General features: G+C 65.7%; 53 protein-coding genes and 4 tRNA genes (1 of these 57 cut by a window edge). 28 read left to right on the top strand and 29 right to left on the bottom strand.

Going from position 1 to position 47303, the window contains the following annotated elements; translation table 11 throughout:
• From G342_RS24945 to G342_RS0121580, 3 genes are all read right to left on the bottom strand, one after another.
• A partial coding sequence (locus G342_RS24945) for a GTP-binding protein (RefSeq protein WP_040879216.1) occupies positions 1–343 on the bottom strand: 343 nt, incomplete at its 3' end.
• A gap of 107 nt (positions 344–450) precedes the next feature.
• Positions 451–524: transfer RNA gene (locus G342_RS0121585), tRNA-Gly, on the bottom strand.
• 20 nt (positions 525–544) lie between these two features.
• Positions 545–629, bottom strand: a tRNA-Tyr gene (locus tag G342_RS0121580).
• Between the two features lie 200 nt (positions 630–829).
• Between G342_RS0121580 and rlmB the strand changes: the two genes are divergently transcribed.
• Complete coding sequence (rlmB, locus tag G342_RS0121575; protein WP_083931323.1) at positions 830–1672, top strand: 23S rRNA (guanosine(2251)-2'-O)-methyltransferase RlmB; 843 nt, start codon at positions 830–832, stop codon at positions 1670–1672.
• A 180-nt stretch (positions 1673–1852) separates the two neighbouring features.
• A tRNA-Thr gene (locus tag G342_RS0121570) sits at positions 1853–1928 on the top strand.
• Between the two features lie 106 nt (positions 1929–2034).
• On the opposite strand, the gene G342_RS0121565 is transcribed toward G342_RS0121570, so the two are convergent.
• The 3 genes from G342_RS0121565 to G342_RS0121555 all read right to left on the bottom strand — a co-directional run bounded on the left by G342_RS0121565 (position 2035) and on the right by G342_RS0121555 (position 4151).
• Positions 2035–2694, bottom strand: coding sequence for an alpha/beta hydrolase family protein (locus G342_RS0121565; RefSeq protein WP_018185255.1), 660 nt, complete (start codon positions 2692–2694; stop codon positions 2035–2037).
• A gap of 84 nt (positions 2695–2778) precedes the next feature.
• Complete coding sequence (locus G342_RS0121560; RefSeq protein ID WP_018185254.1) at positions 2779–3198, bottom strand: HIT domain-containing protein; 420 nt, start codon at positions 3196–3198, stop codon at positions 2779–2781.
• On the bottom strand, positions 3195–4151 hold the full coding sequence (locus G342_RS0121555) for a UDP-glucuronic acid decarboxylase family protein (protein WP_018185253.1): 957 nt from the start codon (positions 4149–4151) through the stop codon (positions 3195–3197). Before G342_RS0121555 ends, G342_RS0121560 begins: the two co-directional genes overlap by 4 nt.
• A gap of 313 nt (positions 4152–4464) precedes the next feature.
• Between G342_RS0121555 and G342_RS24940 the strand changes: the two genes are divergently transcribed.
• Positions 4465–5361 carry a DMT family transporter gene (locus G342_RS24940; RefSeq protein WP_018185252.1) on the top strand — a complete coding sequence of 299 codons (897 nt, stop codon included), beginning with the start codon at positions 4465–4467 and terminating at the stop codon, positions 5359–5361.
• A 62-nt stretch (positions 5362–5423) separates the two neighbouring features.
• Here the strand turns inward: G342_RS24940 and folD are convergent, their stop codons facing one another.
• Both folD and purU read right to left on the bottom strand, forming a co-directional pair.
• Positions 5424–6356 carry a bifunctional methylenetetrahydrofolate dehydrogenase/methenyltetrahydrofolate cyclohydrolase FolD gene (gene folD, locus G342_RS0121545; protein ID WP_018185251.1) on the bottom strand — a complete coding sequence of 311 codons (933 nt, stop codon included), beginning with the start codon at positions 6354–6356 and terminating at the stop codon, positions 5424–5426.
• Complete coding sequence (gene purU, locus G342_RS0121540; RefSeq protein ID WP_026304684.1) at positions 6328–7188, bottom strand: formyltetrahydrofolate deformylase; 861 nt, start codon at positions 7186–7188, stop codon at positions 6328–6330. The genes folD and purU overlap by 29 nt, the downstream gene beginning before the upstream one ends.
• A 174-nt stretch (positions 7189–7362) precedes the next feature.
• Between purU and G342_RS0121535 the strand changes: the two genes are divergently transcribed.
• Positions 7363–8064: a fumarylacetoacetate hydrolase family protein gene (locus G342_RS0121535; protein ID WP_018185249.1), complete on the top strand. Its 702-nt coding sequence runs from the start codon at positions 7363–7365 to the stop codon at positions 8062–8064.
• Between the two features lie 101 nt (positions 8065–8165).
• Positions 8166–8948, top strand: a complete 783-nt coding sequence (locus G342_RS0121530; RefSeq protein WP_018185248.1) for an NAD kinase — start codon at positions 8166–8168, stop codon at positions 8946–8948.
• Positions 8949–9021: 73 nt separating this feature from the next.
• Here the strand turns inward: G342_RS0121530 and G342_RS0121525 are convergent, their stop codons facing one another.
• Positions 9022–9600: a nitroreductase family protein gene (locus G342_RS0121525; RefSeq protein ID WP_040879246.1), complete on the bottom strand. Its 579-nt coding sequence runs from the start codon at positions 9598–9600 to the stop codon at positions 9022–9024.
• Between the two features lie 254 nt (positions 9601–9854).
• Here G342_RS0121525 and G342_RS0121520 point away from each other — a divergent pair, with 254 nt between their 5' ends.
• The 5 genes from G342_RS0121520 (at position 9855) to G342_RS0121490 (ending at position 14271) form a co-directional block, all read left to right on the top strand.
• Positions 9855–10865: a hypothetical protein gene (locus tag G342_RS0121520; protein ID WP_156831055.1), complete on the top strand. Its 1011-nt coding sequence runs from the start codon at positions 9855–9857 to the stop codon at positions 10863–10865.
• 1103 nt (positions 10866–11968) lie between these two features.
• Positions 11969–12658, top strand: a complete 690-nt coding sequence (locus G342_RS0121510; RefSeq protein WP_018185244.1) for a hypothetical protein — start codon at positions 11969–11971, stop codon at positions 12656–12658.
• A gap of 35 nt (positions 12659–12693) precedes the next feature.
• Positions 12694–13023, top strand: a complete 330-nt coding sequence (locus tag G342_RS0121505) for a hypothetical protein (RefSeq protein WP_018185243.1) — start codon at positions 12694–12696, stop codon at positions 13021–13023.
• A gap of 118 nt (positions 13024–13141) precedes the next feature.
• Positions 13142–13702, top strand: a complete 561-nt coding sequence (locus G342_RS0121495) for a hypothetical protein (RefSeq protein WP_018185241.1) — start codon at positions 13142–13144, stop codon at positions 13700–13702.
• 185 nt (positions 13703–13887) lie between these two features.
• Positions 13888–14271: a hypothetical protein gene (locus tag G342_RS0121490; protein ID WP_018185240.1), complete on the top strand. Its 384-nt coding sequence runs from the start codon at positions 13888–13890 to the stop codon at positions 14269–14271.
• A gap of 85 nt (positions 14272–14356) precedes the next feature.
• Here G342_RS0121490 and thrS read toward each other — a convergent pair whose 3' ends face one another.
• Complete coding sequence (gene thrS / locus G342_RS0121485) at positions 14357–16327, bottom strand: threonine--tRNA ligase (protein ID WP_018185239.1); 1971 nt, start codon at positions 16325–16327, stop codon at positions 14357–14359.
• Positions 16328–16541: 214 nt separating this feature from the next.
• Positions 16542–17375, bottom strand: coding sequence for a class D beta-lactamase (gene blaOXA / locus G342_RS0121480; protein ID WP_198010851.1), 834 nt, complete (start codon positions 17373–17375; stop codon positions 16542–16544).
• A 103-nt stretch (positions 17376–17478) separates the two neighbouring features.
• Here blaOXA and G342_RS0121475 point away from each other — a divergent pair, with 103 nt between their 5' ends.
• Complete coding sequence (locus G342_RS0121475) at positions 17479–18369, top strand: LysR family transcriptional regulator (RefSeq protein ID WP_018185237.1); 891 nt, start codon at positions 17479–17481, stop codon at positions 18367–18369.
• A gap of 5 nt (positions 18370–18374) precedes the next feature.
• Here the strand turns inward: G342_RS0121475 and yidD are convergent, their stop codons facing one another.
• The 3 genes from yidD to G342_RS0121460 are packed head-to-tail and all read right to left on the bottom strand — an operon-like array spanning position 18375 to position 19558.
• A complete protein-coding gene (gene yidD, locus G342_RS0121470; protein ID WP_018185236.1) occupies positions 18375–18734 on the bottom strand; it encodes a membrane protein insertion efficiency factor YidD in 360 nt (119 codons plus the stop codon).
• Positions 18735–18759: 25 nt separating this feature from the next.
• On the bottom strand, positions 18760–19059 hold the full coding sequence (locus tag G342_RS0121465; protein WP_156831054.1) for a hypothetical protein: 300 nt from the start codon (positions 19057–19059) through the stop codon (positions 18760–18762).
• Positions 19060–19105: 46 nt separating this feature from the next.
• On the bottom strand, positions 19106–19558 hold the full coding sequence (locus G342_RS0121460) for an iron-sulfur cluster assembly scaffold protein (protein ID WP_018185234.1): 453 nt from the start codon (positions 19556–19558) through the stop codon (positions 19106–19108).
• 173 nt (positions 19559–19731) lie between these two features.
• Between G342_RS0121460 and folE the strand changes: the two genes are divergently transcribed.
• Positions 19732–20358: a GTP cyclohydrolase I FolE gene (gene folE / locus G342_RS0121455; protein ID WP_018185233.1), complete on the top strand. Its 627-nt coding sequence runs from the start codon at positions 19732–19734 to the stop codon at positions 20356–20358.
• Positions 20359–20471: 113 nt separating this feature from the next.
• Positions 20472–20945 (top strand): phosphoribosyl-AMP cyclohydrolase, encoded by a 474-nt coding sequence (gene hisI, locus G342_RS0121450; RefSeq protein WP_018185232.1) that lies wholly within the window; start codon positions 20472–20474, stop codon positions 20943–20945.
• Positions 20946–20975: 30 nt separating this feature from the next.
• Here the strand turns inward: hisI and G342_RS0121445 are convergent, their stop codons facing one another.
• Together G342_RS0121445 and G342_RS0121440 are read right to left on the bottom strand one after the other, a co-directional pair.
• Positions 20976–21404 (bottom strand): CBS domain-containing protein, encoded by a 429-nt coding sequence (locus tag G342_RS0121445; RefSeq protein WP_026304679.1) that lies wholly within the window; start codon positions 21402–21404, stop codon positions 20976–20978.
• Between the two features lie 178 nt (positions 21405–21582).
• Positions 21583–22269, bottom strand: coding sequence for a rhomboid family intramembrane serine protease (locus G342_RS0121440; protein WP_245557316.1), 687 nt, complete (start codon positions 22267–22269; stop codon positions 21583–21585).
• A 407-nt stretch (positions 22270–22676) separates the two neighbouring features.
• On the opposite strand from G342_RS0121440, the gene G342_RS0121435 reads away from it, so the two are divergent.
• Together G342_RS0121435 and G342_RS0121430 are read left to right on the top strand one after the other, a co-directional pair.
• A complete protein-coding gene (locus G342_RS0121435; RefSeq protein ID WP_018185229.1) occupies positions 22677–23267 on the top strand; it encodes a PAS domain-containing protein in 591 nt (196 codons plus the stop codon).
• A gap of 380 nt (positions 23268–23647) precedes the next feature.
• A complete protein-coding gene (locus G342_RS0121430; protein ID WP_026304678.1) occupies positions 23648–24262 on the top strand; it encodes a transglutaminase-like cysteine peptidase in 615 nt (204 codons plus the stop codon).
• A gap of 204 nt (positions 24263–24466) precedes the next feature.
• On the opposite strand, the gene G342_RS0121425 is transcribed toward G342_RS0121430, so the two are convergent.
• The 4 genes from G342_RS0121425 to G342_RS0121410 all read right to left on the bottom strand — a co-directional run bounded on the left by G342_RS0121425 (position 24467) and on the right by G342_RS0121410 (position 27363).
• Positions 24467–24988: a gamma carbonic anhydrase family protein gene (locus G342_RS0121425; RefSeq protein WP_018185227.1), complete on the bottom strand. Its 522-nt coding sequence runs from the start codon at positions 24986–24988 to the stop codon at positions 24467–24469.
• Positions 24989–25166: 178 nt separating this feature from the next.
• Positions 25167–25382 carry a DUF3126 family protein gene (locus tag G342_RS0121420; RefSeq protein WP_018185226.1) on the bottom strand — a complete coding sequence of 72 codons (216 nt, stop codon included), beginning with the start codon at positions 25380–25382 and terminating at the stop codon, positions 25167–25169.
• Between the two features lie 117 nt (positions 25383–25499).
• Positions 25500–26324, bottom strand: a complete 825-nt coding sequence (gene cysE, locus G342_RS0121415; protein ID WP_018185225.1) for a serine O-acetyltransferase — start codon at positions 26322–26324, stop codon at positions 25500–25502.
• 280 nt (positions 26325–26604) lie between these two features.
• Positions 26605–27363: an alpha/beta fold hydrolase gene (locus G342_RS0121410; protein WP_018185224.1), complete on the bottom strand. Its 759-nt coding sequence runs from the start codon at positions 27361–27363 to the stop codon at positions 26605–26607.
• 152 nt (positions 27364–27515) lie between these two features.
• Here G342_RS0121410 and G342_RS0121405 point away from each other — a divergent pair, with 152 nt between their 5' ends.
• Both G342_RS0121405 and G342_RS0121400 read left to right on the top strand, forming a co-directional pair.
• A complete protein-coding gene (locus G342_RS0121405) occupies positions 27516–27764 on the top strand; it encodes a zinc-finger domain-containing protein (RefSeq protein WP_018185223.1) in 249 nt (82 codons plus the stop codon).
• Between the two features lie 13 nt (positions 27765–27777).
• On the top strand, positions 27778–28965 hold the full coding sequence (locus tag G342_RS0121400; protein WP_018185222.1) for an FAD-dependent monooxygenase: 1188 nt from the start codon (positions 27778–27780) through the stop codon (positions 28963–28965).
• Between the two features lie 9 nt (positions 28966–28974).
• On the opposite strand, the gene G342_RS0121395 is transcribed toward G342_RS0121400, so the two are convergent.
• Entirely contained in the window at positions 28975–30429 is a 1455-nt protein-coding gene (locus G342_RS0121395) for a GGDEF domain-containing protein (protein WP_018185221.1), read from the bottom strand.
• A 135-nt stretch (positions 30430–30564) separates the two neighbouring features.
• Positions 30565–32169, bottom strand: a complete 1605-nt coding sequence (locus tag G342_RS24930) for an AMP-binding protein (RefSeq protein WP_245557315.1) — start codon at positions 32167–32169, stop codon at positions 30565–30567.
• A 273-nt stretch (positions 32170–32442) separates the two neighbouring features.
• On the opposite strand from G342_RS24930, the gene G342_RS25515 reads away from it, so the two are divergent.
• On the top strand, positions 32443–33072 hold the full coding sequence (locus G342_RS25515; protein WP_018185219.1) for a PadR family transcriptional regulator: 630 nt from the start codon (positions 32443–32445) through the stop codon (positions 33070–33072).
• Between the two features lie 27 nt (positions 33073–33099).
• On the opposite strand, the gene G342_RS0121380 is transcribed toward G342_RS25515, so the two are convergent.
• A tRNA-Leu gene (locus tag G342_RS0121380) sits at positions 33100–33184 on the bottom strand.
• A 102-nt stretch (positions 33185–33286) separates the two neighbouring features.
• Positions 33287–34288, bottom strand: coding sequence for a P1 family peptidase (locus G342_RS0121375; protein ID WP_018185218.1), 1002 nt, complete (start codon positions 34286–34288; stop codon positions 33287–33289).
• A 262-nt stretch (positions 34289–34550) separates the two neighbouring features.
• Between G342_RS0121375 and G342_RS0121370 the strand changes: the two genes are divergently transcribed.
• Positions 34551–35219 (top strand): hypothetical protein, encoded by a 669-nt coding sequence (locus G342_RS0121370; protein ID WP_018185217.1) that lies wholly within the window; start codon positions 34551–34553, stop codon positions 35217–35219.
• Positions 35220–35227: 8 nt separating this feature from the next.
• Here the strand turns inward: G342_RS0121370 and G342_RS0121365 are convergent, their stop codons facing one another.
• Entirely contained in the window at positions 35228–36091 is an 864-nt protein-coding gene (locus G342_RS0121365; protein ID WP_018185216.1) for a LysR substrate-binding domain-containing protein, read from the bottom strand.
• A gap of 129 nt (positions 36092–36220) precedes the next feature.
• Here G342_RS0121365 and G342_RS0121360 point away from each other — a divergent pair, with 129 nt between their 5' ends.
• Positions 36221–37105: a DMT family transporter gene (locus tag G342_RS0121360; protein WP_026304676.1), complete on the top strand. Its 885-nt coding sequence runs from the start codon at positions 36221–36223 to the stop codon at positions 37103–37105.
• 71 nt (positions 37106–37176) lie between these two features.
• On the opposite strand, the gene G342_RS0121355 is transcribed toward G342_RS0121360, so the two are convergent.
• The 3 genes from G342_RS0121355 to G342_RS0121345 form a co-directional block, all read right to left on the bottom strand.
• Entirely contained in the window at positions 37177–37521 is a 345-nt protein-coding gene (locus G342_RS0121355) for a hypothetical protein (protein WP_018185214.1), read from the bottom strand.
• Between the two features lie 12 nt (positions 37522–37533).
• Positions 37534–38031 carry a xanthine phosphoribosyltransferase gene (gpt, locus tag G342_RS0121350; RefSeq protein ID WP_018185213.1) on the bottom strand — a complete coding sequence of 166 codons (498 nt, stop codon included), beginning with the start codon at positions 38029–38031 and terminating at the stop codon, positions 37534–37536.
• A 96-nt stretch (positions 38032–38127) separates the two neighbouring features.
• Positions 38128–38886: a competence/damage-inducible protein A gene (locus G342_RS0121345; protein ID WP_018185212.1), complete on the bottom strand. Its 759-nt coding sequence runs from the start codon at positions 38884–38886 to the stop codon at positions 38128–38130.
• A gap of 246 nt (positions 38887–39132) precedes the next feature.
• Here G342_RS0121345 and map point away from each other — a divergent pair, with 246 nt between their 5' ends.
• From map to G342_RS0121330, 3 genes are all read left to right on the top strand, one after another.
• Positions 39133–39966 (top strand): type I methionyl aminopeptidase, encoded by an 834-nt coding sequence (gene map / locus G342_RS0121340; RefSeq protein WP_018185211.1) that lies wholly within the window; start codon positions 39133–39135, stop codon positions 39964–39966.
• Positions 39963–40664 carry a RadC family protein gene (radC, locus tag G342_RS0121335; RefSeq protein WP_018185210.1) on the top strand — a complete coding sequence of 234 codons (702 nt, stop codon included), beginning with the start codon at positions 39963–39965 and terminating at the stop codon, positions 40662–40664. Before map ends, radC begins: the two co-directional genes overlap by 4 nt.
• A 263-nt stretch (positions 40665–40927) precedes the next feature.
• On the top strand, positions 40928–41653 hold the full coding sequence (locus tag G342_RS0121330) for a GGDEF domain-containing protein (protein ID WP_026304675.1): 726 nt from the start codon (positions 40928–40930) through the stop codon (positions 41651–41653).
• A 40-nt stretch (positions 41654–41693) separates the two neighbouring features.
• Here G342_RS0121330 and G342_RS24920 read toward each other — a convergent pair whose 3' ends face one another.
• Positions 41694–43163, bottom strand: a complete 1470-nt coding sequence (locus tag G342_RS24920; RefSeq protein ID WP_018185208.1) for an MFS transporter — start codon at positions 43161–43163, stop codon at positions 41694–41696.
• A 300-nt stretch (positions 43164–43463) separates the two neighbouring features.
• Between G342_RS24920 and G342_RS0121320 the strand changes: the two genes are divergently transcribed.
• From G342_RS0121320 to G342_RS0121300, 5 genes are all read left to right on the top strand, one after another.
• Positions 43464–44414: a metal ABC transporter substrate-binding protein gene (locus G342_RS0121320; protein ID WP_018185207.1), complete on the top strand. Its 951-nt coding sequence runs from the start codon at positions 43464–43466 to the stop codon at positions 44412–44414.
• Positions 44411–45286 (top strand): manganese/iron ABC transporter ATP-binding protein, encoded by an 876-nt coding sequence (locus tag G342_RS0121315; RefSeq protein WP_018185206.1) that lies wholly within the window; start codon positions 44411–44413, stop codon positions 45284–45286. The genes G342_RS0121320 and G342_RS0121315 overlap by 4 nt, the downstream gene beginning before the upstream one ends.
• Entirely contained in the window at positions 45283–46143 is an 861-nt protein-coding gene (locus G342_RS0121310) for a metal ABC transporter permease (RefSeq protein ID WP_018185205.1), read from the top strand. Before G342_RS0121315 ends, G342_RS0121310 begins: the two co-directional genes overlap by 4 nt.
• A complete protein-coding gene (locus tag G342_RS0121305) occupies positions 46140–46985 on the top strand; it encodes a metal ABC transporter permease (protein WP_018185204.1) in 846 nt (281 codons plus the stop codon). The genes G342_RS0121310 and G342_RS0121305 overlap by 4 nt, the downstream gene beginning before the upstream one ends.
• 197 nt (positions 46986–47182) lie before the next feature.
• A protein-coding gene (locus G342_RS0121300) for a patatin-like phospholipase family protein (protein ID WP_051094415.1) crosses the window boundary here: on the top strand, positions 47183–47303 show its beginning. The gene runs 923 nt beyond the window's last position; only the first 121 of its 1044 coding nucleotides appear in the window; it begins with the start codon at positions 47183–47185; its stop codon lies off the right edge, out of view.

Below are 47303 nucleotides of genomic sequence, written 5' to 3'. Positions count from 1 at the left end.
GGGGCATCGGGCCGTCGGCAGCCGACACGACCAGGATCGCGCCGTCCATCTGCGCCGCGCCGGTGATCATGTTCTTCACATAATCGGCGTGACCGGGGCAGTCGACGTGAGCGTAGTGACGGTTGGCCGTCTCGTACTCGACATGCGACGTCGAGATCGTGATGCCGCGCGCCTTCTCTTCCGGCGCTGCGTCGATCTGGTCGTATGCCTTGAAGGTCGCGCCGCCGGACTTGGCCAGCGTCTTCGTTATCGCCGCCGTCAGCGACGTCTTGCCGTGATCAACATGGCCAATCGTGCCAATGTTGCAGTGCGGCTTGTTGCGCTCGAACTTTTCTTTACCCATCGACGTCGCTTCCTGTCGTCTCGCTATAACGAGCCGGACGGCTCGAACTGCACCATCAACCGCCACGCATCGCGCTCAACCGCGCGAACAGCGCTAAGCTCAGGTGATGGAGCGGGTGAAGGGAATCGAACCCTCGTATTCAGCTTGGAAGGCTGCTGCTCTACCATTGAGCTACACCCGCACGCTAACGTTCCGTCGAAATGGTGGAGGAGGTTGGATTCGAACCAACGTAGACTAAGTCAACGGATTTACAGTCCGTCCCCTTTAACCACTCGGGCACTCCTCCAAATCACTTCGGCAGAGCGTCATCGTTCAGGCAGTTACCGGACAAACCCACCGTGGCGGGCCGTTCGATGGGCGTCTTATGGCGACCTTGCCCGGCCCTGTCAACGCATATCAAAACAACTTCCACGGCTTCGGTGCATGGCTCCGATTCCGCTAGCGGGTTCGATTGCCGGTTTCGCGCGTCCCTCGTATAAGCGAGCCATGACCGACGAAAACAAACATAGCAGATCGCAGCGGCAACCTGGGCATTTCCGGGGTGGCAAGGGTAAACCCGGCCATAACGGCCCGCGCCGCTTCGCCTCCAACGCCCCGGCCGAACGCCGCCCGGATCAGCTGTGGATATATGGCATTCACGCTGTCGCGGCCGTGCTGTCGAATCCCCGGCGCAAGGTTTTGCAGCTGCTGGCGACGCAGAACGCCGCCACCCGGCTGGTCGAGGAAGGGGCGCCCCTGCCCGGCGACCTCAAGGACACGTCGCCGCGCGATCTCGACAGGCTTCTCGGCTCGGAAGCGGTGCATCAGGGCGCCGCGGTCGAAGTCGCGCCGCTGGACCCTCTCGATCTCGACGCGCTGGGCGATGCCCGCCTGATCATCGTGCTGGATCAGGTGACCGATCCGCACAATGTCGGAGCCATCCTGCGCTCCGCTGTCGCGTTCGGCGCCGATGCGCTGGTCACCACCGGCCGTCACGCCCCGGCTGAAACCGGCGTTCTCGCCAAATCGGCCTCCGGAGCGCTCGAAAACATCGCGATGATCGAAGTGCCGAATCTCGCAACGGCGCTCACCGACCTCAAGGATATGGGCTTTTCCTGCGTCGGCCTCGATAGCGAGGGCACCGTGCCGCTGGAAGAAGGCATACGCGGCGACCGGATCGCCCTCGTGCTCGGTGCGGAAGGCAAGGGCCTGCGCCGGCTGACCCGCGATCGGTGCGACATCGTCGCCCGTCTCGACATGCCCGGCGCGATCAAGAGCCTCAACGTTTCGAACGCGGCGGTGCTGTCGCTCTACCTCGCCCACCGCCATCTCGGCGCGCCAAACGCCTGACAAATGCTCCGAATCACGCGGGGGGCCTCTCCCCGCGTGATTCGCCTCCAATTGCCCTGTCCGGCTGGCGGCGTGCCTGGGGTCCATCCCGGGACCCAGTCCCGAAATGCACTGGAAAGCATAATTCCTCGCCCCGCGACCTTGACCGGCGGGTGTCGTCCTCACTACACCCGTCTCCGGGCCGGCATAGCTCAGTTGGTAGAGCAGCGGTTTTGTAAACCGAAGGTCGCGGGTTCAAATCCTGCTGCCGGCACCAGATCCCCGATCCATTCCACCGATATCGCCGCGTGAGTTCCTCGCGCTTCAGCTTTCACGCGCCCGCTGATTCGCCGGCCAGCCGCCGCTTCAGCCGGGATTCGGGTTCATGAGTCTTTCGAAGCTCGGCCAAGAACCGCGTCCGCCCAGATCGCGACCCGGGTCCCGATGGTTTCCAGATGATCCGCGACCGAAAAGCCGGAGACGCTCTTGCGCGGCTTCAGGTCGTGATCGCCGTCCTCAAGCCAGAGAATCTCAATGCTTTCCGAAAGGGTGTAGCCACCAACCTCAGCGCGCGTGCCGAACTCGTCGCGCGTTCCCTGACAGATCAGCGTCGGTGTCCTGAGGTTGACAAGATGCGCCGTGCGCAACGGTTCGAGGCGTCCAGGCGGATGGAAGGGGTAGCCGAGACAAAGCAAGCCGACAATCGCGCCAGCATCGAGCAACTCGTCCGCCACCATGCTGGCGACGCGGCCGCCCATCGACTTGCCGCCGATGACGAGCGGTGTCGTGGCCGCCAGCGCGGCGACGGCGGCGCGATATTCAGGAATCAGCCGGTCGGCACGGGGCGGCGGCTTGCGTCCGCCGCCGGCGCGACGTTCGGCCATGTAGTTGAATTCGAAACGGGCGACGCGGAACCCATCCGTCGCCAGTGTCCTCGCCGCGGCCGTCATCGACGCCGAATCCATCGGCGCGCCGGCACCATGCGCGAAAAGGATCGTTGCCCGTCCGTCATGCGGACCGTCAAAAAGGAAGCCGGCGCTCATCTTGGTCCCCTGCGTTCGAACTGAGGTTGCGGCACAAGGCGACAGGCTTCGATCATTCGCGTCGAACCTCACTGGGCGACAGCGTCAGTCGGAAGTAGCCAGCGTGGCTTGCAATCGGGCGATCAACGCATCGCGCTCTTCGGCCGGATACGGCTCGCGCGTGCCCTGCCCCCAGACCGGGCCGGGCCAGGCGGCATCGCCTATGGAGCGGCCGATGATATGGACATGCATCTGGCGGACGATGTTGCCGAGGGCGCCAACATTGAGCTTGTCGAACTTCGCCACCGCGCCGAGCGCGGCGCTCGCCCGCTTGATCTCGACCGCCAGGACCGCGAGATCCTCATCCGACAGCTCGGTCCACTCCTCGAGCCCCGGCTTGCGCGGCAGGAGCAGCAGCCACGGAAAACGGCGATCATCCATCAGCCGCAGCTGGGAAAGTGGCCATTCGGCCACCAGCACGCTGTCCGCTTCGATCCGCTCCGCGACTTCGAAGGTCACACTCATGCTGCGCTCTCCGAAAGCAGGTCGTCGAAATAGGCGATGGTGTGTCTGAGGCCCTCGTCGAGCTCGATCGTCGGCTTCCAGTCGAGGAGGCGTCCGGCGAGCGTGATGTCGGGCTGGCGCTGGCGCGGATCATCCGAAGGCAGCGGCTGGAAGACGAGCTTGGAGGATGAGCCGGTGAGCGCGATCACCCGTTCTGCCAGCTGGCGAATGGTGAATTCGTTGGGATTGCCGATATTGACCGGACCCGTCACCTCGTCCGGAGTCTCCATCAGCCGGACCATGCCGTCGAGCAGATCGTCGACATAGCAGAAGGAACGCGTCTGGCCGCCTTCGCCATAGATCGTGATGTCCTCGCCGCGCAAGGCCTGCACGATGAAGTTCGAGACGACGCGGCCGTCATTCGGGTGCATCCGCGGGCCATAGGTATTGAAGATCCGCATCACCTTGATGCGCAGCTTGTGCTGGCGCCAGTAGTCGAAGAACAGCGTCTCGGCGCAGCGCTTGCCCTCGTCGTAGCAGGAGCGGATGCCGATCGGGTTGACGTTGCCCCAATAGTCCTCTGTCTGCGGATGAACCGACGGGTCCCCATACACCTCCGAGGTCGAGGCCTGCAGGATCTTCGCCTTCACGCGCTTGGCGAGGCCGAGCATGTTGATGGCGCCATGCACGCTGACCTTGGTGGTCGCGACGGGATCGTGCTGGTAGTGCACCGGCGAGGCGGGACAGGCGAGATTGTAGATCTCGTCGACCTCGACATAGAGCGGGAACGTCACGTCGTGCCGCATCAGCTCGAAGCGCTTGTGACCAATCAGGTGCTCGATATTGCGCCGCGAGCCTGTGAAGAAATTATCGACGCAAAGTACTTCGTCGCCGCGTGCCAGCAACCGGTCGCAAAGATGCGAGCCCAGGAAGCCCGCGCCGCCGGTGACGAGGATCCGCTTGTTCGAATGCATGGGGGCCTCTCGAATCGTAGGCGGGCATCCTGACCGGTTTCCTACGGCCCGCCAATGCGGCGCGCCGGCCGATCCGGGGCATTTCCGCCACAACCATCCGGCAAGATCGCACAATCCCGGCAGCTGCGCGAATACGCCTTGATTCCGCCCTCGGCCGGAGCTTGCATCAGGCTGCAACCATGGCTGGTGAGTCTCTGCCGGCAGGCTGCCGCTCCCGCATACCGTCCGAGGCCGACGTGTCCACCATTGCCGAAAAGCGCTGCGTCCCGACAGACGCGCGCTTGAGTGTGCAGCCCCATTGGGAAGCGCCCCGATGACCGCTGTCCTGCCTGCTTCCAGCGAACAGACGGAACGGGTTGTCGCTGGAATTCTGATCGCTCTCTCCGGCAACATCATGTTCGCCACCAGCGATGCGATCGTGAAGCTGCTGACGGCCCGCTATTCCGTCTTCCAGATCATCGTCAGCCAGGCCCTGTTCGCGATGATCCCGCTAACAGTGATGATCCTGCGCAATGGCGGTCTCCGTTCGCTGACGATCCGCCATCCGCGTCTTGTGCTGCTGCGCGCGATCCTCGCCGGTACAGCGACGATCTTCGGCTTCTACAGCTTCTCGCAGCTGCCGCTGGCCGAGAGCTATTCGATCGCCTTCTGCACGCCGCTTTTCGTCACGCTGCTGTCAATCCCGATCCTCGGCGAGCGCGTCGGACTGCACCGCTGGGGCGCCGTCCTCATCGGCTTTGTCGGCATTATCATCATGGTGCGGCCGGGCTTCGCCACGCTGCATGCCGGCCACGCCGCCGCGCTGATCGGCGCCGGCCTCGGCGCGTTCACGGTGCTGGTCATGCGTCGCATCGCGCGTGAGGAGATGCATTCCGTCATGGTGCTGGCGGTGGTCGCCGGACTGATCGTCGTCAACCTGCCCGGCGCGCTGCTGACCTTCCGGCCGCCGACGCTGCCCGACATGGCGCTGTTCGCCTGCACCGGCCTGCTGATGGGCAGCGCCCAGTTTTTCGTGGCGAGGTCGCTGTCGCTGGCGCCCGCTTCGGTCATCGCGCCGATGCAGTATTCGATGATCCTCTGGGCGATCCTCTACGGCGCGCTGCTGTTCGGCACCGTCGTCGACCCCGTCACCATTCTCGGCGCCGCCATCGTCATCGCCAGCGGCCTCTACACGATGCATCGGGAACGTCGCCGCGCCCGCGGCGGATAGTGGGAGCGCTGCGCTCCCCCTCCCGGACGGGACCGGGGAAAGCGCAGTCACCGAACTATCGTTCAGAACTTCGGCTCGGCTCGCCCTGCCGCGCGGCAGGCGGCGACCAGCGTGTTCGCCATCAGCATGGCGATGGTCATCGGGCCGACGCCACCGGGAACCGGGGTGATGGCCGCAGCCGATTGCGCCGCCTCGGCATAGGCGACGTCACCGACGAGGCGCGTCTTGCCCGCGCCGCGCTCCGGCGCCGCGATCCGGTTCATGCCGACATCGATGACGACCGCGCCGGGCTTCACCCAGTCGCCGCGCACCATTTCGGGCCGACCGACGGCGGCGACGATGATATCGGCGCGCCGCGCCAGTTCCGGCAGGTTGCGGCTGCGCGAATGCGCGACGGTTACGGTGCAGCTCTCCTGCAGCAGCAATTGCGCCATCGGCTTGCCGACTATGTTGGAACGGCCGATCACCAGCGCGTCCTTGCCGGCAAGATCCTCGCCAAGCACCCGCTTGACCAGCAGCAGGCAGCCCGCGGGCGTGCACGAGACCAGCGCGCGATCCCGTTCGCCGATCGCCAGGCGACCGACATTGATCGGATGGAAGCCGTCGACATCCTTGGCCGGATCGATCGCCTCGATCACCTTCGACGTGTCGATGTGACGGGGCAGCGGCAACTGCACCAGGATGCCATGGATGGCCGGATCCTTGTTCAGCGTCTCGACGATGGCCAGCACCTCGGCTTCGCTGGTGTCGAGCGGCAGCGTGTGCTGCACCGAGTGAAAGCCGAGCTCCGAGGCCTTGCGGCCCTTCGCGCCGACATAGACCTGGCTCGCCGCGTCGTCGCCGACCAGCACGACGGCCAATCCGGGCGCCCGCCCGCCGGACGCGATCAGGCGACCGGTCTCGACCGCGACTTTCACGGTGATTTCGGCGGCGACCGCCTTGCCATCGATGATAGCGGCGACGGTCTCAGCGGAAGATGACTGTCCGTGTGTCATTGAGAAGGACCCGATGCTCGATGTGGAACTTGACCGCCCGGGCCAACACTGTGTTCTCGATGTCGCGGCCCAGCGCGATCATCGCCTCTGCCGACATCGAATGATCGACGCGACCGACATCCTGCTCGATGATCGGACCCTCGTCGAGTTCAGCGGTGACGTAATGCGCCGTCGCGCCGATCAGCTTGACGCCGCGGTCATGCGCCCGGTGATAGGGCTTGGCGCCCTTGAAGCTCGGCAGGAAGGAATGGTGGATGTTGATGACACGGCCGGCGAGACGTGCCGACATGTCGTCCGACAGCACCTGCATGTAGCGGGCGAGCACGACCAGATCGATCTTCTGCTCGTCGATCAGGGCCAGGATCTCGCTCTCCTGGTCTTCCTTGCTCCGCCCATCGACCGGGACATAGTGGTAGGGCAGCCCCTCGCCTTCGACCCGGCGCCGCATCGTCTCGTGGTTGGAGACGACCGAAACGAGGTCCATCTGCAGCTGGCCGATCGAATTGCGGTACAGCAGATCGTTCAGGCAATGCCCCATCTTGGAAACGAGGATCATGACGCGCGGCTTGACGCGCAGGTCATGCAGCTTCCAGTCGAAGTCATAGGCCGTCGCGACCGGCTCGAAGCCGCGCGTAAAGCTCTCGACCGTCGTTTCCGAAAGACCCGAGAACGAGACGCGCATGAAGAAGCGGCCGCTGTCGGGGTCGCCATACTGGGCGCTCTCGACGATGTTGCAGCCCTGCGAGGCGATGCAGTTCGCCACGGCGGCGACAATACCTCGGCGATCCCCACACGACAGAGTGAGCACAAAACGCGCGGGTTCGACTGACATGATGCAATAGCCTCGAAATGGATCCGGCGGAGCCCCGCTCCGCAGGCGGGAGGACTAGCCTCCGCATCGCCTCGCTGCAACTGACAACTGCGTCGCATGACGCAAAAGCCCGAAACACTTGCACCGCAACACCTCCCCGGACAGAGTACGGCACCGCTGCATCAGGAAGCCGCCATGACCGAGCCGAGCTACGTCGTCGCCCCGCCGCCCACGATTTCGATCGGAGTGCGCGATTCGGCGGCCCGCTTTCCCGTCCATCGCATCTATTGCGTCGGCCGCAACTACGAGGCCCATGCGGTCGAGATGGGACATGATCCCAAGCGCGAGCTGGATCCGCCCTTCTTCTTCCTGAAGAACCCCGACGATATCGTCGAGCCCGGCACACCCGTCCCCTACCCGCCCCAGACCGCCGACCTCCATCACGAGGTCGAACTGGTAGTGGCCCTCCAGTCCGGCGGCAGCGACATCGCCAGGGAGGACGCGCTCTCGCATGTCTATGGCTATGCGGTCGGCATCGATCTGACCCGGCGCGACGTCCAGGCGGCCGCGAAGAAGACATCGCGTCCATGGGCGACCGCCAAGGCCTTCGCCGCCTCGGCGCCGGTCAGCGAGATCGTTCCGGCGGCCGCCATCGGCCATCCGGCTTCGGGCCAACTGACGGCCTCCGTCAATGGCGAGCCGCGTCAGAAGGGTGACATCGCCGACATGATCTGGTCGGTGCCGGACATCATCGCGCATCTGTCGCGCTGGTTCGTCCTGGCGCCGGGCGATCTCATCTTCACCGGTACACCCGCCGGTGTTGGCGGGCTGGAGCGCGGCGATGTCGTCGTCGCCGCCATCGAGGGCGTCGGCCAGCTCGAGGTGACGATCCGCTAGTCGAGGACCGGCAACGGTTTGGCAAGGCGCGGCCGACATGATAGGCCGCATGCGAATTGGCAATACGGTCGCGACGCGCCCGTCGCGACCGGGAGAACAGCATGGCGATCGAACCAGCGCGGCAAGGGGCGATCGCCTTCATCGCCAGCGCGACACCGGATGCGACCGAAGCCCAGGAGCGGCTATCGGCGCTCTATGACAGCACGGACCCCGAGGCGGCCGACGTCATCGTCGCCCTCGGCGGCGACGGCTTCATGCTGCAGACGCTGCATCGCTTCATGAATTCCGGCAAGCCGATCTATGGCATGAATCGGGGCTCGGTCGGCTTCCTGATGAACGAGTATCGCGAGGACAGCCTGCGCGAACGCATCGCCGCCGCCATCCCCTCGACGCTGCACCCGCTGCGCATGGATGCGCATGACGCCACCGGCAACGAGCACCGCGCCTTTGCCATCAACGAGGTGTCGCTATTCCGCCAGTCCTACCAGACGGCGAAGCTGCGCATCTCGATCGACGATCAAGTGCGCCTGGAAGAGCTGATCGGGGATGGCGTCCTGGTTTCGACGCCGGCCGGCTCGACCGCCTATAATCTGTCCGCGCACGGCCCGATCCTGCCGATCCATGCGCCGCTCCTGGCCCTGACGCCGATCAGCGCCTTCCGGCCGCGTCACTGGCGTGGCGCGCTCATCCCCGATCACATCACGGTGTCGATCGAGGTGCTGGAGCCGGAAAAACGGCCGGTCAACGCGGTCGCGGACCATACCGAGATCAAGTCCGTCCTGAAGATCGCCATCAAGCAGGACCGGCGCGCGAAGAGCCTGATCCTGTTCGATCCCGGCCACAGCTGGGACGATCGCATCCTCGCGGAACAGTTCCGCTACTGAGGCGTACAAACAAAAACGCCCGGTCCGTCGTTGACGATCCGGGCGCAAATTTGCAGCCGCGAGGCAAATGCCATCAGGCGGCGGGCGGGGCCCATTCGCTGACGATGTCGGCAAGCTGCGGGCGCGGGCGTTCGAACGGCTCGGTGTTGGGCGTGCCGACATAGACCAGCCCGACCAGCCGCTCCGCCTCCGTGAGGCCGAGCACACGGCGCGCTTCCGCGTCATAGGTGACCCATTCGGTCAGCCACTGGGTCGCGAAGCCCATCGCATTGGCAGCGACGATCAGGTTCATGGCGACAGCGCCGGCCGACATCAGCTGCTCCCATTCCGGGATCTTGGCGTGCGGTGCGGCGCGGCTGACCACAGCCACGACCAGCGGCGAGCGCAGGAAGCGGTTCGTCTCATGCGCCAGCGACTTCTCGTCGATGTCGGGACGGTTCTTCTTCAAGACGGCCGCCGTCGCCTCGCCGGCGGCGGCACGGGCATCGCCCCGGAACAGGATGAACCGCCAAGGCGCCAGCTTGCCGTGATCCGGCACGCGACTGGCGATGGTGAGGAGATCGGTGAGCTGCTCGGGGCTCGGGCCGGGTTCGACGAGGTTCATCGACGGGAACGAACGTCGTGTCTTCAGGAGCGAGATCATTTCGGTCATGGGGGCCGCTAGCATGAAGGACGAAAGGGAATGGCGGGCGGCTTGCGGGACGGCAAGGCGCGACTGGCTGGGCGAGACATCGGATGAATCGCCCGGCATTGCAACCCCGCCGCGTCGCCAAGCCGTTACGGGACCGCGCCTGGCCTCCGCGTCGCCGCGCACGTTTGCGGACCAGCCGGTCTTGAAATCGCCACGCTGATCGGGCTTTAAGAACACCCGGCATAACCGCCCGGACTTGAGCTCAGGAATTGCGCGTGAACGCTTCAAGACGGTTTTTGCAGCTTGCCCGCAACGCGGGGTCCGCCACGCTGCTTGGCCTGGCTCTCACCGCCGTACCGGCGCTGGCGCAGGACGCGCCGATCCCGCCGGCGGACATTCCCGATGGCGCCTCGCCCGCCGATCCCCTGTCGCTCACCCCCCTCCTTCCGGATCTGGTCGATCCTGCCGCGCTTCTGAAGACCGGCAAGTCCGACCCGATGGCCCCCCGCGCAACCGAAGGACGGCCGCAGCCCGGCCTCACACTGGAGGCCAAGCTGATCGAGGGTGGTCCGTCCATTCCGAAGGGGGTCGTCTGGCGCATCTTCGGCAAGAAGCCGGGCGCCGACGGCAAGCTGCCGCTGCTGCAGGAAACCGAGGGCGGCACGGTCAACCTCCCGCTCAAGGCGGGCGACTATGTCATCCATGCCGCCTATGGTCGCGCGGGAGCCATGAAGCCGGTCAGCGTCGGCGGCGGCGAGGAACATGAAACGCTCGTGCTCAATGCCGGCGGACTGAAGCTCGACGCGCTGGTCGGCAAGGACCAGTCGCCTTTGCCCAATCTGGTCAAGTTCGACATTTTCTCAAGCGACAGCGCCGCCACGGAGGATCGCGCTCCGATCGTGCCGGCACTGCGCGACGATGAAATCGTCCGTCTGAATGCCGGCACCTACCACATCGTCAGCCGCTACGGCGACGCCAATGCGGTCGCCCGGGCGGACATTCGTGTCGAGGCCGGAAAGCTGACCGAAATGCGGATGTTCCACCAGGCGGCCCGCATCACGCTGAAGCTCGTTTCGGAAAGCGGCGGCGAGGCCCTGGCGAACACGAGTTGGACCGTGATGACGCCGGCCGGCGAGACGGTCTTCGACAGCGCAGGCGCGTTTCCCGACGTCGTGCTGGCGATCGGCGACTACACGGCGATCGCCAAGCATGACAACCAGATTCATGAGCGCAATTTCAAGGTCGAACCCGGTCTGAACCGCGAGATCGAAGTCCTCACGAAATAGGTCCGGAACCCTGTCGGGGTTTCCGGCACCGACGGGCCTCCGACCGGGGCGGGATGCGGACGGGCAAAGCGGCAATAGCCCGCCGAGGTTGCGTGTGCCGAGCAAGCCGCGCGACGACGAGGCTGGCCCCGATTGTCTTACGTCAAGCCGATTCTACTTCATCCCATTGCTGAACGCCGCCAATCACGCGAGTCATCCGCCCATTACAACCGACTGAAGGCGCGGCAGACAAGTCGACAGCAAGTACTTGCCATATCGTCATTTCAGCAATGCGGGCGACTTACCTTACGGAAGACCGACAACGATCCGGCACTCTCACAACTGCGTTACTTTTCGTCATCAAGAAACACATCCGGCGGAAGTAGCGTCACTAAGCTAAACTGAATGAAGAAATCAGGGCACCCCCGAATAAGTCAAGCGGAGTCACTCCGGCTATCCACAGGCAATTTTCAAGCTGTCCGCAGATCGCCGGCGGCCACTAAATCACCCGGAGCAGAAGACATTCCGGGCAGGGTCGCCATGGTTGCATCGCAGCAGGCACCCGCATCCACACAGAAACGAAGATTCAAATCTGTCGAATTCAGGCAAATAGACAGAATCGTTTATCGATACTTATCTTCACCACCTCCCCACCTCGGCTTCTATACACCAATAGGATGAAGTAGATTTCGGTTGCGGAGAGTGCAGTTCATGCAAGGAGCTTCGCTCGGCCGAATCCTATTTTATTTCTGTATTTGGGATTAGGGGTTCAAATCATGTTGTGGCGAGAGGAAAGATCTGCCCATATTTCGGGGCAGTCATGGACGTTTGTCGCTCTGGCAGCCGCGCTGCTTATTCTCCAGCCAGGGCCAGCCTCCGCCAGGGGCCCGAACGGGGCCTCGACCAGCGGCACGCAATCCAGCGCCCAAAGCAGGGGCCCCGGCCCATCTGGATCCCATTCCTGGGGCAGAACCCAGGGAAGCTCGACAACGACGACAACGACCGCCACGGCGACCAGTAGCGGCCAAGGCGGCTCCAGAACGGCACAGGGCGTCGGCCGGACCGCGACCGCCGCCGCCGCCCAGACCGGCGCCTCCGCCGGCGCCAGCAATGAAGACGGCACGATGAAGGCCTGGGCCTCGTCGAACGGCACCGCCGGAGCCGCCGCATCGGCCCCGAACGGCCAGACCGGCGCCGACGCTTCCACCGATGTCGTCGCCGTTGCCACGGCCGGCGAGACCCCAACCGCCTACACAGCAGCCGGCAACAAGACCAGCGCCTATGCCGTCGGCGGCAAGAACGCCAAGACCTCGGCGACCGGCGAAACCGTCGTAAACCGGAGGATCCGGGGCGGCGGCACCATGTCGATGGCCTACACCAGTTCCGGCACCTACTCGATCGCGATTTCCAACCGGGTCAGCGCGACAGCGATGTCGAGCACCTTCGCCTCCGGGACCGCCTTCACCGCGTCGGACATCCGCTCCGCCGCCAGGGTCGCCGCCGCAGCCTTTGCCCAGGCGACGAGAACCTCGGCGACGGCATGGGCCCAGGCCAATGCGTCCGCCCAAGGCTCAAACGCGTTTGGCTCGTCCAAGGCCAATAGCCGTTCCTTCGCGGCCGCCGGCGTCAATCTCAACGGACCGGTCACCCTGGGCACATCGGGCTTCAACCAGGGCTCGAACGGCTCGAGCTCCGGAACGCAGGGTCTGAAGAGCGTCCGCATCGCGAATGTCAACGGCACCAACGGCGCCAACTGCGTCTGGAGCCAGAAGAAGAAGACCCTTTACTGCCAGGCTTTCGGTGCCGACCAGTAGCCGTCACGCCGGACAAAATGAGTAGGAGTAACGCCATGAGCATCACCAGGAATGGACGCTCGGCTCTGACAGCCTCTCTCTCCATCGGCCTCGGCCTCCTCTCCTTCGGCGCGGCCAATGCCAGCAATCTGGGGCCATCCAGCGAGGAAGAACTGCTTCAGGCAAGCGAAGGGAACCCCGGCCTGCCCGCCATGTCATCATCGCAAAGCAGCGCATCAGCCTGGTCTGAAAGCAGCGGCGATCACGGCATCACGGTCACCACGACCACATCCGGCAACAGCACCATCTGCATGGTTGTCGAATGGAAACGCGAAAAGGGCGGCATCAAGAAGTGGCAGTACCGCTGCGATACGGCGCAGCCCTAGCCGCCTCTGCCCGGCCAGGCCGCCCGCCACAGCGTCAACCGCAGCGGATGGCCCGGCCGGAGATCCTCGATATTCCATTGGCTGATGCGTTCCACTGGGAACGAACGGGAGACTGAATATGAACCGCATTTCCATCACCAGATTGTCGCTCGTGACGTCGGCAGCCTTGCTGACAGTGATCAGCTTCACCGAGGCTGCCTCCGCCTTCAGCTCGTCATCCAGCAGTAGCAGCAGCCAGTCGAGCGCCTCCACGAGCGGACCCGGCACGGCAAGCGCTTCGAACAGCACCGGCGGCAACGGCTCGGGCACGGGCAGCGGCCACTCGGCCAGCGCCGGCGCCAATGCCGGATCGACGAGCAATGCCAACGCGTCCAATACGGGCGCCGGGACGGCGCAATCCAGCAGCTCCGGCGGCACCACCGCGAGCGGCTTCGGGTCGGGCAAGAACGCAACAGCCAACCATACGGCAACGGCCGGGACCACCGCGAGCGCCTCGACTGGCCCGGATGGGTCCGAGGCCTCTACCGGCTCGCCGGGCGGCGACAAGCCCCCCACTGGAACACAGCGCCCGACCTCGCTGCTCGCCAAGATTCTGGGCGTCGGCTGGCAAGACAACGCAGGCAACAATTGTTCCGGCGCCAAGACGAAGACTGGAAAATTCGCTAATTCCAACTGCTGAGTATGAAATTAATCTCGGCAGATCGTAAATATTTGAATGAAGATCAATTGCCGATCACGCAGATATCAACAAACTTCATTTTAGATAATCGTCGGTAACGCTAAAATGCCAAGCCGCGCAACATGCAAAAGCATGGAACGCCGGAAGAATAAACGGAATGAAGTGACAACCAAGGGAGTTTGTTTATGACCACCTATCGCAATATTCTCATCGGCGTTGCGACTTCCGCCCTCTTCGCCATCTCGGCCTCGGCCGCGATGGCTGGCCAGGCCAGCAGCTCCGCCACGCAAAGCGCAGGCGGCACCTCTTCGACTTCGTCGAATGCAAGCGCAGGCCTCGGCACCGCCAGCGGCGCCAGCACGAGCTCCTCCAATAGCTCGGCCGCCACCACCACAGCCTCCTCGAGCAACAGCTTGGGCTCGACGGGTCAGTCAACGGCCGGTGGCAATTCCTATGGCTCAGCGGGCAGCAACTACAATGCCACGGGCATTGGCGCCTCGACGAGCGGCGGCTCCGAGCACTACAGCAGCGCCGGGACCAACGGCTCCAGCTACTCGTGGGGCCCGTAACAGGATCCCTGTCGTCTGCCGGAACCTAATCCGCATTGCAGGCGAGACGGCGGCCGAGGGAAACCCCGGCCGCTGTCTTCTTGTGTCAGGCGTCAAGCTTCTCGCGGACGAGATCCGGCGGCGTTGCTTCCGCCACCAGCTCGGCGATCGCCTGGTCGAGCGTCGCCGAGACCTGGTCGCGGGAACCCAGGCGGCGGATGTTCACTGTCCGCTCCTCCGCCTCGCGCTTGCCGCAGACGAGGATCACCGGCACCTTGGCGACGGAATGCTCGCGGACCTTGTAGTTGATCTTCTCGTTGCGAAGATCGATCTCGGCGCGAAGACCAGCCTTGCGCAGCTTGGCCAGGACTTCCTCGGCATAGCCGTCGGCTTCCGAAGTAATCGTCGTGACGACGACCTGCTGCGGCGCGAACCAGAGCGGGAAGTGACCGGCGAAGTTCTCGATCAGGATACCGAGGAAACGCTCCATCGAGCCGCAAATGGCGCGATGGATCATCACCGGCGTCTTCTTCTCGCCGTCTGAATCGACATAGAAGGCGCCGAAGCGTTCCGGCAGGTTGAAGTCGACCTGCGTGGTGCCGCACTGCCATTCACGGCCGATCGCATCGCGCAGGGTGTATTCGAACTTCGGACCGTAGAACGCGCCCTCGCCTTCGAGGATGCCGGTCTTGATCTTGCCGCCGGACTGCTCCTCGATCGTCTTCAGGACCCGGGTCATGACCTCTTCGGCATGATCCCAGTTCTCGTCCGATCCGACCCGCTTTTCCGGGCGTGTCGATAGCTTGACGACGATCTCCTCGAAGCCGAAATCGGCATAAGTCGAGAGGATCAACTCGTTGATCTTCAAGCATTCTTCGGCCATCTGCTCTTCGGTGCAGAAGATATGCGCGTCGTCCTGCGTGAAGCCACGCACGCGCATCAGCCCATGCAGCGCGCCCGACGGCTCGTAGCGGTGGACATTGCCGAATTCGGCAAGCCGCAGCGGCAGATCGCGGTAGGACTTCAGGCCGTGCTTGAAGATCTGCACATGGCCGGGGCAGTTCATCGGCTTGATCGCGAAGACGCGCTCGTCCTCGGTATCTTCGCCGGCCGACTGCGCCGCGAACATGTTCTCCTTGTACCAACCCCAATGGCCCGAGGTCTCCCACAGCGACTTGTCGAGCAGCTGCGGCGCGTTAACCTCCTGGTAACCAAGCGGACGCAGGCGACGCCGCATATAGGCGATCAGCTCCTGGAACATCGACCAGCCCTTGGCGTGCCAGAAGACGACGCCCGGACCCTCTTCCTGGAAATGGAACAGGTCCATCTCGCGGCCGAGCTTGCGGTGGTCGCGCTTCTCCGCCTCCTCCAGCATGTGGAGATAGGCGTCGAGCTGGACCTGGTCATGCCAGGCCGTGCCGTAGATGCGGGTCAGCATCGGATTGTTGCTGTCGCCACGCCAATAGGCGCCGGCCACTTTCATCAGCTTGAAGGCCGAGCCGATCTGGCCCGTCGAGGCCATATGCGGGCCGCGGCAGAGATCGAACCAGTCGCCCTGGAAATAGATCTTCAGATCCTGACCGGCGGGAATCGCGTCGACGAGCTCGACCTTGAAGGCCTCGCCCTTGTCGGCGAACACTTGGCGGGCCTTGTCGCGCGACCAGATCTCCTTGGTGAAGTGAGCATTTCGCGTAATGATCTCGCGCATCTTCTGCTCGATCTTCGGCAGGTCTTCGGTCGTGAAGGGCTCGTTACGGGCGAAATCGTAGAAGAAGCCGTTCTCGATCACCGGGCCGATGGTGCACTGGGTGCCGGGGAACAGCTCCTGCACCGCCTCGGCCATCACATGCGCGGCGTCATGGCGGATCAGCTCGAGCGCGCGCGGGTCGTCGCGCGTCACGATCTCGAGCTTCGCATCCTGGTGGATCGGATTGGAAAGATCGGTCAGCACGCCGTCCAGCGTCATGGCGACGGACTTCTTGGCGAGCGACTTGGAAATGCCTTCGGCGATCGCCCGGCCGGTCACACCGGCGTCGAACTGGCGAACGGAACCATCGGGAAATGTCAGATTGATCATGTCTGTCTCCTGCTCACTCCCGCAGACGAGCGCGGGTAAGCGTTTAGGCTGGAAAAAGAGCGAGGTCCGGACCTCGCCCGCCGGCCGAAACTGCCGGTGCCAGACGGCTATATGATGGCGGCGCGGCAGGCAAGCCGCGCCGCCCAAATGGGAGCCGCAACGGCGAAGATCGGCCCCGATCCCGATCTTCGCCGGCCCAGACGGCCTGCCTCGCTCAGCCCGCGGCGAGCCGGGCGAAATCCCTCGTCATCGCGTCGCGCGCAATCATGCCGCCATAGGTCTTCGACCTCTGATTGCCGAGATTGAAGCGCGCGAAGGCGATCCTGCGCCCCTCGCGCTCGCCCCAGCCGACGAACCAGCCGAGCGGCCGTCCGCGGTCGATCGCGCCCTTGGCCGTGCGGAGAAAGCCGCTGCCGGTCTTGCCGACGAGGATCCAGCCGCCCTCGGCCGGATAGCGCGCCAGGCTCGCCAGCGTCGCGTCATAGGCATGGTCGGAGACGGCCAGCTTGCGGTCGAGGAAGCGGCGGATGAAGGCGACCTGCTCATCCGGCGAAATCGTGAGCGACGACATCAGCCACGATTCCGTCAGTCCATCGTTCTTACCCGGATTGCCGGAGATGTCCTCGTTGCCGTAACCGAAACGGGTGACGTAGTCGCGGAACCGCGCCTCGCCGAGCTTGCGGGTCAGCTCCTGCGAATACCAGACGATGGAATCCTTGAGCCAGATCGTCGGGTCGGTCGCCTTCCTCTGCTGTTCCATCGTCGCCTGAAACTCCGGGCGATACGCCCAGAGCGGATGATGTGGATCCAGCAACACGCCGGAATCGAACCCCATCACCGCGAGCGGGAACTTGAAGCTCGAACAGGGCGTGAAGCGGCGCTCAGCCGGGCCATCGCGAACGATCGTCTTGCCGGTCGCAACATCGACCATCACCATGGATACGAATTTCTCTGATGTCGTGGCGGCGCCGGCAAGGCCGGGGCCTCCGAACAGGGCAGCCCCCGCCGTCAACGCAAATCCGCTGGAAAACTGCCGTCTGTTGATCATGCACTCCATCTCCGCTGATTGGGACGGCCTTTGGTAGGTCACTGGCCGGCGACCGACAAACGATGATAATTCTGGCAAGCCATAAGAAAATCTAGGGTATCGGATGGTTCGTCCGCATCTGCCGCTGAACGCGCTGAAGGCTTTCGAGGCGTCGGCCAGGCATCTGAGCTTCACTCGCGCCGCCATCGAACTCGCCGTCACGCAGGCGGCCGTCAGCCATCAGGTCAAGTCGCTCGAGGCGAGGCTGGGCTCTCCGCTGTTCCGCCGCTTGCCGCGCGGCCTCGCTTTGACGGACGAGGGACAGGCCCTGCTGCCGGCGCTGCGTGAATCCTTCGACCGCATCGCCGGCGTGCTGGAGCAGTTCGAGGGCGGCCATGTCCGCGAGGTGCTGAATGTCGGCGCGGTCGGGACCTTCGCCGTCGGCTGGCTGATCGAACGGCTGCCAGCCTTCAAGCTCGCCCATCCCTTCATCGACATCCGCCTCTCTACCAACAACAACCGCGTCGACATCGCCGCCGAGGGGCTGGATTTCGCCATCCGCTTCGGTGACGGCGCCTGGCACAGCACGGAAGCAGAACGACTGTTCGCGGCCCCCCTCTCCGTCCTCTGCCTGCCGGAAATCGCCGAGCGCCTGGCCAAGCCCGCGGATCTTCACGGCGAGACGCTGCTGCGCTCCTACCGGGCCGACGAATGGCCGAGCTGGTTCGCCGCTGCCGGCGTCACCGCGCCGGCCGTGAAGGGGCCTGTCTTCGATTCCTCGCGAACGATGGTCGAGGCGGCGATCCTCGGCGCCGGCGTGGCGCTGGCGCCACCGCTGATGTTCCGCCGCCAGCTGGGCGCCGGCACCATCCAGCAGCCGTTCGAGATTTCCGTCACGAATGGCAGCTACTGGCTGACCTGGCTCAAATCCTCGACGCCGACGCCGGCGATGCGCTCGTTCCGCGCCTGGATCGTCAGTGCGGCCCTGCCGTACGGCACGGTGCCGGCCGAATAGCTGGTCTAGCCGTCCAGTCGGGTGTTCGGATCGATGTGGCGCCCCGTCCATCGGCCATAGCGCCACGGCCGGTACCACGCGGCATCTGGTGCCAGGCGTTCGGGCACCGGGTCATAGCCGGAAGCGCCGAACGGCCCGCAACGCTGGAAGCGAGCGAGGGTGATCCAGCCACCGGCCCACAGGCCGTAGCGACGGATCGCCTCTTCGCCATAGCTGGAGCAGGTCGGCAGATAGCGGCAGGATTGGCCGATGAAGGGCGACAGCGTCAGCTTGTAGAGCCGGATCAGGCCGATGCCCGCGAGACCCGGCCATCGGCCGATCGTCAGCCGCCCTGCCCGCGCGCCCTCGACGGCAGGCTGGTTCACCGACCCGGCGTCGCAGACGGTCCTGTCACGATGAGCAGTGCAAGTACAGATAACGTCCGGCCTCCTGGCCCGCGGCGCGCGCCACCGCGTGGTCGCCATTGATCTTCTTCGCTTCCGCCAGCGCGATCGTCGCTGCGGTTACCGCCTTGGTCAGTTGCCCCCGATCGGAACAGACCGGCTTCAGGTTCGGTGTCGTCGCCTTGACCTGATCGACGATCGTCTGCGCGTCGGCCGACAGCGCCAGCGCCGATCCGACGCCGAGCGCCGTCGCGATCAACACGCCCGCTGCCGCCGGCACGAGGCGGGAATGAAGGAATGCCATCATGCTCTTCACCTTTCCGCTGCGGCGCCGGCCGATCCGGCACCGCATGTCACCCCGCGGCCAGCGCCGCCTCCCGCCGCGCCTCGATCTGGCCGATCGCATCGACGACGGCGTCGAAGGTCAGCATGGTCGAGGCATGGCGAGCCTTATAGGCGCGCACCGGCTCCAGAAACCGGAGATCGGCGAAGCGACCTTCGGGCGGCGGGCCGCCCTCCTTCAGCATGCGCAGCATCGTCTCGCGCAGGCGCCGGAGTTCGTCCGCCCCGGCGCCGACGATGTGCCGCGCCATGATCGAAGACGTGGCCTGGCCGAGCGCGCAGGCGCGGACCTCATGCGCAAAGTCGCTGACGACATCGCCTTCCATCGCCAGATGAACGGTGACCGTCGAGCCACAGAGCTTCGAATGCGCCGTCGCGCTCGCATCCGGATGGTCAAGCTGTCCGATGCGGGGAATATTGCCGGCGAATTCCAGGATTCGCGCATTATAGATGTCGTCGATCATTGCGACCTCCTGCCGCCAATATAGAAACTCGCCAGCGGACGGACCAGATAGTAGGAGTGCGGCCAAGCAGTCACATCGCGGTCGCGCCTTCGACCCCGATCGGACCCGCAGGATCAGACCGCGATCACGCCGGATCGCGACCGGGTCGGTCGTGACCAGTATGGAGTAACACCATGGATGCCAAGAGCCCTCAGGCGAAGATCGATGCGACGGGACACAGCCACGCCCCGCGCCGCCCCAGCCGCGAGGAGGCGGAGGCTGCCGTCCGCACGCTGATCGCCTGGGCGGGCGACGACCCGGCGCGCGAAGGCCTGATCGACACGCCGAAGCGCGTGGCGAAGGCATTCGGCGAATTCTACCGGGGCTATCACGAGGATGCCGCCGAAACGCTCGACCGCGTCTTCGACGAGGCGGGGGGCTATGACGACATCGTCCTCGTCCGCGACATCCCCTTCTTCTCGCATTGCGAGCACCACATGGTGCCGTTCATCGGCAAGGCCCATATCGCCTATTACCCGAAGGGCGGCGTGGTTGGCCTGTCGAAGCTCGCCCGGGTAGTCGACATCTTCGCGCGCCGGCTGCAGATGCAGGAGCGGCTGACCAACCAGATCGCCCAGGCCGTCGACAAGGGTCTCGCCCCGCGCGGCGTCGCCGTGATGGTCGAGGCCGAGCACCATTGCGTGTCGATGCGCGGCGCCCATAAATCGGGGGTCTCCACCATCACCACGAGCTTCACCGGCATCTTCCACAAGGAAGCGGCCGAGCGCGCCCGGTTCCTCGCCCTGGTACAGGGTCGCTGAGCCGGTTCGGCGCTGAACGCGACCTCCCCTGACAGATCCGGCCTCGCGGCCGGCTCTACCCTTTTCCCGTCGCCGCGCCGGCGCTATGGCGAGACCGACAGCCGGAGATCCAGATGACCATGACCGATCCGACCCCGCCCCGCTTCGCCACCCCCGGCTCGCATGCCGAAGTAGAGGAAGGCACGACGCTGATGCCGCGCTTCGGCGCCGATGGCCTGATCGCGGCTGTCGTCACGGATTTCGAGACGGGCGATGTCGTCATGCTCGCCTGGATGAACGCCGAGGCGCTCGCCAGGACAATCGAGACGGGCGAAGGCTGGTACTGGAGCCGGTCGCGCCAAGAGCTCTGGCACAAGGGCGCGACGAGCGGCCATGCCCAGACCGTCCGGGAATTGCGGATCGATTGCGACCAGGACGCCGTCTGGATCAAGGTCTCGACCGCCGGCACGGGCGCGAACTGTCACACCGGCCGCAAGGGCTGCTTCTACCGGACCGTCCCGGTCGGCCAGAAGGTCACGCCGGCGCTGCAGCTCGACTTCACGGGCGACGTGCCGCTGTTCGACCCCAAGGCGGTCTATGGCGGCTGACGCCTTGGGCGCATTGGCAAGCGACGGCGCTCAAGCCGTCGCGATATAGGCCCGCATCTCGTCGGCTTCGCGTTCGACCTGCTCGATCCGCGCCTTGACGACGTCGCCGATCGAGACGATGCCGGCCAGCCTGTCGTCCTCGACGACGGGCAGGTGGCGGAAGCGCCCCTCGGTCATCCGGGTCATCACGTCGTTGATCGTGTCGCGGTCGGTGCAGGTGACGACCTTCGTCGTCATGATGCTCGAGACCGTGCCGCCCAGCGTATCCGGGCCGCGGGCGAGCGCGCGGACGACATCGCGCTCGGACACGATGCCGATGATGCGCTTCGCGCTGTCGGTGACGACCACGGCACCGATCCGGTGCTCGGCCAGCATCTGGACTACCGTGGTGATGCTGAGATCGGCCGAGACGGTCACAACGTCCCGCCCCTTCCGGGTCAGAATGGCAGCTACTGTCATTGACATCGGCTCCCTGTGCAAACGGGGCCGGCCGCTCTTCGAGGTGGACCAGTCCGAACCCCAAGGCCTGAGGCCGCGACCCTGAACTCGCGGACCTTCCAATCCTTGCGATGATGAGGCCGGAGGTTCTCGTTTGCAAGGCGAGGCTGGTCGTGGCGGCGAAGCGCCGCCGACAGGACTAGCGGCGCGCCCTGCCGACGGGATCGAACCAGGGAAAGGCCAGAAGGCCGAACAGGAAGCCGCCCAGATGCGCTTCCCAGGCGATCGAGCTGGTCGTCACGCCCGGCGGCGTAAAGACCAGACCGAACACCAGGTTGAAGACGAACCAGACGCCGAGGAAGGCGACAATGCGCCGGTCGCGCAGCATGTCGATCGCCGACAGCGCCGGACGGAAATCGGCGTCGCTGCGAACGATGCCGCCGCCGAGCCTGCCGCCGGCGGAGAAGGCGAAGCGGGCCGAGGCCGCCATCTGGGCCGAGATCGCCGCCGAGGCGCCGATCAGCGGCGAGGTGCCGGACGGATAGAGAAGGAGATGGGCCGCCGCTCCGGCCGCCGCACCCAGCAGCGAGAACAGCAGGAAGCGCACAGTGCCGAAACGGCGCGCCAGCGGCGTTCCGAACGCGGCCAGCCACAGGCCGTTGACGGCGTAGTGCATCCAGTCGCCATGCAGGAAGGCGTAGCTGAAGAAGGTCCATACATCGCCGGCAAGGCCGCCCGGCCAGTAGAAGCCGGGAATGGCCGGGCCCGTCAGCCGGATCGGAATGAAGGCGAAGGTGGCGATTAGCCAGCTCGCCTGCTCTTCCGACAGCACATAGACGCGGACGATGTGGACGATCGCCAGCACCGCCAGCGAGGCAATGATCACGACAGGCAAGTTGAATACCGGCTCGCGCGCCGCACGTTCGCTTCTCGGGCTCATTCCATCGGCATAGTCGGGAGGCGATGGCGGCGCAAGCGGATCGATGACGGGCTGGGGCCGAAAACAAGTCGGCCGTCCGGCGCGCTTCTCAATGGGCACGCACGGACGGCCTTCGTCACGCCCCGTCTAGCCCCCCGGCATAAGACGCCCCGTGAACGAGAGGTAAAATGTCACGCTTCAAAATTCAGTGCAATCTCAAATTATCTTCAACCTGTGCGTAACCCTAACCCAAGGGAATCGCCCGGGCGATCCGGTCACGTGCTATGAGCGCCTTAACATAGCGGCAGCGAGAGCCCGTTGCGCCGTCGCATTTCCTTTCGGGACGGAACGAACCGACAGAACAAGTAGGCGCAATGCAGCATCCATCGACCGCGGCGCTCTACGGCTACTGGGCCCGCCAGCGCGGCGCGGCACCGGCGCCGCGACGCAGCGCCATCGAGCCCGGCCCGATCAGCCCCCTGCTCGGCGACATCTTCATCCTGGAAGCCTCGGCCGATGGACGCTTCCCGTTCCGCCTCGCCGGCACGCGCCTCTGCGCCAGCGTCGGCCGCGAACTCACCGGCGAGGACTTCCGCTCGCTCTGGCTCGGCACAGACGGGCCAAACATGGCATCGCTGCTGCGCTCCATCACGGCGGAGGCCGCCGCCATCGAGTTCCGCCTCGATTGCCGCAATGACCGCGGCCAGTCGCTGGCGGCGGAAATGCTGCTCCTGCCCATGCGCCAGCACGGCGCCGCCATCGATCGCATTCTCGGCCTGATCGTGCCGCTCGAACGGCCCTACTGGCTCGGCCTGCATCCCCTCGCTCGCCAGACGATCGCGCAGGCCGGCCGCATCACGCCCGAGGCGACGTGGCTCTCCCCGCCCACCGCCGTGGCCGCGACACCGGTTCCGGCCGCCAGCCCGCGCCCGCATCTGGTTGTGCTCGACGGCGGCAAACGCTAGTCCACGGATCGACGCCGGAAGACCTTCCTCGAAACGCCCCTGCGAGGACAACCTCGCCCCGAGCCTCGCCCACGCCCCTTGCAGGTGCCGATCCCGGCAGGCTGGCGCCGATTATTCACAATTTATTCACCATGCTGTGGCGACGCCACCACAGGGGCGTCATGAATCCAGCATTTCCGCCATTTGAGGTGACCGACCGGATCGGGACTGTCTCCCAGGGATGGACAATCGCCCAAGGTCAAATGGTTAATCGTTCATTAAACCAAAGCTTAAATTGCGATTATAAATTGACGAGAAGTCGATTAGAAACATCGCGCTTGGCTTAGATCGGAGTAAAAGTCTATATGGCATAGTCTTCCTCAGACAAGAGGACGGGTTCTATGTCGTTTGTACGCGTATCGAGTATCATTGCCGGGCTTGCCCTGGTCCTCGGCCTGGTTGCGGGTGCCTCCGCACAGGAACATGCCGCCTTCATGCGGATAACGGGAAAAACCAGCCAGCCGGTCGGCCATCACGAGCTGTGCTCGCGGATGCCGGAAGAATGCAATGAGACGACGCGCAACAGCGATCCCGTCCAGCTCACCGTCAAGCGCTGGAACGAGCTGATCGCCGTCAACGACAACGTCAATACTGCGATCGAGCCAGTAACCGACGAAGAACTCTATGGTCGCCAGGAATACTGGACTTACCCCGAAGATGGTAAGGGCGACTGCGAAGACTTCGTCCTGCTGAAGCGCCGCGAGCTGATCCAGAGCGGCTGGCCGGCAGGCGCCCTCCTGATCACCGTCGTGCGCCAGACCAATGGCGAAGGCCATGCGGTCCTGACCGTCCGCACCGATCGCGGCGAGCTGGTGCTCGACAATCTCGAGCCGAAGATCAAGCTCTGGGGCGAAACCGAATACCAGTTCCTCAAGCGCCAGTCCGACCGCAACAGAGGCCGCTGGGTTTCGATCGAGGACGACCGTCCGACGCTGGTCGGCAGCATCCGCCGCTAAAGGCAGGCCAACCTCACGGTGCCAGCCAGGCCTGTACCCGCTCCCGGGCGGAGCGGCGAAGGATGGCTCCCAAACTCCCAGAGAAGAGAAGTCCCGGCTCAGGCGGCGTCAATCGCGCCGCGGCCCGCAGCTGCGATGCGGTCCCGGCCGGACCAACCCCGGGTCCGCCGCCGAGGCAGATGCCGGATCGCAAAGGCCCCGGATCTACCGCAGGCCGGTCGCGTAGCGGCGCCAATTCTCGACATAGTGGTCGGCGCCGGCCCGAAGCTGCGCGAACGCCGCCTCGTCCAGCGAGCGGATCACCTTGGACGGCATGCCGACCGCCAGCGAGCCGTCTGGGATGACCTTGCCTTCCGGCACCAGGGCGCCGGCACCGATGACGCAATTGGCGCCGATGCGGGCACCATTCATGACGATGGCGCCCATGCCGATCAGGCTGTTCGCCCCGATCGTGCAGCCATGCAGAATGGCGCGATGGCCGATGGTGCAGCCTTCGCCGATGTCGAGCGGATATCCCATGTCGGTATGGAGCACGGCGTGCTCCTGGATGTTGGAGCGAGCGCCCACCGTGATGCGCTCATTGTCGCCGCGCAATACGGCGCCGAACCAGATGCCGACCTCGTCGCCCAGCGTCACCTTGCCGATGAGGCGCGCATCGGGCGCGATCCAGTAGCGGCCTTCCGGCGGCAGTTCGGGGGAAACACCGTCGAGGGCATGGATCGGCATGGCGGGATCGGATCCGTCGGCAGGAGGGCGATGCAGGCCCGGCCGAACGCGGCGCCGAGCCCTTCGGGTCCGGACGCAAGGGCATCCGGTTCAGTCGTATCCACGACCGGCGCTCGCATGGAGCCGGCGCCAATCATGGTACGTCTCAGCCGGGAGACAACGTGTCGCCGGCGTCGCTTCAGGCTTCCTCGAGATCGATGTCGAGAATGGCCATGGTGAAATTGTAGGACAGTTCGCCCTCTTCGTCGTCCCGGAACAGAACGCCGACGAACTCGTCACCGAAATAGACCTCGGCGGAATCGTCCTTGCGCGGACGCGGACGGATGCTGATGCCCTTCGAGTTGAAGCGGCGCTGGAAGAAGCTCTCGAGCTTCTGGACCTCTTTGCGATCCAATTTGATCTCCTGGTCAATCGGGGGAACAACTGGGCATTGCCATAGCGCCGTCAGGCACCACGACCGTCGCATCGCCGCCCCGAGCGGCGCCGCCACAACCCACGAAACGATGCCTTATTATGCCTGATCCGGCAGGATCTGGTCCATCATCCGCGCCGGCTCGGCGCAAGGCGCCTTGCCGACCACGCGGGCCGGCACACCCGCGACCGTCGTGTTCGGCGGAACCGAATGCAACACGACCGAGCCCGCGGCGACGCGCGAGCAATGGCCGATCTCGATATTGCCGAGGATCTTGGCGCCGGCGCCGATCAGGACGCCATGCCGGACCTTCGGATGGCGATCGCCGGTTTCCTTGCCGGTGCCCCCGAGCGTCACGCCCTGCAGGATCGACACGTCGTCCTCGATCTCGGCCGTCTCGCCGACGACGAGGCCGGTTGCGTGGTCGAGGAAGATGCCCTTGCCCATCGGCACGGCCGGATTGATGTCGACCTGGAAGACCGAGGATGAGCGGCTTTGCAGATAGTAGGCGAAGTCGCGGCGTCCCTGCCGCCACAGCCAATGGGCCAGCCGGTGCGTCTCGATTGCGTGGAAGCCCTTGAAATAGAGCACCGCCTCGATGGCGCGATTGCAGGCGGGATCGCGATCATAGACCGCCTGGATGTCGACGCGGATGGCATTGGCAATATCCGGCCCCGCCGCGAACGCCTCGGCGAAAGCCTGGCGGATGAATTCCGCCGACAGGTCGCTGTGATGCAGGCGCTCGGCGATCCGGTGCGCGACCGCGTCTTCCAGACGACCATGATTGAGGACGGTCGCATAGACAAAACTGGCCAGGGCCGGCTCGACGCGCATGATCTCTTCGGCCTGCGCCCGCATGTCGGACCACAGCGGATCGAAGCTGGCGAGGGCTTCGCCGACGACGCGGGAATTCACAGCTGACATTGACGACTCCTTCGCTGCCATTCATCGCCGCAGCCATTTTCGAACGGCACCCTAACATGGGGCCTGATGCCGCAAAACCGACATCGCTGAGTAAATAATGCTCCCGACCGCTCCCGGCGATGGGGGGCGCGCGACGAGGGCCGAAGACATATCGGCCGGAGGCGAAAATGCAACGGAAATCAAAATGCCGGCCCGGCAAAGCCGTGTGGAACCGCGCCGGCATTCGGAATCAGTTTGTCGACGATCCCCGCCAAGTCGCTGGCGCGGCGTGTTTTTTCGTTCAGCTCAAGCCGCGCCGGGCGAGGAATTCCAGGACGCCCGCCTTGTAGACCTTGTCGCCGACGGCGAGCATGTGATCGCGCTTCGGGATATCCAGCACCTCGGCGCCCGGAATGATGGCGGCGAGATCGGCGGCCGATCCGGCCAATTCGTCGCGCTCGCCAACGGCGATCAGCACCGGAACGTGCAGCGTCGAGAGATCGTCGGCCGAGATCGGCTGACGGGTTGCCTTCATGCAGGCGGCGAGCGCCACGCGGTCGCTGCCGGTCTGGTCGGCGAACTTACGGAACATCTGGCCGATCGGGTCGGTGATCATATCGGGCTGGTCGGTCTCCAGGGCGTCGACGACCGGCTCCCAAGGGCCGATCCCGGTGACGATGCCATAGCCCAGCCCGCCCAGGATGATTGACTTGACCATCGCCGGATAGGTCAGGGCCAGGAAGGTGGTGATCCGAGCACCCATCGAATAGCCCATGACATCAGCCCGGGAAATATCGAGGTGTTTCAGAAGGTTGCGCGCATCCTCTGCCATGGCGGCGATGCGATAGGCAGCGACCTCATGCGGCTTGTCGCTGGCACCATGGCCGCGATTGTCGAAGGCGATGACGCGGCGACCGGACTTGACCAGCGTGTCGACCCAGCCCGGATTGATCCAGTTGACCTTGGCGCTCGATCCGAAGCCGTGGATGAGAAGGATGGGCGGGCCCTCGCCCTCGTCCAGATACGCAAGGGAAAGGCCGTTCGATGGAAAGCTTTTCATGGGGGGATCCGCGATCGATGACCCGTCCTTATGCCGGATCGGGTCGGCCGCGCCAAGGTGTCGCCGCGACAGCGTCGTCGCCGCCCTGTTCATCCCGCCGCCGCGACGCTATGGTCCCGCCACTTGCTGCTTCGAACCGACGGACCCGCGCCATGGCCGCCCATGTGATCCCCCATTTCCACAATGATTCCGGTGTCGAGACGATTGAGATCGGCGTGAAGGAATTCATGTGCGTCGGCGCCAAGCCGCCCTTCGACCACCCGCACATCTACATCGACATGGGCGATGAAGCGGAAAAGGTCTGCTCCTACTGCTCGACGCTCTATCGCTTCAACGACCGCCTGCATGGACCCGAGACGCTGCCGCCCGGCCATCTCTACGTCGAGCCGGTCGCGGCCTGACCGGCTCCTTCCGATGACCCAGATCCGCGTCGGAATCGCTGGCGCGGGCATTGCCGGCCTGACCACGGCTCTCGCCCTCTCCGATCGTGGCATCGCCTCGACGCTGTTCGAACGCGCGAGCGAACTGTCGGAAGTCGGCGCCGGCCTGCAGATTTCTCCAAATGCCGGCCGCATCCTCGAGGGCCTCGGCCTGACTACGGCGCTGGACCGCGCCGCCGTCCGGCCCGAGGCGATCGACATGCGCTCGGGCCGCACCGGCGAACCCATCGTCACCCTGCCGCTCGGCGATGCCGCGGCCCGGGCCTATGGCGCCCCCTACCGTCTCGTCCATCGCGCCGATCTGCAGGCCCTGTTGCTCGAAGCCGCGCGGTCCGATCCCCGAATCACGCTGAACCTCGGCGCCGAGGCGACCGGCGTCAGCCAGTCCGCCGATGCCGCCAGCCTGACCGTGAATGGCACCGAACATAGCTTCGACTGCCTCGTTGCCAGCGATGGCGTTCGCTCGACGCTGCGCGATGCCGTCCCGGGAGCCTCACCGGCCCGAAGGGGCGGCCGCACCGCCTGGCGGACAACGATCCCGATTGGCGCCGCTCCACGCGATCTGCCGCATGAGCGCACGACCGTGCTCTTGAACCGCGCCGCCCATGTCGTGATCTACCCGGTCCGCGGCGGCCGGTTGATCAACGTCATCGTCGTGATCGAGGAAGACTGGGACGGTCCGGATTGGAGCGCGCCCGGCGACGCCGACATCCTGCGCCGTCGTTTCGACGCCGACAGCACGCGCTATGTCAGCCGCTTCACCGATATCGAGCTCAACTGGACGCGCTGGTGCCTGACCGAGGTCGATCCGCGCGGCAACTGGGTCCATGGCCGGATCGCGCTGATCGGCGACGCCGCGCATGCCATGGTGCCCTTCCTGGCCCAGGGCGCCGCCATGGCGATCGAGGATGCCGACATCCTGGCGAGCACGCTCGCGGCAGGCGGCCCCGTCGCCGAAGCACTCCAAAGCTTCGAGGCGCTGCGCCGGCCACGCGTGACCCGTGTCTGGAGAACGGCGCGCCAGGCCGGCCAGATCTATCATCTCGGCGGCCCCATGGCAGTGGCGCGCGACCTCACCATGACGGGTCTCGGCGGCCAGCGGCTGCTGGAGCGCTATGACTGGATCTATGGCTGGCAACCGGAGCATGGCGCCTCCGGCTGAGGCGGGCCATCAGCTCGCCGCGGCGGCCGAGCGCGGCGGCGGCGCATAGCAGGCGATCCGGTTTCGTCCGGCGGCCTTCGCCTGGTAGAGCGCCGCGTCGGCGAGCGGCAGCAGTTCGATCACGCCGCCGCTCGGGTGGCGCGTCCGATGCACGATGCCGATGCTGATGCTGGTGCGCAGCGCCGGGCCGTCATCGACGGGAATCACCAGACGCTCGACCGCATGGCGCAGCCGCTCCGCCATGGCGATTGCGTCCTCGCGGGTGATGTCGGGCAAGGTGACGGCGAACTCCTCGCCACCCAGCCGGCCGAAAAGATCATGCCGGCGCAATTCACCGGCGATGGTGTCGGTCACCGCGACCAACACCGCGTCCCCAGCGGCATGGCCATGCAGATCATTGACCTGCTTGAAATAATCGATGTCCATCATCAGGACGGCGACGCCGGAAAACCGGTTGGTCTGCTGCCGGGCGAACAGCGCCGCGCTGCGTTCGAGATAGGCTCGCCGTGCCAGGATGTTCGTGAGGCTGTCCATGCTGACGGCGTGGTCGAGGCGGGCGAGCAGGCGGCGTTGCGCCACCGTGATGGTGGTGACGGTGAGCGGGCCGAGCGCCACCAGCGTGATGCCGAGGCGGAACGACGTGCTGCCGTCGAAGAAATCGAAGCTGGCCGGCAGATAGAGCAGATCCGCCGCCTCCGCCGTCAGCATCGCCAGGCTCGACAACATGACGAGGATGCTCATCGGGAACAGGCCGTAGGTGAGCGAGCACCAGAGCAGCGCCGGCACGGGGAACGCGATGGCGCCAGGCCCGCCGATGGCGATCGAGGCGGCGACCGAAAGGCAGAGCGCCGCGATCGGCATCGTCGTCGCGGCTTCCGGCACCACATTGCGCAGCCAGTGCGCAAAAGCGTTCCAGTCGAGCCGGGGCGGCGCCGTCAGCAGCATGGGCAGCAGGATGATGTAGTTGCTGAGTTCGGAGATGAACCAGAATGCGTAGCCGGTCTGCAGCGGCGGCTCGACCGCCAGGCCGGTGCCGACCAGCGCCGACACCATCGAGGCGGCGACACAAATCAGCAGCATGTGCAGCACCGAGAGCGGGCGGCGCAGGGCGCGATCTTCGGCGTCGAGCCGTCCGAACAGGATGAAGCCGGTGACCACGCCGGTCATGTTGGACGAGGTGAGCCAGAGATTGGTGATCGGCGCGTCGCCGCTGACATAGCCGGCAGCGAGATAGCCGAACAGCGCGGCGATCCAGCCGGAGGGCCCGGCCAGGGAGGGCCGCAATACGAACAGGCCAAGCAGCACCGCATTGGCCGGCCAGAGAGATGCGAGGAACCCGAGCGGCCGCGTGAAGATCCCGAGCAGGGAGACGCCGAGAACGATCGCCGCCACAAAGCAGGCAGCGCCCAATCCGGGCGCGAGCTTCTGCACCAACCCCTTCCTGCGTCCGATCGATTCGTTCATGCCGTTCAGCCTGGATCGATACACGGCAACTCTGTACCAATGCGTCAGGGACGGCCCGCAGCGAGGCCCGCCGAATTCCGCGCAGGCTAAGGGCAGCGCCCGCACCGGGTCAACCGCCCACCGCCCGGAAAGCGATTAATCGCCGCCGGCGGCTCCGCCGCGCCGGGCCAGTTCGCCGATTGCCGGATAGTCGGTCTTGCCGGTCGCGAGAATCGGCAGCGCGGCGACCGAGACAATCCGCTTCGGCACCATGATCTCCGGCACGCCATGCGCCCTGGCCGAAGCGATCAGCGCGTTGCGATCCGGATCGGCCCGCTCCGTCACAAGCACGATCTGCTCGCCCTTGCGCTCGTCCGGCACCGAGACGGCGGCATGGACGTTGTCCGGCCAGACCTGCGCGGCATAGGCTTCGACCGCGGCGAGCGAAATCATCTCGCCGCCGATCTTGGCGAAACGCTTCGCGCGCCCGCGAATGGTGATGTAGCCGTCGGCGTCCAGACTGACGATGTCGCCGGTGTCGTGCCAGCCGTCGGGCGTCTGCTCGAGCACGCCCGGAGCGCTGTCGCGCAGGTAGCCAAGCATGACGTTCGGGCCCTTGATCCAGAACCGGCCGCCCTCGTCGAGGCCCGGCACCGGCTCGATCCGGTAGGACATGCCGGGCAGCAGCCGGCCGACGGTACCGTCGCGGTGATAGAGCGGCGTATTGGCCGAGACGACCGGCGCCGCCTCGGTGGCGCCATAGCCTTCGAAGAGTTCGATGCCGAAGCGATCGCGCCACAGGGTCCGCGTCGTCGGTTTGATCTTCTCCGCCCCCAGCACGACGAGGCGCAGCTTCTCGAAATCACCCGCCTCCGCCATGCGGGCCCAGCCGGCCGCGAAGGTATCGGTGCCGATCAGGATGGTGGAGCCGCTGTCGCGCACCAGCGCCGGGATCTGCTTGTAGTGCAGCGGCGTCGGATAGAAGAACACCCGCATGCCGATGGCAAACGGCGCGATCAGGCCAACCGTCATGCCGAAGGAATGGAACACCGGCAGCGGATTGAACAAGGAATCGTCGGGCCGGAGTTCGAGCGTGCGCAGGAACTGCTCGACATTGCAGAGGACATTCGCATGCGTCAGCGCCACGCCCTTCGGCGCCCCTTCCGAGCCCGAGGTGAACAGGACGACGGCGGTGTCGTCGGGCTTGGCGCCGGACCAGCCATGCAGACGGCGGGCGAACCAGGACGAGACGACGCCGCGAACCTTGTCGAAAGTGGTGACCGTCTTCGCCAGATCCTCGAGCCAGAGGATCTCGACATCGGCCGACAGCGCGGCGATCAGCTCCTCGAGCTTGCCTTCCGCGATGAAGCGGCGCGACGAGATCACGTGCCGGATCTTGGCGGCCTTGCAGGCGACGAGCAGGTTCTTCGGGCCGGCGCTGAAATTCAGCATGGCGGGCACACGACCGAAGGCGACCAGGCCGAAAAAGGCCGGCGCGACGGTGGCGACATTCGGCAGCAGCATGCCGACACGCTCGCCCTTGTCGGTACGCCGCGCGAAGATCCGGCCGAGCACCATCGCACCAATGATGACGCGGTCGAACGTCATCGGCTTGCGCTGGTTGTCCTCGATCACCTCGCGCTTGCCGCCGAAGCGGGCGCGCGAATCGAGCAGCATGCCGAACAGCGTCCGCCGCCAGCGCCGCTCGTCGAGCGGGATCTCCTTGGTGGCGGGGCTCGGTATGGCGGTCGGCATATCCATCGGCGTTGCGTCGCTCTCTGCAAGGTCGGACCCGCCGAACAACATGGGCACGGCACATCATCATACAATGACGTCCGCCACACATGCGAGCGGGCAACGGCGAGACGGGGCCCGCACGCACTTTCCGCGTTGGAAAAGCCTGACCTCGCTCCCCGCCTCCCGGTCCCGGACCGATCCATCGCCATAAGCGCGCAAGACATGTCGTAAGATATATCTTGACGTTGCGACCGGCCGCTCCTAGCGATACGAAACCTTGCATCGATCGGAGGCCGGATGGGCCAGACCTCAATAGGCGTCGACCTCCCGGCCGGATCCCGCCTCGCCGGTCGCCCGTCGCGCGGCCGGGGCGGTGACAGCCTGCGGGTCGGCCGGATGGTGGCCGATGGCGATCTGCGGCTCGTCGTGCTGTCTTTCCTCGAGCAGGCACCGCGTCACGGCTACGACATCATCAAGGCAATCGAGGAACTGACCTCGAACAGCTACAGCCCGAGCCCAGGCGTCATCTATCCGACGCTGAACGTCATCGAGGCGGCCGGTCACGCCAGCGTCGCGACCCAGGGCAACAAGCGCGTCTACACCATCTCGCCGGCCGGCCGGCGAGACCTCGCCGACCAGCGCGCCGCCACGGACACGATCCTCGACCATCTCGACAAGATCGGCAGGCGGATCGCCCAGACGCGGGAATGGTTCGACCGCGGCGAATCTGCCCGTCGCGACGACCGGCCGGACCGCGACATTCCGGGCGTCGTGCCGGAACTGAACGACGCCCGCCGCGCCCTGAAGGTGGAAATCGCCGCTCGCGTCGGCAGCCCCTCGATCGAGCAGCACCGCGTCGCCGAAATCCTGCTACGCGCCGTCGCCGAGATCCGCGCCACGCGCCCGGCAGACGAGATCGACCTCTAGCAGGGGGCCGATCGTCTTTTCGGGAAGTGGTGCGGGCGGCGGGGATCGAACCCGCATGACCGAGGCCGAGGGATTTTAAGTCCCTTGCGTCTACCAGTTTCGCCACGCCCGCAGCGGCGGACTTCTGCCATCTCTGGCGCGGGTTGGATAGCCAAATTACACAACTCGCAATCCGGTTGTGCACATCAGCTGCCAAAGCGCCCGCCCCAGCGCCTCAGGACACCCTATCCCCCCACACATCGCGCCAGGCCGGCAGGCTGCCGGGCTGCGGCAGGGCGGTGGCTTCGAAGACGGCCCTGGCGCAGGCTCGAGCAAGAGCGCGCACGACGGCGTCACCGATCAGGGCGAGATCGAACACCGGATCGGCCAGCGGCAGGCGGCCCGTCGCCGCGGAGAAGATCGTGTCCCCATCGAGCGGCGTATGCACCGGCCAGATGGCGTGGGCGTAGCCGTCATGCGCCATCACTGCCAGCCGCTTGCACTGCGCCTTGGTCAGCACGGCATCCGTGGCGATGACGGCAAGGGTCGTGTTGGCGCCAGGCGGAAGCCCCTTCAGCGGCGGGCGATCCGGCAGCGGCGGCAGCGGCGACGGCAGGCCAAGACCGCCGAATTCGGCGGCCTGTTCGAACGGAGCCGCCCAGAAATGCGGCCCGTCGCCGAAATTGACCGCGCCACAGGCATTGACCGCGACCAGCGCCCCGACGGTATGACCGGTTGCAGCAACCATGGAGGCAGAGCCGAGCCCGCCCTTGAGATTGACCGTCGTCGCGCCTGTGCCGGCGCCAACGCTGCCGAGCTGGAAATCGCGCGTCGCGGCGAGCGCGGCGGCGTAGCCAAGGTCGCGATAGGGCGAGAAGCGCCCCCAATCCTTGTCGCCACCATTCGTCAGGTCGAAGAGGACGGCACCCGGCACGATCGGGACGCGTGCCGCGCCGACCTCGAAGCCCATGCCGCGCTCGGCGAGCGCCGCCATGACCCCGCCCCCCGCGTCCAGTCCGAAGGCGGAGCCACCGGACAGGACGAGAGCGTGCACCGCGCCGACCGTCTCGTCCGGCGCCAGCAGATCGGTCTCCCGCGTGCCGGGCCCGCCGCCGCGCACATCCACCGAGGCAACCGTGGGCTCGTCGAAAAGGACCGTCGTGACGCCGGAAGCGAGCGCCAGCTCGGTGGCATGGCCGACCCGGAGGCCGGCGACATCGGTAATCAGATTGCGCATCCGGGCGGAACCCTCCTGGCAGGTTGCATTGGCGCGCAAGGCGCTGGCGACGACCCCGCCAGCTAAGCCTTGGTGGTCGCACATCGCAACCTCCGCAACGGCATGGATGGCCGCGCGATGCCAGGTCGCGGATCTCCTCATCGCCTGCGCGGAAATTGCCCCTTCAAATCCACGGCACGGCTGCTACATCCGGCATGGGGGAAACGTGGCACCACGACGGCTCGCCCAACACCTTGCACGACGAGCCAAAAAGGGTTCTCCCATGACCGATCCCGTTTCCCACCGCCAGCTCCTGGCGCATGAACCATTCGCCGTCCTCAGCCGCGTTCCGGCCCTCGGCAATCTCATCCTCGGCATCCGGGCCGGCGGCGCGCTGCTGGAAGGCCTCGGCGCGATCGATACCGTCTCGCTCGAGGATGGCTTCGCGGTGCTTAAGGCTCCCGCGCGCGAAACGCGGTTCAAGCTGGCAGCAATCGCCGGCATCGTCACCGACCAGATGGTGATGGCGAGCGTCATGCCGTTCCTCGAACTGCTCGACGCCGAAGGCAACACGATCGCCAAGCTGACCGTGCTGGACGGGCTGGAGCGTTTCGACGCCGCGCTCGCCGGCCTCGAACGCACGCCGATCGAGGCGGCGCCGCCCGCCGCACGGCCCGGCCCGGGCGACGAGGCAGCCGACGGTCCGCTGAAGGCGGCGGAAGCTGCCGGCAAGCCGGTGACGCTGCAGGCGGTGCGGCCCGGCGCCCGGCATCGCTGGACCGGCACGTTGACCAGTGTCTCGCACAGCCACGGCTTCCTGAACGCCATGCAGCCCGACATGCATCTGCATGTCCGCGCCGGCGCGATCGCCAGATGGCGGGAGGAGCCGGCCGGCGAATTCAACGCGCTCGACGCCGAGGGGCGGCCGATCGGCCTGACCATGCAGGCCTGACGCCGCGCTCAGGCGGCGCGCGCCATACCCTCATGCTCGCAGAACTGGATCACCAGCTCTGCGAGTTGCCGCACGGGAGCCCGCGCATCCGGCGCAACCCGCAGCACCAGTTCGGTCGGCGGGACGGACGGAAATCCATCGCCGGCCGAAAGCACGGCATAGCCGGGCTTGCACGCCCTTGCCTCGATAAGCGCGACGCCCAGCCCGCCCGCGATCGCCGCCTCGATGCCGATCAGGCTGGCACTCTCATAGGCGATCCGCCAGCGCCGGCCGGACGTCTCCAGCGCATGGACGGCGCGATTGCGATAGCGACAGCCCTGCGGGAAGGCGATGAGAGGCACCGGGTCGGCGCGGCGCCAATCGCGATCGGCCGCTCCGACCCATACTAGCTGCTCCGGCCAGACGCCTTCGGCGGGGGGACCGCCGGCATCCCGCTTCATCAGCACGATGTCGAGATCGCCGCGTTCCAGCCCGGCCTCCAGCGCCACCGACAGGTCGCAGCGGACATCAAGCCGACATTCGGGCCGCAATTTCGAGAAATGCGATACCAGTCGCGTCAGTTCGACGATGGCGAAATCCTCCGTCAGCCCGAGCCGGACCTGCTCGGCCGCCGCCGTCGCGCCGACGGCGCCGCGCGCTTCCTTCGACAGGGCCAGGATGCGGCGCGCATAGCCGAGCAGCCGTTCTCCCTCCGCCGTCATCGCGACGCCCCTGCCCTCGCGGACGAGCAGCGGCGTGCCTGCCATGTCCTCCAGCTTGCGCATCTGCTGGCTGACCGTCGACTGCGTCCGGTGCACCCGTTCGCCGGCCCGGGTGAAGCCGCCGGCGTCAACCACGGAGACGAAGGTCTTGAGAAGATCGAGGTCGAACATGGCGCGCCCCCATGGATCGTATTTTCAAATCCATAGCATCCGAATATCGAATTTCCAAATGGCCGAAGCAGTGCTTATGGAAGGGGCCGAAGCCCCTTGCCCATGATGGCCGCGATGACAGACCGGACGATGACGACAACCACCCTGCGCGGATCCTCTGCCGGCGATCTGGTGCTGATCGCGCTGTTCTGCCTGATCTGGAGTTCGGCTTTCGCGGCGGCGAAGTTCGCCCTGCCCTATTGTCCGCCACTGCTGCTGCTTTCGAGCCGCTTCATCGTCGCCGGCGGGCTGCTGCTGGGTCTCGCGGTCACGGCCGGCCGTTTCCGACGCCCCGACGGCGCCACGCTGGCCAAGCTCATCCTGCTCGGCGGCCTCAACAGCGCGCTCTATCTGGGCCTGAGCTTCTCCGGCATGCAGACGGTGTCCTCGGCCTTCACCGCGGTGCTGATCAGTTCCAATCCGCTGTTGACCGCACTGCTCGCCGCGCCCTTGCTCGGCGAAAAGATGACGCCGCAGAAGCTCGGCGGATTGCTGCTCGGCATGGCGGGCGTCGCCATCGTCCTCCGGTCACGGCTCGCAGCCGGCACGGAAGACTGGCACGGCACGCTGCTGGTGCTGGCCGGCCTGCTGTCGCTGGTCGCCGGCACGGTTCTGTTCAAGAAGCTGAAGCCCGAGGGCGATCTCTGGACCGGCACGGCGATCCAGTCGCTGGGCGCGGGACTGATGCTCGCGCCGGTGGCGCTGGCAACCGAGAGCCTCGGCGATGTCAGCCTGACGCCGTCGCTGGTCGGCGGCTGGCTCTATCTGGTCATTCCCGTCTCGATCGGCGCCTATCTGCTCTGGTTCCGGCTCCTGCAGAAGAAGACGGCGACCGAGGCGACGGCGCTGCATTTCCTGATGCCGCCGCTTGGCCTTCTCTTCGGCTGGCTGGTGTTCCGCGAGCCGGTCAGCCTTCTCGACCTTCTCGGCATCGTGCCGATCGCGATCGGTATCGCCATGGTAACGCGCGGCTAGGGCCGGATGTGAAAACGGCGGCGCCATGCGATGGCGCCGCCGTTTCCAGAACTGCAAGCGATGCGACGCGATCAGGCGTTCGGCTCGCCGCCTTCTTCGCGCTGGGCCTTGACCTCGGCGATGAACTCCTCGGCGTCCTGCTTGGCAGAACGGGCATGCTCTTCCGCATCCTTGTTGAAGCGGTCGAGTTCCATCTTGAGGCCGCTGACCGACGGCTTCTCGACGCTGTTCGCATAGGCGATCATGCGCAGCGAGACGGCGAGGTCGAGCACCATGGCGGCGAGCAGGCCGTCGTCGAGCTGCTTGTCGTCGGCATAGTCCGAGATCAGGTCGTAGAGGGCATCGCGATGCTCCTCATATTCTTCGGCAAAGGCTTCGAAGTCTTCGTCGTCGGCGGGTTCGTTCGGTTCGGTCATCTTGGTTGTCTCCTAGCCGACGATCGGCGGTTGAAAGGCGAGACCCATGTCCCAGGGAAAATAGATCCACGTATCCTGTGACACTTCGGTGATGAAAGTGTCGACGACGGGGCGGCCCATCGGCTTGGAATAGAGCGTCGCGTAATGCGCCTTCGGCAACATCTCGCGCACCAGTCGCGCCGTCCGGCCGGTGTCGACCAGATCGTCGATGACGAGCACGCCGGCACCGTCGCCACCGCCGAGATCGATGATCTCCTGGCTGACCGGCTTCAGAACCTTGAGCGAGCCCTGCTCCTTGTAGTCATGATAGGAAGCGATGCAGATCGTCTCGATCATGCGGATGCCGAGTTCGCGCGCCACGATCGCCGCCGGCACCAGCCCGCCGCGCGTCACGCAGACGATCGCCTGCCACTTCTGATCGCCGGAGAGGCGCCAGGTCAGCGCCCGAGCATCCCGGTGAAACTGGTCCCAGGATACGGGAAACGCCTTGTCGCTGCGAGCATCGACCATCATTGTCTCCTGCGCGTGAAAGAAGCGGAACCCTTGTGACGAGGCTCTCCGCCATGCAATCGGATCATCCTCGCGATCCACAGATATCCGGACATATCAGCTATTCGCCTGCATCATGGCTGCGACCATCTGCTCCACCGCCTGGGCGGCGAGGTCCAGGCGGGCGGCGTCGCGCGCCCGCAGCACGATGTCGGTGGCGAAAGCGCCGTCCAGCATCTTCGGATAGCTGCCGATCGAGACATCCGGATAATCGGCCTGGATCGCGCCGAGCTTGCTAGCGATACGGCCCTCGCCCATGCCGACCGGCACGGTACGTGACAGCATCTTCGTCCCGGTCGGGATCTTGGCGGCGACTTCGTCGAACATCGCCTGCATGATCGACGGCACGCCGGCCATGACATGCACATTGCCAAGCGTGAAGCCCGGCGCCTTCGAGACCTTGTTGAGGATCAGATCGGCGCCGGCCGGAATGCGGGCCATGCGCAGGCGCGCCTCGTTCAACTGGCCGGCGGCGTAGTGCTCGGTCAGGATGGCGACGGCGCGAGGATCATGGTCGATCGGTACGCCGAAGGCCTTGGCCATCGAATCCGCCGTGATGTCGTCATGCGTCGGGCCAATGCCACCGGTCGAGAAGACGTGGTCGTAGCGAACGCGCAGCGCGTTGACCGCCGCGACGATCTCTTCCTCGACATCCGGCACGATGCGGACCTCGCGGATGTCGACTCCGATATTGGTGCAGTATTCGGCGATGTAGCCGATGTTCTTGTCCTTGGTCCGTCCCGACAGGATCTCGTCGCCAATGACGAGGATCGCGGCGGTGACGACAGGCACGGCTTCGGGGATAGGCTCAGCCATTCACAAACTCCATCGGTCTTCGATGGGTGTAGCGCTCCCGCGCCGGTCGCTCAAGGGAGCCCGGCGATCGGTTCCGGCTTCGGTGGGGCCTCGCTGGCGGGGCGGCCGAAGCGCGCAAGCGAGGCTCCGCGATGCGAAAACTCTTGTAACTCGCCGCCCGATACGCCAGATCGAGGGCAATCCTTCAATATCAGACTTGTTCCCGGGGCCGCAGAATGGTGTGCTGACGGGGCACGGAGTTCCCAGATGGTCACCTACATCGATGCCGATGCCACCCCGCTGAAGAACACGGGGCAGATCCGCCTCTATGGCAAGGAGGCCTTCGCCGCCATGCACCGCGCCGGCCAGCTGGCGGCGGCCTGCCTCGACGGGCTCGCCGACATCGTCAAGCCGGGCGTCCCCACCGACGAGATCGACCGCTACGTCTACGAATTCGGCGCCGCCCATGGCGCGCTGCCGGCGACGCTGGGCTATCGCGGCTACACCAAGTCGACCTGCACCTCGATCAATCACGTCGTCTGCCACGGCATTCCCGACGACAAGCCGCTCAAGGACGGCGACATCGTCAATGTCGACGTCACCTACATCGTCGACGGCTGGTATGGCGATTCGAGCCGGATGTACCTAGTCGGCGACGTCAAGCGGGCCGCCGTGCGCCTGGTCGAGGTCACCTATGAATCGCTGATGCGCGGCATCGCCGCCGTGAAGCCCGGCGCCACCACCGGCGACATCGGCTACGCGATCCAGTCCTATGCAGAAGCTGAGCGCTGCAGCGTCGTGCGCGATTTCTGCGGCCACGGCGTCGGCAAGGTCTTCCACGACACGCCGAACATCCTCCACTACGGCAATCCCGGCGAAGGCGTCGAGCTGCGCCCCGGCATGATCTTCACCATCGAGCCGATGATCAATCTCGGCCGGCCGCATGTGAAGGTGCTGCGCGACGGCTGGACGGCGGTCACCCGCGACCGCTCGCTTTCGGCCCAGTTCGAGCACACGGTCGGCGTCACCGAGACCGGCTGCGAGATCTTCACCCTGTCGCCGCGCGGCTATGGCTGCCCGCCCTACCCCACAGGGGCATGAGCGGGTTTTCCGACAATCCTCAGGACGAGCCCCATTTCCTGGGGCATCGGGAGCGGCTGAAGGCGCGCTTCCGCGACAAGGGCGCAGACAGCGTCGCCGACTACGAACTGCTGGAACTGATCCTGTTCCAGGTGGTGCCGCGTCGCGACACCAAGCCGATCGCCAAGGCGTTGCTCGCCCGCTTCGGCACGTTTTCGGACGTGCTGGCCGCGCCCGAGGCCCGGCTCACCGAGGTTCCAGGCGTCGGCGCCTCGGTCGCCACCCATCTGAAGCTCGTGCACGCCGCCGCGACGCGATATGCCCGCGGCGCCGTGCGCCAGCGCCCTCTCCTCGGCTCCTGGAGCGCGGTGATCGACTATTGCCGAGCCGCCATGGCCTATGAGGAGAAGGAGCAGTTCCGCATCCTCTTCCTCGACCGCAAGAACGTGCTGATCGCCGACGAGGTGCAGCAGGTCGGCACCGTCGACCACACGCCGGTCTATCCGCGCGAGGTGGTGAAGCGGGCGCTCGAGCTCTCCGCCACCGCCATCGTGCTGGCGCACAACCACCCGTCCGGCGATCCGACGCCGTCGCGCGCCGACATCGAGATGACCAAGACGATCGTCGAGATCGCCGGTCCCCTCGGCATCGCCGTGCACGACCACATCATCGTCGGCCGGCAAGGTCATGCGAGCTTCCGCGGCCTCAAGCTGATCTGAGCGGAAACGGGATGGCCGACCTCGATCGGCGCCGCATCCTTTCCGATCCATGGCCGCCAGAGGGCCGACAATCCGCCATTGCGCTGCACTCGCGAGGCGTGCATAGGGGGGCGGTCCACAGACGACATAACGACTCAGGGTAGCAGGAATTTTATCTTACGCCTGCAGATTGATCAGCGTCGCCCTTTCATCGGGCGCTGACGGAGGTCCCGGAGCGTTGCCGCCGCGCCATTGGCGCCTCCCTTCCGAATTGAATCGTGATGATGAAGTTTCCGTCCGCCTACGTCGTCAAACGCACCCTGCTGGTATCGTTGGTCGCCGCCGCCATCTCGATCTCCGTATCGACGGGCTTTCGATGGATGGTCGGCGCCAAGGCGGACTTGATCACCATCGTCGTTCGGTTCCTGCTGCCCTTCGTGATCGCCATCCCGCTTGGCGGCTTCCTGTTCTCCAGGATGGAGTCGTTGGACAAGTCCTATCGGGCGCTTCTGAAGAAGGCGCATGAACTCGGCAAGCGCGCCAATACCGACCCCCTGACCGGCCTTCTCAATCGAACCAGCTTCATCGAGCAGTTCGAACTCGCCACCGCGCATCAGATCAAGGGCTACTTTCTTCTGATCGACGTCGACTTTCTGAAGGCCATCAACGACCAGCACGGCCACCCGATTGGCGATGAAGCGATCATTGCAACCGCCAAGGCGCTGGAGGCAGCGCTTGGCGATGCCAGTCTTATCGCCCGGATCGGCGGGGATGAATTCTGCGCGTTCGTGACGCCTGCCGAGAAGGCATCGCCGAACGACATGGCGCAGGCGATCAACGCCCATGCCGAGGCTGAATTCGCCAAGGCTGTGCCCGACAGCGACGTCCGGCTGAGCGTCAGCTGCGGCGTCATCCGGTGCAAGACGAACCAGACCTTCCGCGACGCGCTGGGGAATGCCGACGCGCTGCTCTACCAGAAGAAGAACCAACGCGTCGCGAGCGTAGCCTAGATCGAAAGGCCATCGGCCGAAGCGATCGGCCAACGCGCGATCATGCCGGGCTGCCGCCAGACGCATCCCCAACGTCGGGCGCGTGACGCGCCTCGAGGCTCTTGGCTCCACCCAGTTCCTCGACGAGCACGGCGGTGACCAGCGCACCGGCGAGGCTGACTACCGCGACCAGAACGAGCACCGCCGACAGACCGTACTCCGCCTTCACCACCGGCAGGAAAAAGGCGCCGAGCGCCGCGCCAACCTTGGCCGCGGCGGAAGCAAAGCCCGAGCCGGCGCCGCGCAGCTGCGTCGGAAAGAGCTCGGCCGGCAGCGCAAAGGTCGTCGAATGCGGCCCCACATTCATGGCGAGGTTGAACAGGATGAAGCCGGCGAAAATGGCAGCAACCGCCGGATGGGCCGGACCGCTCGACCAAAGCGCGGCGACGAGAACCAGCATGCCGATGGTCATGCCGAGGAAGCCAAGGACCTGCGGGCGCAGATGGCCATAGCGCGGGATGACCCAAAAGGCCGCGAGGAAGCCGACCACCAGGAAGACGTCGATCAGCGACGTGCCACGGATGTCTGAAAAGTCGGCGGCGACAACGCCGCTGCGCGCCGAGCTGAAATGCAGATCGGCGAGCAGCATGGGCGTGAACAGGCCGATGCCGTAGGAGGCGATGTCCATCAGGAACCAGGGCACGCAGGCAAGTGCCGTGCGGCGCCGGTAGGCGGAGCCGAACAGCGCCGCGATGCCGCGCTTCTTCACTTCCTCGGGCGTTTTGGCAACCAGATGCACAGCGCCAGCCGACGCGTCGCCGAGAGCTGCGAGTTGCGCCCGGTCGGCTGTGATCACCGCGCCGATCGCGTCCGCCGCGGCACGATTGCGGCCCTGGCCCATCAGCCAGCGCGGGCTCTCCCGCATGGCGAGGCGCCCGAGAAGGAAAAGCAGCGGCAACGCCACCAGCATCGCCATGAAGCCGCGCCAGGCATAGGCGGCATCGACGAAGCCGAGGATGGCCGCCGTCAGCGCGGCCGCTACCATGAAGCCGACGGCCTGGAAGGTGATCGTGGCAACCATGACCCGGCTGCGCGCCGCCGCCGGCATCCATTCGGCGACGTAGCTGCTCGACACGGGATAGTCGATGCCGACCCCGACGCCAAACACGAAGAGGCCGAACGCCAGCAGGGTCGCGTCGCCGGCGAACGCGGCAATCAGGGCGCCAACGATCATCACGACGGTATCGATCAGCATCAGCGGCTTGCGGCCGAAACGATCGGCGAGCGCCCCGCCGAGCGCCGCGCCCGGCACCGCGCCGGCAAGCAGCGCCGCGCCAAGGAGGCCCTGCATGGCTGCATCGATGGCAAAGCTCTGGACGAGGAGCGGCATGGCGACGCCGAGGGTGAACACCGAAACGCCGCCGAGCATGGTGCCGCCCGTCGACAGCAGGAAGATCCAGTAATGCGGCCATCCCATCGGCGCGCGATCCAGCATCGCCAGCATGGCCTGTTGCTGCGGCGTCTGCTGCATATTTCCATCCCCCATGGGCCGCGCGGATTCACACTGGCAACCGGCCCCACCTTTGTCGCCATGTCCGGGATTCGCAAGTGTGTCGAACCAGTCTTATGAGCGCCCGCGCCGGTCCGTCCCGCCCTACCCAGAGTGAAGCCCCGGCCGGCGGCGGCAGCGCCGCCGAACGTCCAGGGCGAGAATGCCGGATCAGCCGAGCCCGTCGCTGCGTCAATCTTTTTGCGAATGAGTTGCAATTGCGTTTTTGACATGCAAACCTGAGTGCGAGTAATTTGCAATTGCAGCATCAGGGATTGAAACATGTTCGACCGCATGCGCCGCCGCCTCCTCTTCGCCCTCACCGGACTACTGGCGGCGACCGCCCTTTCGGCAGCGACGCTGCCGGGCCTCGCGCAGGCGGCCGAGGACGAGGCGAAGCCCTTCAAGGCCGTCACCACCTTCACCATCATTGCCGACATGGCGCAGAACGTCGCCGGTGACGTCGCGATCGTTGAATCGATCACCAAGCCCGGCGCCGAGATCCACAACTACCAGCCGACACCCGGCGACATCGTCAAGGCGCAGGACGCGCAGCTGATCCTCTGGAACGGTCTCGGCCTGGAGCTCTGGTTCGAGAAATTCTTCGCCAATCTCGACGGCGTGCCGCAGGCGACGATCTCGACCGGCGTCGAGCCGATCGGCATCTCCGAGGGCCCCTATTCCGGCAAGCCCAACCCGCATGCCTGGATGTCGCCCACCGCCGCCCGCCTCTATGTCGACAACATCCGCGACGCCTTCGTCGCCAACGACCCCGCCAACGCCGCGACCTACAAGGCGAACGCCGAGGCCTACAAGGCAAAGATCGAGGCCACCGTCGCGCCGATCCGCGACGCGCTCGCCGCCATCCCCGAGGAGAAGCGCTGGCTCGTCTCGAGCGAAGGCGCCTTCTCCTATCTCGCCCGCGATTTCGGCCTGAAGGAGCTCTATCTCTGGCCGATCAACGCCGACCAGCAGGGCACGCCCAAGCAGGTGCGCAAGGTGATCGATGCGGTGCGCGCCAACAACATCCCCGTCGTCTTCAGCGAAAGCACGATCTCGGCCAATCCGGCCCAGCAGGTGGCGCGAGAGACCGGAGCCGCCTATGGCGGCGTGCTCTATGTCGACAGCCTCTCCGAGGCGGACGGCCCGGTACCGACCTATCTCGACCTGCTGCGCGTCACATCCGAGACGATCGCCAAGGGAATTTCGCAGCAAGAGGCGAGCGCCGAATGAACGCTCCCCTATCCGCCAAACCGGGACAGGGGGCCGATGGCATCCAGGTCAGCGGCGCCACCGTCACCTATCGCAACGGCCACACGGCGCTGCGCGACGCCAGCTTCGCGATCCCGACCGGCACCATCACGGCGCTGGTCGGCGTCAACGGCAGCGGCAAGTCGACCCTGTTCAAGGCGATCATGGGCTTCGTCCGCGTCTCGCGCGGCGCGATCACCATCCTCGGCCAGCCGGTCGAGACAGCGTTGAAGCAGAACCTCGTCGCCTATGTGCCGCAGAGCGAGGACGTCGACTGGAACTTCCCCGTCCTGGTCGAGGACGTCGTCATGATGGGGCGCTACGGCCACATGAACATGATGCGCATCCCACGCGCCCGCGACCATGAGGCGGTGGCAGAGGCGCTGGAGCGCGTCGGCATGACCGCCATGCGCAAGCGCCAGATCGGCGAATTATCCGGCGGGCAGAGGAAGCGCGTCTTCCTCGCCCGCGCGCTCGCACAGGACGGCCGCGTCATCCTGCTCGACGAGCCCTTCACCGGCGTCGACGTGCAGACGGAAGCGGCGATCATCGAGCTGTTGCGGGCCTTGCGCGACGAGGGCCGCGTCATGCTGGTATCGACCCACAATCTCGGCAGCGTGCCGGAATTCTGCGACCGCGCCGTGCTCCTGAACCGCACGGTGCTGGCGCATGGCCCGACGCGCGAGACCTTCACCCGCGCCAATCTGGAAAAGACCTTCGGTGGCGTGCTGCGCCATGTCGTGCTCGACGCCGATCTCGCCGGCGGCTCGATCGACATCCTGACCGACGACGAGAGCCCGCTGCTGCTTCCCGAGAAGGCGCCCGCCCCTACGCCCACGGAGCCGCGGCCATGACCGAAACGCTCCTCGAGCCATTTGGCTACAACTACATGGTCAACGCCATGTGGGTCAGCGCGCTGGTCGGCGGCGTCTGCGCCTTCCTCTCGGCCTATCTGATGCTGAAGGGCTGGTCGCTGATCGGTGACGCGCTCTCGCATTCGATCGTACCCGGCGTCGCCGGCGCCTACATGCTGGGCCTGCCGTTCTCGATCGGCGCCTTCTTCTCCGGCGGCCTTGCCGCCGCCGCCATGCTTTTCCTGAACCAGCGCACCAAGCTGAAGGAAGACGCGATCATCGGCCTGATCTTCACCGGCTTCTTCGGCCTCGGCCTGTTCATGGTGTCGCTGTCGCCGACCGCCGTGAACATCCAGACCATCGTGCTCGGCAACATCCTCGCCATCACGCCGGAAGACACGCTGCAGCTCGCAATCATCGGCTTCGTCTCGCTCGCCATCCTGCTGGTCAAATGGAAGGACCTGATGGTCACCTTCTTCGACGAGAGCCACGCCCGCTCGATCGGCCTGAACCCGACGGCACTGAAAATCCTGTTCTTCACGCTGCTTTCGGCCTGCACGGTGGCGGCGCTGCAGACAGTCGGCGCCTTCCTGGTCATCGCCATGGTGGTGACGCCCGGCGCCACGGCCTATCTGCTCACCGACCGCTTCCCGCGCCTGCTCCTGATCAGCGTCGCGGTCGGGGCACTTACCAGCTTCGTCGGCGCCTATCTCTCCTATTTCCTAGACGGCGCCACCGGCGGCATCATCGTCGTGCTGCAGACGCTCATCTTCCTTGGCGCCTTTGTTTTCGCCCCCAAGCATGGCCTGCTCGCCGCCCGCCGCCGCGCCGCCGAGGCCCTGGAGCCGGCACCATGATCGACACGCTGCTGCAGCCGTTCCAGTTCGCGTTCATGCAGAACGCGCTCATCATTTCGGTGCTGGTCGCCGTGCCGACGGCGCTACTTTCCTGCTACCTCGTGCTCAAGGGCTGGTCGCTGATGGGCGACGCCATCTCGCATGCCGTGCTGCCGGGTGTGGTCCTCGCCTATATCGTCGGCCTGCCGCTCGCGGTCGGCGCCTTCGTCGCCGGCATGGGCTGCGCGCTCGCCAGCGGCTATCTGAAGGAGAACAGCCGCATCAAGCAGGACACCGTGATGGGCATCGTCTTCTCCGGCATGTTCGGCCTCGGCATCGTGCTCTACACCAAGATCGAGACCGACGTGCATCTCGACCACATCCTGTTCGGCGACATCCTCGGCGTCGGCTGGCGCGACATCCTGGAGAGCGGCATCATTGCCCTCCTGATCACCGGCATCATCGCGGTTAAATGGCGCGATCTTCTGCTGCACGCCTTCGATCCGGTCCAGGCGCGCGTCGTCGGCCTGCCGGTGCGGCTGTTGCATTACGGCCTGCTGGCGATCCTGTCGCTCGCCATTGTCGGCGCACTGAAGGCGGTCGGCATCATTCTCGCCATCGCCATGCTGGTCTCGCCCGGCGCCATCGCCTTCCTGCTCACGAAGAAGTTCAGCGCCATGCTGGGGCTGGCGACCGCCATCGCTGTCGGCTGCTCGCTCGGCGGCGTCTATCTGAGCTTCTTCCTCGACAGCGCCCCCGCGCCGACCATCGTGCTGCTGATGACGATTGCCTTCGTCGTCGCCTTCCTCGTCTCGACCCGCCGCGCCGCCCGCATCGAGATGGAGGCGACCCGCCAATCCTGAGGCATCGGCATCGCCAAGCGCCCTTGCCGAACCGAGCCCGTCGCTACGGCACGCCTCTTGCTACGGTCATGCGGAGCGTCTCACAAACTTGATCTTGGGACGCTACGCTGACGTCGGGGGACGCTGTGCTCTTGGCAGGACGCGTGGCTCTGATATCGGCAAGGGCGGGCGATCGGGCCCGGTCACGGGAGACGGACATGCCAGCAGCCAGATCCGGACGGCAGGTGAGCGAAACACGCCTGATCGACCTCGCCTTGCAGGGTGGCGGCGCGCATGGCGCCTTCACCTGGGGCGTTCTCGACCGGCTGCTCGAGGAGC

The sequence above is a fragment of the Kaistia granuli DSM 23481 genome (assembly GCF_000380505.1).
In the GTDB taxonomy this organism is placed as follows: Bacteria; Pseudomonadota; Alphaproteobacteria; order Rhizobiales; family Kaistiaceae; genus Kaistia; species Kaistia granuli.
The sequence above is the reverse complement of the archived record's forward strand: the minus strand, read 5'-3'. Positions and strand labels throughout refer to the sequence as shown.

Excerpts from the sequence above, each read along its gene's own strand:
- rlmB (WP_083931323.1), top strand. The coding sequence starts at position 830 with ATGACCGACGAAAACAAACATAGCAGATCGCAGCGGCAACCTGGGCAT.
- G342_RS0121565 (WP_018185255.1), bottom strand. The coding sequence starts at position 2,694 with ATGAGCGCCGGCTTCCTTTTTGACGGTCCGCATGACGGACGGGCAACG.
- G342_RS0121560 (WP_018185254.1), bottom strand. The coding sequence starts at position 3,198 with ATGAGTGTGACCTTCGAAGTCGCGGAGCGGATCGAAGCGGACAGCGTG.
- G342_RS0121555 (WP_018185253.1), bottom strand. The coding sequence starts at position 4,151 with ATGCATTCGAACAAGCGGATCCTCGTCACCGGCGGCGCGGGCTTCCTG.
- G342_RS24940 (WP_018185252.1), top strand. The coding sequence starts at position 4,465 with ATGACCGCTGTCCTGCCTGCTTCCAGCGAACAGACGGAACGGGTTGTC.
- folD (WP_018185251.1), bottom strand. The coding sequence starts at position 6,356 with ATGACACACGGACAGTCATCTTCCGCTGAGACCGTCGCCGCTATCATC.
- purU (WP_026304684.1), bottom strand. The coding sequence starts at position 7,188 with ATGTCAGTCGAACCCGCGCGTTTTGTGCTCACTCTGTCGTGTGGGGAT.
- G342_RS0121535 (WP_018185249.1), top strand. The coding sequence starts at position 7,363 with ATGACCGAGCCGAGCTACGTCGTCGCCCCGCCGCCCACGATTTCGATC.
- G342_RS0121530 (WP_018185248.1), top strand. The coding sequence starts at position 8,166 with ATGGCGATCGAACCAGCGCGGCAAGGGGCGATCGCCTTCATCGCCAGC.
- G342_RS0121525 (WP_040879246.1), bottom strand. The coding sequence starts at position 9,600 with ATGACCGAAATGATCTCGCTCCTGAAGACACGACGTTCGTTCCCGTCG.
- G342_RS0121510 (WP_018185244.1), top strand. The coding sequence starts at position 11,969 with ATGAAGGCCTGGGCCTCGTCGAACGGCACCGCCGGAGCCGCCGCATCG.
- G342_RS0121505 (WP_018185243.1), top strand. The coding sequence starts at position 12,694 with ATGAGCATCACCAGGAATGGACGCTCGGCTCTGACAGCCTCTCTCTCC.
- G342_RS0121495 (WP_018185241.1), top strand. The coding sequence starts at position 13,142 with ATGAACCGCATTTCCATCACCAGATTGTCGCTCGTGACGTCGGCAGCC.
- G342_RS0121490 (WP_018185240.1), top strand. The coding sequence starts at position 13,888 with ATGACCACCTATCGCAATATTCTCATCGGCGTTGCGACTTCCGCCCTC.
- thrS (WP_018185239.1), bottom strand. The coding sequence starts at position 16,327 with ATGATCAATCTGACATTTCCCGATGGTTCCGTTCGCCAGTTCGACGCC.
- blaOXA (WP_198010851.1), bottom strand. The coding sequence starts at position 17,375 with ATGATCAACAGACGGCAGTTTTCCAGCGGATTTGCGTTGACGGCGGGG.
- G342_RS0121475 (WP_018185237.1), top strand. The coding sequence starts at position 17,479 with ATGGTTCGTCCGCATCTGCCGCTGAACGCGCTGAAGGCTTTCGAGGCG.
- G342_RS0121465 (WP_156831054.1), bottom strand. The coding sequence starts at position 19,059 with ATGATGGCATTCCTTCATTCCCGCCTCGTGCCGGCGGCAGCGGGCGTG.
- G342_RS0121460 (WP_018185234.1), bottom strand. The coding sequence starts at position 19,558 with ATGATCGACGACATCTATAATGCGCGAATCCTGGAATTCGCCGGCAAT.
- folE (WP_018185233.1), top strand. The coding sequence starts at position 19,732 with ATGGATGCCAAGAGCCCTCAGGCGAAGATCGATGCGACGGGACACAGC.
- hisI (WP_018185232.1), top strand. The coding sequence starts at position 20,472 with ATGACCATGACCGATCCGACCCCGCCCCGCTTCGCCACCCCCGGCTCG.
- G342_RS0121445 (WP_026304679.1), bottom strand. The coding sequence starts at position 21,404 with ATGACAGTAGCTGCCATTCTGACCCGGAAGGGGCGGGACGTTGTGACC.
- G342_RS0121435 (WP_018185229.1), top strand. The coding sequence starts at position 22,677 with ATGCAGCATCCATCGACCGCGGCGCTCTACGGCTACTGGGCCCGCCAG.
- G342_RS0121430 (WP_026304678.1), top strand. The coding sequence starts at position 23,648 with ATGTCGTTTGTACGCGTATCGAGTATCATTGCCGGGCTTGCCCTGGTC.
- G342_RS0121425 (WP_018185227.1), bottom strand. The coding sequence starts at position 24,988 with ATGCCGATCCATGCCCTCGACGGTGTTTCCCCCGAACTGCCGCCGGAA.
- cysE (WP_018185225.1), bottom strand. The coding sequence starts at position 26,324 with ATGTCAGCTGTGAATTCCCGCGTCGTCGGCGAAGCCCTCGCCAGCTTC.
- G342_RS0121410 (WP_018185224.1), bottom strand. The coding sequence starts at position 27,363 with ATGAAAAGCTTTCCATCGAACGGCCTTTCCCTTGCGTATCTGGACGAG.
- G342_RS0121405 (WP_018185223.1), top strand. The coding sequence starts at position 27,516 with ATGGCCGCCCATGTGATCCCCCATTTCCACAATGATTCCGGTGTCGAG.
- G342_RS0121400 (WP_018185222.1), top strand. The coding sequence starts at position 27,778 with ATGACCCAGATCCGCGTCGGAATCGCTGGCGCGGGCATTGCCGGCCTG.
- G342_RS0121395 (WP_018185221.1), bottom strand. The coding sequence starts at position 30,429 with ATGAACGAATCGATCGGACGCAGGAAGGGGTTGGTGCAGAAGCTCGCG.
- G342_RS24930 (WP_245557315.1), bottom strand. The coding sequence starts at position 32,169 with ATGGATATGCCGACCGCCATACCGAGCCCCGCCACCAAGGAGATCCCG.
- G342_RS25515 (WP_018185219.1), top strand. The coding sequence starts at position 32,443 with ATGGGCCAGACCTCAATAGGCGTCGACCTCCCGGCCGGATCCCGCCTC.
- G342_RS0121375 (WP_018185218.1), bottom strand. The coding sequence starts at position 34,288 with ATGCGCAATCTGATTACCGATGTCGCCGGCCTCCGGGTCGGCCATGCC.
- G342_RS0121370 (WP_018185217.1), top strand. The coding sequence starts at position 34,551 with ATGACCGATCCCGTTTCCCACCGCCAGCTCCTGGCGCATGAACCATTC.
- G342_RS0121365 (WP_018185216.1), bottom strand. The coding sequence starts at position 36,091 with ATGTTCGACCTCGATCTTCTCAAGACCTTCGTCTCCGTGGTTGACGCC.
- G342_RS0121360 (WP_026304676.1), top strand. The coding sequence starts at position 36,221 with ATGACGACAACCACCCTGCGCGGATCCTCTGCCGGCGATCTGGTGCTG.
- G342_RS0121355 (WP_018185214.1), bottom strand. The coding sequence starts at position 37,521 with ATGACCGAACCGAACGAACCCGCCGACGACGAAGACTTCGAAGCCTTT.
- gpt (WP_018185213.1), bottom strand. The coding sequence starts at position 38,031 with ATGGTCGATGCTCGCAGCGACAAGGCGTTTCCCGTATCCTGGGACCAG.
- G342_RS0121345 (WP_018185212.1), bottom strand. The coding sequence starts at position 38,886 with ATGGCTGAGCCTATCCCCGAAGCCGTGCCTGTCGTCACCGCCGCGATC.
- map (WP_018185211.1), top strand. The coding sequence starts at position 39,133 with ATGGTCACCTACATCGATGCCGATGCCACCCCGCTGAAGAACACGGGG.
- radC (WP_018185210.1), top strand. The coding sequence starts at position 39,963 with ATGAGCGGGTTTTCCGACAATCCTCAGGACGAGCCCCATTTCCTGGGG.
- G342_RS0121330 (WP_026304675.1), top strand. The coding sequence starts at position 40,928 with ATGAAGTTTCCGTCCGCCTACGTCGTCAAACGCACCCTGCTGGTATCG.
- G342_RS24920 (WP_018185208.1), bottom strand. The coding sequence starts at position 43,163 with ATGCAGCAGACGCCGCAGCAACAGGCCATGCTGGCGATGCTGGATCGC.
- G342_RS0121320 (WP_018185207.1), top strand. The coding sequence starts at position 43,464 with ATGTTCGACCGCATGCGCCGCCGCCTCCTCTTCGCCCTCACCGGACTA.
- G342_RS0121315 (WP_018185206.1), top strand. The coding sequence starts at position 44,411 with ATGAACGCTCCCCTATCCGCCAAACCGGGACAGGGGGCCGATGGCATC.
- G342_RS0121310 (WP_018185205.1), top strand. The coding sequence starts at position 45,283 with ATGACCGAAACGCTCCTCGAGCCATTTGGCTACAACTACATGGTCAAC.
- G342_RS0121305 (WP_018185204.1), top strand. The coding sequence starts at position 46,140 with ATGATCGACACGCTGCTGCAGCCGTTCCAGTTCGCGTTCATGCAGAAC.